52 protein-coding genes (2 of these 52 cut by a window edge) are annotated in these 57,671 nt (G+C 59.8%); 12 read left to right on the top strand and 40 right to left on the bottom strand.

The window, feature by feature from the left end; genetic code table 11:
- Window positions 1–902: the 3' portion of a 6-phosphofructokinase gene (locus tag NE623_RS04800; protein WP_256272560.1), read on the top strand. The gene continues 334 nt to the left of window position 1, outside the view; the window shows 902 of its 1,236 coding nt (coding positions 335–1,236); its start codon lies beyond the left edge, outside the window; it ends in the stop codon at window positions 900–902.
- 301 nt (window positions 903–1,203) lie between these two features.
- Here the strand turns inward: NE623_RS04800 and NE623_RS04795 are convergent, their stop codons facing one another.
- From NE623_RS04795 to NE623_RS04620, 36 genes are all read right to left on the bottom strand, one after another.
- A complete protein-coding gene (locus NE623_RS04795) occupies window positions 1,204–4,149 on the bottom strand; it encodes a phospholipid carrier-dependent glycosyltransferase (RefSeq protein ID WP_256272561.1) in 2,946 nt (981 codons plus the stop codon).
- An 83-nt stretch (window positions 4,150–4,232) separates the two neighbouring features.
- Entirely contained in the window at window positions 4,233–5,630 is a 1,398-nt protein-coding gene (gene cysS / locus NE623_RS04790; RefSeq protein WP_256272562.1) for a cysteine--tRNA ligase, read from the bottom strand.
- 240 nt (window positions 5,631–5,870) lie between these two features.
- Entirely contained in the window at window positions 5,871–6,446 is a 576-nt protein-coding gene (pgsA, locus tag NE623_RS04785; RefSeq protein WP_256272563.1) for a CDP-diacylglycerol--glycerol-3-phosphate 3-phosphatidyltransferase, read from the bottom strand.
- A gap of 3 nt (window positions 6,447–6,449) precedes the next feature.
- Window positions 6,450–7,790, bottom strand: coding sequence for a 30S ribosomal protein S12 methylthiotransferase RimO (gene rimO, locus NE623_RS04780; protein ID WP_256272564.1), 1,341 nt, complete (start codon window positions 7,788–7,790; stop codon window positions 6,450–6,452).
- A 45-nt stretch (window positions 7,791–7,835) separates the two neighbouring features.
- On the bottom strand, window positions 7,836–8,456 hold the full coding sequence (locus NE623_RS04775; RefSeq protein ID WP_256272565.1) for a regulatory protein RecX: 621 nt from the start codon (window positions 8,454–8,456) through the stop codon (window positions 7,836–7,838).
- Window positions 8,457–8,459: 3 nt separating this feature from the next.
- On the bottom strand, window positions 8,460–9,632 hold the full coding sequence (gene recA, locus NE623_RS04770; RefSeq protein ID WP_256272566.1) for a recombinase RecA: 1,173 nt from the start codon (window positions 9,630–9,632) through the stop codon (window positions 8,460–8,462).
- Between the two features lie 118 nt (window positions 9,633–9,750).
- Window positions 9,751–10,581, bottom strand: coding sequence for a peptide chain release factor N(5)-glutamine methyltransferase (gene prmC / locus NE623_RS04765; RefSeq protein ID WP_256272567.1), 831 nt, complete (start codon window positions 10,579–10,581; stop codon window positions 9,751–9,753).
- Complete coding sequence (locus tag NE623_RS04760) at window positions 10,578–11,504, bottom strand: DUF1385 domain-containing protein (protein ID WP_256272568.1); 927 nt, start codon at window positions 11,502–11,504, stop codon at window positions 10,578–10,580. The genes prmC and NE623_RS04760 overlap by 4 nt, the downstream gene beginning before the upstream one ends.
- Window positions 11,505–11,554: 50 nt before the next feature.
- The gene (locus NE623_RS04755) at window positions 11,555–13,003 is read right to left on the bottom strand and encodes a sensor histidine kinase (RefSeq protein WP_256272569.1); all 1,449 of its coding nucleotides are present in this window, start codon (window positions 13,001–13,003) and stop codon (window positions 11,555–11,557) included.
- 57 nt (window positions 13,004–13,060) lie between these two features.
- Entirely contained in the window at window positions 13,061–13,765 is a 705-nt protein-coding gene (locus NE623_RS04750) for a response regulator transcription factor (protein ID WP_256272570.1), read from the bottom strand.
- Between the two features lie 18 nt (window positions 13,766–13,783).
- A complete protein-coding gene (locus NE623_RS04745) occupies window positions 13,784–15,085 on the bottom strand; it encodes a hypothetical protein (protein WP_256272571.1) in 1,302 nt (433 codons plus the stop codon).
- Window positions 15,086–15,172: 87 nt separating this feature from the next.
- The gene (locus tag NE623_RS04740) at window positions 15,173–15,952 is read right to left on the bottom strand and encodes a ZIP family metal transporter (RefSeq protein ID WP_256272572.1); all 780 of its coding nucleotides are present in this window, start codon (window positions 15,950–15,952) and stop codon (window positions 15,173–15,175) included.
- Window positions 15,953–16,114: 162 nt separating this feature from the next.
- On the bottom strand, window positions 16,115–16,789 hold the full coding sequence (gene deoC / locus NE623_RS04735; RefSeq protein WP_256272573.1) for a deoxyribose-phosphate aldolase: 675 nt from the start codon (window positions 16,787–16,789) through the stop codon (window positions 16,115–16,117).
- Window positions 16,786–16,944 carry a hypothetical protein gene (locus NE623_RS04730; RefSeq protein WP_187115943.1) on the bottom strand — a complete coding sequence of 53 codons (159 nt, stop codon included), beginning with the start codon at window positions 16,942–16,944 and terminating at the stop codon, window positions 16,786–16,788. Before NE623_RS04730 ends, deoC begins: the two co-directional genes overlap by 4 nt.
- A gap of 134 nt (window positions 16,945–17,078) precedes the next feature.
- Window positions 17,079–17,528, bottom strand: coding sequence for a GtrA family protein (locus NE623_RS04725; protein ID WP_256272574.1), 450 nt, complete (start codon window positions 17,526–17,528; stop codon window positions 17,079–17,081).
- 77 nt (window positions 17,529–17,605) lie between these two features.
- Complete coding sequence (locus NE623_RS04720) at window positions 17,606–19,528, bottom strand: bifunctional 4-hydroxy-3-methylbut-2-enyl diphosphate reductase/30S ribosomal protein S1 (protein ID WP_256272575.1); 1,923 nt, start codon at window positions 19,526–19,528, stop codon at window positions 17,606–17,608.
- A 2-nt stretch (window positions 19,529–19,530) separates the two neighbouring features.
- Entirely contained in the window at window positions 19,531–20,217 is a 687-nt protein-coding gene (locus tag NE623_RS04715) for a lysophospholipid acyltransferase family protein (protein ID WP_256272576.1), read from the bottom strand.
- A gap of 12 nt (window positions 20,218–20,229) precedes the next feature.
- Complete coding sequence (cmk, locus tag NE623_RS04710; RefSeq protein WP_256272577.1) at window positions 20,230–20,892, bottom strand: (d)CMP kinase; 663 nt, start codon at window positions 20,890–20,892, stop codon at window positions 20,230–20,232.
- Window positions 20,893–21,002: 110 nt separating this feature from the next.
- Entirely contained in the window at window positions 21,003–22,232 is a 1,230-nt protein-coding gene (locus tag NE623_RS04705) for an NAD(P)/FAD-dependent oxidoreductase (RefSeq protein WP_256272578.1), read from the bottom strand.
- Entirely contained in the window at window positions 22,229–23,917 is a 1,689-nt protein-coding gene (locus NE623_RS04700; protein ID WP_256272579.1) for a hypothetical protein, read from the bottom strand. Before NE623_RS04700 ends, NE623_RS04705 begins: the two co-directional genes overlap by 4 nt.
- 14 nt (window positions 23,918–23,931) lie before the next feature.
- Window positions 23,932–24,843: a glycosyltransferase gene (locus NE623_RS04695; protein ID WP_256272581.1), complete on the bottom strand. Its 912-nt coding sequence runs from the start codon at window positions 24,841–24,843 to the stop codon at window positions 23,932–23,934.
- Complete coding sequence (locus NE623_RS04690; RefSeq protein ID WP_256272583.1) at window positions 24,840–25,958, bottom strand: FAD-dependent oxidoreductase; 1,119 nt, start codon at window positions 25,956–25,958, stop codon at window positions 24,840–24,842. Before NE623_RS04690 ends, NE623_RS04695 begins: the two co-directional genes overlap by 4 nt.
- Complete coding sequence (locus NE623_RS04685; protein ID WP_256272584.1) at window positions 25,959–27,278, bottom strand: hypothetical protein; 1,320 nt, start codon at window positions 27,276–27,278, stop codon at window positions 25,959–25,961.
- Window positions 27,275–27,652 carry a hypothetical protein gene (locus NE623_RS04680; protein WP_256272585.1) on the bottom strand — a complete coding sequence of 126 codons (378 nt, stop codon included), beginning with the start codon at window positions 27,650–27,652 and terminating at the stop codon, window positions 27,275–27,277. The genes NE623_RS04685 and NE623_RS04680 overlap by 4 nt, the downstream gene beginning before the upstream one ends.
- Window positions 27,653–27,744: 92 nt before the next feature.
- Complete coding sequence (locus tag NE623_RS04675) at window positions 27,745–28,545, bottom strand: glycosyltransferase family 2 protein (protein ID WP_256272586.1); 801 nt, start codon at window positions 28,543–28,545, stop codon at window positions 27,745–27,747.
- Window positions 28,542–29,330, bottom strand: coding sequence for a sugar phosphate isomerase/epimerase family protein (locus NE623_RS04670; protein ID WP_256272587.1), 789 nt, complete (start codon window positions 29,328–29,330; stop codon window positions 28,542–28,544). The genes NE623_RS04675 and NE623_RS04670 overlap by 4 nt, the downstream gene beginning before the upstream one ends.
- 3 nt (window positions 29,331–29,333) lie before the next feature.
- Entirely contained in the window at window positions 29,334–30,257 is a 924-nt protein-coding gene (locus NE623_RS04665; protein ID WP_256272588.1) for a sugar nucleotide-binding protein, read from the bottom strand.
- 128 nt (window positions 30,258–30,385) lie between these two features.
- On the bottom strand, window positions 30,386–31,021 hold the full coding sequence (gene hisH / locus NE623_RS04660) for an imidazole glycerol phosphate synthase subunit HisH (protein WP_256272589.1): 636 nt from the start codon (window positions 31,019–31,021) through the stop codon (window positions 30,386–30,388).
- Window positions 31,018–31,785, bottom strand: coding sequence for an imidazole glycerol phosphate synthase subunit HisF (gene hisF, locus NE623_RS04655; protein WP_256272590.1), 768 nt, complete (start codon window positions 31,783–31,785; stop codon window positions 31,018–31,020). The genes hisH and hisF overlap by 4 nt, the downstream gene beginning before the upstream one ends.
- Before the next feature lie 9 nt (window positions 31,786–31,794).
- Window positions 31,795–33,168 carry an N-acetyl sugar amidotransferase gene (locus NE623_RS04650; protein ID WP_256272591.1) on the bottom strand — a complete coding sequence of 458 codons (1,374 nt, stop codon included), beginning with the start codon at window positions 33,166–33,168 and terminating at the stop codon, window positions 31,795–31,797.
- A gap of 123 nt (window positions 33,169–33,291) precedes the next feature.
- A complete protein-coding gene (locus tag NE623_RS04645) occupies window positions 33,292–34,452 on the bottom strand; it encodes an amidohydrolase (protein WP_256272592.1) in 1,161 nt (386 codons plus the stop codon).
- A gap of 107 nt (window positions 34,453–34,559) precedes the next feature.
- A complete protein-coding gene (locus NE623_RS04640; protein ID WP_256272593.1) occupies window positions 34,560–34,862 on the bottom strand; it encodes a Dabb family protein in 303 nt (100 codons plus the stop codon).
- Entirely contained in the window at window positions 34,863–35,984 is a 1,122-nt protein-coding gene (locus NE623_RS04635; protein WP_256272594.1) for an N-acetyl sugar amidotransferase, read from the bottom strand. It lies immediately after the preceding gene.
- 331 nt (window positions 35,985–36,315) lie between these two features.
- Window positions 36,316–37,839, bottom strand: coding sequence for a 2,3-bisphosphoglycerate-independent phosphoglycerate mutase (gpmI, locus tag NE623_RS04630; RefSeq protein WP_256272595.1), 1,524 nt, complete (start codon window positions 37,837–37,839; stop codon window positions 36,316–36,318).
- A gap of 59 nt (window positions 37,840–37,898) precedes the next feature.
- Entirely contained in the window at window positions 37,899–38,669 is a 771-nt protein-coding gene (tpiA, locus tag NE623_RS04625; RefSeq protein ID WP_078784486.1) for a triose-phosphate isomerase, read from the bottom strand.
- A gap of 249 nt (window positions 38,670–38,918) precedes the next feature.
- Window positions 38,919–40,127 (bottom strand): phosphoglycerate kinase, encoded by a 1,209-nt coding sequence (locus tag NE623_RS04620; protein WP_256272152.1) that lies wholly within the window; start codon window positions 40,125–40,127, stop codon window positions 38,919–38,921.
- A 387-nt stretch (window positions 40,128–40,514) separates the two neighbouring features.
- On the opposite strand from NE623_RS04620, the gene NE623_RS04615 reads away from it, so the two are divergent.
- Both NE623_RS04615 and NE623_RS04610 read left to right on the top strand, forming a co-directional pair.
- Window positions 40,515–41,297, top strand: coding sequence for a ZIP family metal transporter (locus tag NE623_RS04615; RefSeq protein WP_256272153.1), 783 nt, complete (start codon window positions 40,515–40,517; stop codon window positions 41,295–41,297).
- 73 nt (window positions 41,298–41,370) lie between these two features.
- Window positions 41,371–42,213 carry a YihY/virulence factor BrkB family protein gene (locus NE623_RS04610; RefSeq protein WP_256272154.1) on the top strand — a complete coding sequence of 281 codons (843 nt, stop codon included), beginning with the start codon at window positions 41,371–41,373 and terminating at the stop codon, window positions 42,211–42,213.
- 96 nt (window positions 42,214–42,309) lie between these two features.
- On the opposite strand, the gene NE623_RS04605 is transcribed toward NE623_RS04610, so the two are convergent.
- From NE623_RS04605 to NE623_RS04595, 3 genes are all read right to left on the bottom strand, one after another.
- On the bottom strand, window positions 42,310–43,398 hold the full coding sequence (locus tag NE623_RS04605; RefSeq protein WP_256272155.1) for a sugar kinase: 1,089 nt from the start codon (window positions 43,396–43,398) through the stop codon (window positions 42,310–42,312).
- A gap of 119 nt (window positions 43,399–43,517) precedes the next feature.
- The gene (locus NE623_RS04600) at window positions 43,518–44,189 is read right to left on the bottom strand and encodes a potassium channel family protein (protein ID WP_256272156.1); all 672 of its coding nucleotides are present in this window, start codon (window positions 44,187–44,189) and stop codon (window positions 43,518–43,520) included.
- Between the two features lie 11 nt (window positions 44,190–44,200).
- Entirely contained in the window at window positions 44,201–45,520 is a 1,320-nt protein-coding gene (locus tag NE623_RS04595) for a TrkH family potassium uptake protein (protein WP_256272157.1), read from the bottom strand.
- 149 nt (window positions 45,521–45,669) lie between these two features.
- On the opposite strand from NE623_RS04595, the gene NE623_RS04590 reads away from it, so the two are divergent.
- The 9 genes from NE623_RS04590 to gltX all read left to right on the top strand — a co-directional run bounded on the left by NE623_RS04590 (window position 45,670) and on the right by gltX (window position 57,350).
- Window positions 45,670–47,154: an MBOAT family O-acyltransferase gene (locus NE623_RS04590; RefSeq protein WP_256272158.1), complete on the top strand. Its 1,485-nt coding sequence runs from the start codon at window positions 45,670–45,672 to the stop codon at window positions 47,152–47,154.
- A 171-nt stretch (window positions 47,155–47,325) separates the two neighbouring features.
- A complete protein-coding gene (locus tag NE623_RS04585) occupies window positions 47,326–48,267 on the top strand; it encodes a hypothetical protein (protein WP_256272159.1) in 942 nt (313 codons plus the stop codon).
- Between the two features lie 140 nt (window positions 48,268–48,407).
- Complete coding sequence (locus tag NE623_RS04580) at window positions 48,408–49,721, top strand: surface carbohydrate biosynthesis protein (protein WP_256272160.1); 1,314 nt, start codon at window positions 48,408–48,410, stop codon at window positions 49,719–49,721.
- A gap of 87 nt (window positions 49,722–49,808) precedes the next feature.
- A complete protein-coding gene (locus tag NE623_RS04575) occupies window positions 49,809–51,263 on the top strand; it encodes a lipopolysaccharide biosynthesis protein (protein ID WP_256272161.1) in 1,455 nt (484 codons plus the stop codon).
- Between the two features lie 9 nt (window positions 51,264–51,272).
- On the top strand, window positions 51,273–51,851 hold the full coding sequence (locus tag NE623_RS04570) for a GNAT family N-acetyltransferase (protein ID WP_256272162.1): 579 nt from the start codon (window positions 51,273–51,275) through the stop codon (window positions 51,849–51,851).
- Complete coding sequence (gene hflX, locus NE623_RS04565; protein WP_256272163.1) at window positions 51,848–53,137, top strand: GTPase HflX; 1,290 nt, start codon at window positions 51,848–51,850, stop codon at window positions 53,135–53,137. The genes NE623_RS04570 and hflX overlap by 4 nt, the downstream gene beginning before the upstream one ends.
- 111 nt (window positions 53,138–53,248) lie before the next feature.
- A complete protein-coding gene (locus NE623_RS04560; RefSeq protein WP_256272164.1) occupies window positions 53,249–54,655 on the top strand; it encodes an MBOAT family O-acyltransferase in 1,407 nt (468 codons plus the stop codon).
- A gap of 246 nt (window positions 54,656–54,901) precedes the next feature.
- Window positions 54,902–55,798, top strand: a complete 897-nt coding sequence (locus NE623_RS04555) for an alginate O-acetyltransferase AlgX-related protein (RefSeq protein ID WP_256276136.1) — start codon at window positions 54,902–54,904, stop codon at window positions 55,796–55,798.
- A gap of 109 nt (window positions 55,799–55,907) precedes the next feature.
- Window positions 55,908–57,350 carry a glutamate--tRNA ligase gene (gene gltX / locus NE623_RS04550; RefSeq protein WP_256272166.1) on the top strand — a complete coding sequence of 481 codons (1,443 nt, stop codon included), beginning with the start codon at window positions 55,908–55,910 and terminating at the stop codon, window positions 57,348–57,350.
- Window positions 57,351–57,661: 311 nt separating this feature from the next.
- On the opposite strand, the gene NE623_RS04545 is transcribed toward gltX, so the two are convergent.
- Window positions 57,662–57,671, bottom strand: the 3' end of a protein-coding gene (locus tag NE623_RS04545) for an RrF2 family transcriptional regulator (RefSeq protein WP_256272167.1). It continues 422 nt past the right edge of the window; 10 of the gene's 432 nt are visible here — the last part of the coding sequence; the start codon falls outside the window, past its right edge; the stop codon is at window positions 57,662–57,664.

Below are 57,671 nucleotides of genomic sequence, written 5' to 3'. Positions count from 1 at the left end.
TCGGCGGCAATGACTCGATGGACACCATCGGCAAGCTGGCCGATTACGGCGCACGCATCGGCAGCGACATCCGCTTTATGGGCGTGCCCAAGACCATCGACAATGACCTGATGGTCACCGACCACACCCCCGGCTACGGCAGCGCCGCCAAGTACATCGGCGTTGTGATGAAGGAAATCATCCGCGACGCCACAGTCTACGGCACCAAGTATGTGACCATCGTCGAAATTATGGGCCGCAACGCGGGCTGGCTGACCGCCGCCGCTGCGCTGGCCAAGGCCGAGGACTGCGAGGGCGTGGATATGATCTGCCTGCCCGAGGTGCCCTTCAACGTGGACCATTTTGTGGAAAAGGTCGAACGTATGCAGAAAACCAAGCCGTCCATCGTCATTGCCGTGTCCGAGGGCGTCAAGCTGGAGGATGGCCGCTATGTCTGTGAGCTGGCCGACGATGTGCACGCGGTGGACGCCTTCGGCCACAAGGCCCTGACCGGCACGGCGCGTTTCCTGGCCAACACCGTGGCGCGCCGTCTGGATACCAAGACTCGTTGCATCGAGCTTTCCACCCTGCAGCGCTGCGCAGGCCACCTGACCAGCCGCACCGACATCACCGAGGCCTATCAGGTCGGCGGCGCTGCCGCCAAGGCCGCCTTTGAGGGCCACACCGGCGAGATGGTCGCGCTGGACCGCATCTCCAACGCGCCGTACCAGTGCGGCACCAGCCTGCACCCCATCAGCGAGGTTGCCAACCTTGAGAAGAAGGTGCCGCTGGAGTGGGTCAACGCCGACCACACCGCCATGACGGACGAGTTCCTCGCCTACGCCCTGCCGCTGGTGCAGGCCGAGCTGACCCCCATCTACGTCGAGGGCCTGCCGCACCACATCTACCTGCCGGAGGCGTAAGCCGGGGGTACGGATGCTCCTTCTTTGCAAAGAAGGAACCGAAGAAATTCCAATATCTTAAAATAATAAATATCGCTGTAACGGAGAGCACAGGTGTTTCCGTTACAGCGATATTTTTCTTGTTTGATAAACTGTTATGACTGGCACAAGAATTACTGCTCCGTAGGGGCCGCATATATGCGGCCCGCAGCCTTGCGTCCAGCATCCATTACCGGGCAATCCCGCCGTTTCGTCTTATCCGTAGGGAGGGGTCTTGACCCCTCTGCGTCACTCGCCAGCAACATTTTGCGGGAGACTCCCCTCAATAAAATCCAAAGCTCGGCAGAATCTCCAGTGCATCCGCCCACCAGTCGGGAATCGGCAGGCCGGAGAGAGCCGGATAAAAGACCACAAACAGCACACCCGCCACGGCGCAAAGGCCGGCAGCCAAGCGTTTGGCAAGAGCCTCGTTCCGCATCTGGGCCAGCACCAGCGCCAGCGCCGCGAGACAGAACACCGAGCTGGGGAAATAGTGATACAGGAAGGTGCACCGGCTGACCCGCATCCACGGAATCAGCTGTGTACCGTACAAAATCAACACGCAGAGTCCCTGACGGCTGCCGCGGCCGCTGACCTGACGCCACAACAGCCCCAGCAGCGCCGCCAGCCCCACCGTACAGATAACCGGCCCGGCCATACCCGCAATGCTGGCCTTCATGCCGTAGGGCAGATAGGCATTGCGGTAGTACCACACCGGGCGCAGGCCCAGCAGCCATGTATACCAGCGGCTTTCAAACGGATGGGTGGCCTGCAGGGTGGCGTGGTAGTTGAACATCGACACCTGACACTGCCACCAGTCTGCAAGGCTGAAATCCGGGTTGCGCCACCAATAGGGCAGATACGCCGCAATGTAGATGCACAGCGGCAGCAGCACATAGAACAGCACGCCGCCCACCGCTGCGGTGCGGAACTCCGCCCAGAAACCGGGCTGGTTCTGCCGCCAGCGCAGATACAAAACGCCCAGATACAAAATGGCCAGCCCCACGCCCGCGTAGATGCCCGTCCACTTGGACGCGCACCCCAGACCGAACGCCACACCGCCCAAAGCCATAGGCAGCAGCGCATGGTTGACCCCCACCGTGAGCACCCGCTGGCAGTACCACAGCATACAGTACGCGCCCAGCAGGATGAAAAACGTGCCGTAAATATCAATGGTGGCAAGGCGGCTCTGGGAGAACCGCATAAAATCCAGCGCCAACAGCACCCCCGCCGTGGCCGCCACCCACGGCTTGCGGGTCAGGCGGCGCGCAAAGCACCACGCCAGCGGCACCAGCAGCACGCCGAACAGCGTGCCCGCACACCGCCAGCCAAAGGCCGTCATACCGAACAGCGCAATGCCCAGCATGATGAAATCCTTGCCCAGCGGCGGGTGGGTGGTCTCGTAAACCGGCATTTTGTGCAGCTGCTCATAGCCGGTGCGGCCGTGGTAGATTTCATCAAAATACATACTGTTGAGCTGGCTGATGGCATCCGGCACGGCGTTTTGCTCATCAAACAGCGCCCCGCCGCCTGTCACCGGCACCAGCGCCCCATCCGCGCCGCGGAAGGCCAGCTCAAACAGCTGGGCATTGCGCACCGTGATGGTCAACGTCTGCCCCGCCGTCAGCGGCAGGTCCACCGCCGTCCAGCTGAAGCAGGTGCCGTAGTTCAGTTCCTTCTTGAAAACATCGTTGTGTTGTTCATTTGTTATCGTTACACTGCCGCCGAAGGACACCCCCGGGTACACCCAGAGGGCCTCCGTGTCGCCATCCAGCGTCACAGTTTCGGTCAGGACGGTGTCAGTAGCATCCAGCGGGTTCTGCGGCGCGGTGCAGCTGCCGAGATAGGCAAAGCTCACCACCGCCGTGGCCGCCGTCAGCGCCAGCATGGTGCCGACCTCGCGGCGGGTCCACCCCGGCTGTGGCGCAGGCACCTGCGGCACAGCGCTGCGGCGGCGCTCCGGCAGAGGCAGCGTGTGGCCGTGGCGGACAATATCCCAGACGGCAAACAGCAGCAGCACAAAGCAGACCGTCTCCGCAAGGCCGGTCAGTATGGCCACGGTGGAGCTTGTCGCGCTGGTCAGCCACTCATCCTCAGTGCCGGTCAGGCTGTAGACCGCCGCCAGATTGATGAACCCTGTCAGCGAAAGCCCCACCCCCGCTGCGTAAAGGCGGATGTCATTCCAGCGGGCCGCGGCCAGCAGAGTCAGCAGCACACCGGGCACCATATAGCGCTCGTGCATACAGTGGGCCAGCGTGAAAACGCCCACACCGTAATACGCCGCCAGCAGCAGCGGCGAGAACCGCCCCTCCTGCGCACTGCGCACCGCAAACCAGACAAGCCCTGCCGTGACCAGCAGAATGTTGCCCCAGCCCAGCTGCTGCCAGCTTATGCCGAGCAGGGCTGTATCCGCAAGGCCTTTCCAGTTGCCACCCAGCGCCGCCAGCCAGTTGAAGGCATTGATGGACGCATAAGGATAGCCGGACATCGTACCTGTGTACTTTTCTATCAGCTTGGGCACAAGCTGTACCGCACCGAAGAACGGCAGCCCCGCGGCCAGCGGCGGCACAAGTGCCAGCGCTGCACCGCCGAAGCACCGCCCCAGCGCACGGTATTTGTCCTTTTCCAGCGCAATACCGGCCAGAAAGCAGACGGCCAGCACCGGGCCAAAGAGCAGCGCCTGCGGCTTGATGGCCAGCGCCACACCGAACAGCACAGCGGCGGGCAGGTAGCGGCGCTGCTCCAGCAGCAAAAAGCAGAGCAGCAGCGGCAGCGCAAATGCGCCGTCAATCTGCTTCCAGACACCGGTATCATAGAGCAGTAGCGGGTTGAAGGCGGTGAACGCCGCCAGCAGCAGCGCCATACGCTCCCCTATCGCGCCGCGCTGTGCCGTGCGGTAGACAAGCGCAGCCGCCGTGCAGTCACACAGGGACGGCACCAGCGCCAGCAGAAAATAGGTCCACGGCGATTCATAGGCGATATGCAGCGCGGCCCGCAGCAGCCCCACCAGCCCCAGCACCCACAGGTAGCCGGGCGGATAATCGGCAAAATAGCCCTCGCTGTAAAAGGCGGCAGGCCCCTGCTCGGCCAGCTTATTGCCCCATGCCACAAAGCAGCTCATATCATAGGGGTAGCCGTCCGTGCAGAGGGCCAGCACAAGGCGCAGTGCCAGCGCAAGCCCCAGCAGCCGCCATAGGCTATGATTTACTTTTGTTCGTTGGTTCGTCATACTCACACAAAAAACGCAGAGACAGACCCACACAGCCGCGGCCTATGCGCAGCTGCGCAGGCCGTCCCTGCGTTGACTATTCATTACAGTTTTGCAATTTTCGGGCCCTGTGCGGTGTCGGTGACACTCCAGCCCATCTCAGTCAGCTGGGCGCGGATGGCGTCAGCGCGGCCCCAGTCCTTGGCCTTCTTGGCAGCAGCGCGCTCCTCCACCAGTGCCGTGACCTCTGCGGGGATGCTGTCGGTCTTTTTGCGGTTGTACAAAAGGCCCAGCACACCGGTCAGCTCGTCAAAGGTTTTGGCGGCGGTTTCCAGCGTTGCCTTGTCAGAGGCATCAGACAGCGTGTTGATGTCCTTGACCAGCTCAAAGATTGCAGCCAGCGCATCGGGGGTGTTCAGGTCATCATCCATCGCGGTCTTGAACTTTTTGCGCGCCTCCTCGCACTTTTCTGCCAGTGCGGTGTCGGTGCCGTGGGCATGCTCGATGGCAAAATCGAGGTTGTCACGGCAGGTGTACAGGCGCTCCAGGCTGCTCTTGCAGCTCTCAATTAGCTCCACCGTGTAGTTCAGCGGCATACGGTAGCCCGCCGTCAGCATAAAGTAGCGGATGGGCTCATAACCGTACTTGTCAGCAATCTCGCGCACAGTAAAGAAATTGTTGGCACTCTTGGACATCTTCTCGTTGTTGATGTTCAAGAAGCCGTTGTGCATCCAGTAGCGGCTGAAGGTGCAGCCGTTGGCGCACTCGCTCTGCGCAATCTCGTTCTCGTGGTGGGGGAAAATCAAATCCTGACCGCCGGCGTGCAAATCAATGGTCTTGCCCAGATGCTTGCGGGCCATAGCGCTGCACTCAATGTGCCAGCCGGGGCGGCCGTGGCCCCAGGGGCTCTCCCAGTAGGGCTCACCGGGTTTAGCGGCCTTCCAGACTGCGAAATCCGCGGGGTCCTCCTTCAGGTCATCGTCCATCTGGCTGCGCAGGGTACGGTTGCCGCTTTCCAGATCGTCCAGATTCAGATGGCTCAGCTTGCCGTAGCCGGGGTCGGACTTGACGCGGAAGTAAACGTCGCCGTTGCGTGCCACATAGGCGTGGCCGGAATCGACCAGGTCTTTGACGATGTGGATAATTTCCCCGATATGCTCGGTGGCGCGGGGGCGCACGGTGGGTGCCTTGACGTTCAGACCATCGGAATCCTTGATGTACTCGGCCTCAAACTTGCGGGCAACCTCCTGCATCGAGGTGCCCTCCTCCTGGCCCTTCTTGATGAGCTTGTCATCAATATCTGTGATGTTGGAGACATAGAAAACCTTGTTGCCGCAGTATTCCAGGTAGCGGCGCAGCGTGTCAAACACAATCATGGGGCGGGCGTTGCCGATGTGGATATAGTTATAAACCGTAGGGCCGCAGACATAGATGCGGTACTCGCCGGGGACCTGCGGGATAAATTCCTCTTTTTGGCGGGACATTGTATTAAAAATCTGCATAGTGCTTCTTCCTTTCCCAGTCATACCATGGCAACACCGCACAATTCCCGCCTGACGGCTTAAGCACCGCTCCGGCGGCTGCGGCACGGCATCTGCGTTGCCAAAATGCTCGATAAGACACAAAGTATTATCTGCGCTTTTGGCTTAGCATCTGCCGCACCTCGCTCGCCGTATCGGCACTTAGAATTGTGTGGTATTGACCTACCCTTATTATAGCGAGTGCGGGGCAGGGTTGCAAGTTTATTTTGCCTGCATAAACAGCTTGCGGTTCTGCCACAGGTAAATGCCGCCCGAAAGCACAGTGGCCGCGCCGCACAGCCAGCACAAAATCCCGGTAATCAGCCCCACGGCCATCACGTCGGTGGGGCTTGCCAGCGCGGCGGCAAAGTAGTAGAACAGCACGGTCAGCATCTGCAAAACGGTCTTGACCTTGCCCCACATATTGGCAGCGATGACAGTGCCGGTTTCGGCGGCGAGCATACGCACCCCCGCCACGGCGAACTCGCGGAACAGAATGACCGCCAACACCACGGGGCTGCAGACGCCGCACACCACCATATAGATAAAGGCGGCGGTGGTCAGGCATTTGTCGGCCAAGGGGTCCATAAACTTGCCGAAATCGGTGACAAGGCTATTTTTGCGCGCCAGGTAGCCGTCCAAAAAGTCGGTAAAGCTGGCAACGGCAAAGATAATCCCGGCGATCAGGGCGAATGTGGGGTTGAAATCGGCGGTGCCGTAGCAGCTGTAAGCGGCAAACACCATAAAAACGGGTACCAAAATAACGCGCAGCATCGTTAATTTATTGGGCAGATTCATACATCAATCCTCCAGCTTCTCTTCCACATAGCCGTACAGGTCGTAGGTGTCGGCATCGGTCACGGTCACGTTGTAGAACGCGCCCTCCTCCAGCGGGGTGTCGGCGGGGGTCAGCACGTTGCCGTCAATCTCGGGGCAGTCGGCCTTGGTGCGCAGCAGGTACATACCGGTCTCGTCATCAACACCGTCGCAGATGCACTCATAGGTGTGGCCCACCTTCTCGCCCTCGCGCTCGGCGCTGACCTCGGCCTGCAGCTCCATAATGTGGTCGGCGCGGCGCTGCTTGACCTCGTCCTCAATCTGATTGGGCATTCTGGCCGCAACCGTATTCTCCTCCGCCGAGTAGGCAAAGCAGCCCAGACGGTCAAATTTGACGGTCTTGACAAAGTCGCAGAGCTCGGCATACTGCTCCTCGGTCTCGCCGGGGAAGCCTGCAATCAGGGTGGTGCGCAGCGTGATGCCGGGGATAGCGGCCCGCAGGCGGGCAATGGCGTCCTCAATTTCCTTGCGGCCGCCGCGGCGGTTCATCGCCTTTAGCACGGCATCATCGCAGTGCTGAATCGGCAAATCGAGATACGGCACAACCTTGGTGTTGCGGACCATCGCGGCGATAAATGCATCGCTGATGCGCTCCGGGTAGGCGTACAGAATCCGGATCCAGCGGATGCCGTCCACCTGCTGCAGCTTGTCCAGCAGCTCACAGATAGCACCGGGCTTGCCCCAGTCCTCGCCGTAGGCGGTGGGGTCTTGCGCAACCAGAATCAGCTCACGCACGCCCTCCCCTGCCAGCCAGCGGGCCTCGGCAACGCAGTCATTGATGTCACGGCTGCGCAGTGCGCCGCGAATCAGCGGAATGGCGCAATAGTAGCAGCCGTTGTTGCAGCCTTCGGCAATTTTCAGGTAGGCGTAGTGGCGCGGGGTGGAAATCACGCGGGCACCGCCCAGCTGCATATCGCTCTTGGGGCCGTAGCTCTCGGTCTGGCCTGCGCCGTCCGCGCAGAGGCGGCGGACAATGGCGGGCAAGGCAGCGTTGGAGCCAATGCCCACAACGGCGTCCACCTCGGGGATCTCCTGCATAATCTGATGCTTGTAGCGCTCTGCCAGACAGCCGGTGACAATGACCTTGAGGTCCGGGTTCTGCTGCTTGTACTGGCAGGCCATCAGGATGTTCTCGATAGCCTCGGTCTTGGCAGACTCGATGAAGCCGCAGGTGTTGATGATGATAATGTCTGCCTCGGCGGGGTCACCCACGGTGGTGTGGCCGTCCTTGATGAGGGCGTGGCAGAACACATCGGCGTCCACCTGATTTTTCGGGCAGCCGAGAGAGATAATCGCAATTTTCATATGTAGTCCTTTATAATCGGTAAAATTTATGCGTAGATACGCGCTTTATAAGCTATCGTTGTCCAGCACCTCGCGGATGACCGCATGGCTGAAGCCGCGCCGGGCCAGCGCCGCCGCCACCTGGTCACGCTTACCGGCGGCCAGCTTGGCGGCATACTGGCGCTCCACAAGGGCGCGGGCCGTGGCAAGCTCGGGGCTTTCGCCGTCCTCGGTCTCGGCAAAAAGTTCCTCCATCGCGGCCGCGGCCGTATCGCGGTCAATGCCCTTGGCGTTCAGGTCATTCATAATTTCGCGGCGCGATTTCCGCTTGCGCAATAGCTCGGCGGCGCGGCGGCGGGCAAAGGCTGCATCGTTCAGCAGGCCCAACTCCCCCGCCCGCGCCACGGCGTAGGCGGCGCTGTGGGCGTCAAACTTGCGGCAGAGCTTCTGGTAGAGCTCCCCTGCCGCGTGGTCGCGCAGCGAAAGATAGTCCATCGCCTTGTCCAGTGCGCGGCGGGTCTCGCTCTTTTTGCGCAGCTCCTCAATCTGCCAGTCCTCCAGTTCGTCATCCTGATGAAGCCCTGCATCCGCAAAGGTGTCCTCATCCAGAGAGAAGGCGAACTCGCCGTCAAAAAACAGCGCAAGACGGCCTTTTTTTGTCTCTTTAATCTGGGTCAGCCGTGCCATTGCTTATTCGTCGACCATGATATCGAGGTCAACCTCGCTGCCGGTGGTCTTGGCGGCGGGGGCAGCCGGGGCCTCACCCTCGGCCACGGGCTTGACGATTTCGCTGGGGTCCAGCGGCTTCACGGTGCCCTTCTTGCCGGCGGCCAGCAGGCGGTCTGCGTTGGCACGCACAATTTTCTCAATTTCAGCGGAGACCTCGGGGTGCTCCTTCAGGAAAATCTTGGCATTGTCGCGGCCCTGGCCCAGGCGCATTTCGCCGTAGTTGAACCACGCACCGCTCTTCTGCACAACGCCCAGCTTGACGCCCAAATCCAGAATCTCACCGATTTTGGAGATGCCCTCGCCGAACATAATATCAAACTCTGCCTCACGGAACGGCGGTGCAACCTTGTTCTTGACAATTTTTGCGCGGGTGCGGTTGCCGATGAAGGCACCGGTGGAGTCCTTCAGACCCTCGATACGGCGCACGTCGATACGCACGCTGGAGTAATACTTCAGCGCACGGCCGCCGGTGGTGACCTCGGGGTTGCCGTAGACAATGCCCACCTTCTCACGCAGCTGGTTGATGAAGATGCAGACCGTGTTCGTCTTGCCGATAACGCCGGTCAGCTTGCGCAGAGCCTGGCTCATCAGGCGGGCCTGCAGGCCGACGTGGCTGTCGCCCATCTCGCCCTCAATCTCGGCACGGGGCACCATAGCGGCCACGGAGTCGACAACCACGGCGTCAATCGCGCCGGAGCGCACAAGCGCCTCACAGATTTCCATGGCCTGCTCGCCGGTGTCGGGCTGGCTGACCAGCAGGCTGTCGATGTCAACGCCGAGCGCGGCGGCATAGGTCGGGTCCAGCGCGTGCTCAACGTCGATGAAGGCGACCTCGCCGCCCATCTTCTGTGCCTCGGCCAGAATCTGCAGGGCCAGCGTGGTTTTGCCGGAGGATTCGGGGCCGTAGACCTCGACAATACGGCCGCGGGGCACGCCGCCGATGCCCAGTGCCAGATCAAGGCCCAGGCTGCCGGTGGGGATGGCATCGACCTGCATCGTGACATTGGCACCCAGCTTCATAACGGCACCCTTGCCGAACTGCTTTTCAATCTGTGCCAGCGCGGTTTCCAGCGCGGCCTTCTTATCGGCGGCAGGGCCTGCCGTCTTGGGGGTAGTATCTTTTTTTGCTGCCATGTTGCGTCTCCTTTTATCTCAACCATAGGGTTATGATTTGCGTTTGTGTCTATTATATACGATTCACAAACAAATTACAACATTTTGTTGTGCGTTTTTTGTCCTATAAATCGGATTTTCAACTAATTTTTTCGGGTTTTTGCAGCAAAATAACGCGGTCATTGCCGCCGCAGTCCTTGCGGCAGCTGCCGTTGACCCAGTGGTGGGCCGCACCCAGCGCCAGCACGTCCTCCGCCTGCGCGTAGCCGATTTCCAACACCAGCCAGCCGCCCGGGCGCAGCGCGTCACGGTAGTTGGCCGTCAGAACGCGGTAGAAATCCAGTCCGTCCGCGCCGCCGTCCAGCGCCACAGTAGGCTCCTTAGCGGTTTCGGGCATCAGACTGGCCATCTCCTGCGCGGTCAGATAGGGCGGGTTGGAGATAATCAAATCCGCCTCACCGGCGGGCAGTGATTTATAATAGGTAAGGATGTCATTCTGCACCGCCTGCACGCCGGTTCCGGACACGTTGGCGGTCAGGTAGGGCCATGCGTCGGCGCTTTTTTCCACGCAGGTCACCTTGGCCTCGGGCAGATGCTTTGCAATGCCGATGCCCAGACAGCCCGTGCCCGCGCAGAGGTCATAGACCGTGGGGGCAGGCACCTCCTGCAGAAGCTCAATGGCTGTCTCGCAGACAACCTCGCTGTCGGCGCGGGGGCAGAGCACGCCGCGGCCCACCTTGAGCGTAAAGTCCATAAAGTCCCACTCGCCCAGCAGATACTGCAGCGGCTCGCGGGCGGCGCGGCGCTCGGCCAGAACGGCCAGACGCGAGGCCTCGGCGGGGGTGGGGCCATCGTCCAGCCGCGGGTCGCGGCCGGTGGCAAATTGATAAAGCTGCGCCGCGTCAAAGCGGGCATCGGGTACACCGGCCATCATCAGCCGGGCGCAAAGATTCTGATAGGCAGTATTCACCAGCGGGCATCCTCCTGATTTTCGGGCAGTACGGGGGTCACGGCAGCAATGGCAACCTCAATCATCGAGTCATCCGGCTCAAAGGTTGTCAGGCGCTGCATCCACAGCCCCGGCTGGGAGACGAGCTTTGCCAGCGTACTGTGGGAACGGCCTGCCCATTTTAAAATTTCATACGATATACCAACAAGAATTGGGAACATACAGAGCTTATACACCACGCGCAGGGCCGTGCTGGTCCACGGCAGCACCGCGTACAAAAAGATGCTGATAATGATTACCAGAATCATAAAGCTGGTGCCGCAGCGCGGGTGGAACCGGCTCTGTTTGCGGATATTTTCCACGGTCAGCGGCAGGCCTGCCTCATAGCAGGCGATGGTCTTATGCTCGGCGCCGTGGTACTCAAACACGCGGTGCAGCTCCTTGAACCGGGTGCAGAGGAACATATACCCCAGAAAAATGGCCATCTTCAGCACACCTTCCAGAATGACCCGCGGCCACCGGCCAAGGGGCACAGCCTTCATAACAAGGCCGGTCAGAAAGGTGGGCAGGAAGGTGAACAGAAAGAGCGCCAGCAGCACGCCCGCAAAGGCCGCGCAGGCCATCAGCGCGTTCTGCACCGCGGGGGTGGCGTGCTCCTCGAACCATTTGTCCAGCTTAGACTCAGCAGGCTCGGTCTCGCCCTCCATTGCAATATCGGCGGCGTGCATCAGGTATTTGTAGCCCTTATAGAGGTTTTCCGCCATATTGCAGACGCCGCGCACCAGCGGAATACGGTTGTACCAATGGGTGGTGACCGTGTCATAGCTTAAATCGATCGTGCCGTCCGGCTTGCGCACGGCACAGCAGATTTTTTCCGGCCCGCGCATCATAATGCCCTCCATCAGGGCCTGTCCACCCACAGAGGTGCGGAATTCTTTGGACATAGGTATTCTCCTTTTTCAGCGCCGCGCCGCGCTTTTTGTGCGGCTGGGCGTTATATTTTTTCGTGCAGATGCTCCTGCCCGGGGTGGTAGATGGGCAGCGTGACGGTCACGGTGGTTCCCTGCCCCAGCGTGGAGGCAATCTCAAACCGGCCACCCAGCGTCTGGACAATTTCATCCACAACCGCCAGACCAATGCCGGAGCCGCGCACCGAGTTCTTCGCCTTGAAGAATTTCTGCTTGACTTTTTCAAGGTCATCCGGGGCAATGCCGCGCCCTTGGTCGCGGATAGACGCGCTGACCGTGTCGGGCCCGCGGCGCAGCGTCAGGAAGATGGTGCCGCCCGGCTCAGAATATTTTATCGCGTTATCGAACAAATTTACAAATACCTGCCGCAGCCGCGCCGGGTCTGCCCACACCGGGTAGGGATCCGGCGGCTCGGCGTAGACCAGCTGCATTCCCTCCTGCTGAATCCGCGCCTCCACAAACAGGGCGGCATCGGTGGCCTCGGCCACCAGATCCAGCACCTGACAGTTCATCTTGATGCCATTCTGCAGGCGGGAAAAATCCAGCAGTTCCTCCACCATCGTGTAGAGCCGGTCGGTCTCGGTGCCGATGACCGACAGTCCGCGGCGGTAGTTTTCGTTCGTTGGGTCGTCAATATTGCTGATAGTTTCGACCCAACCCTTGATGGAGGTCAGCGGCGTGCGCAGCTCATGGCTGACCGAGGAGATAAACTCATTTTTAAGCCGTTCCGTCTCGGCCAAATCCTCCGCCATCTGGTTGATGGTCTTGCACAGACGGCCGATTTCATCATCGTAGGGGGCATCCGGCAGGCGGACTTTCATATCGCCCTTGGCGATTTTGGTTGCGGTGGCCTCCACCTCGCCCAGCGGGCGCACGATGGAGCGCACAAAAAACAGGCCGCTCCACACGGTAAAAGCCAGCACCAGCACTCCCAGCCCGGCACAGACCGCCACGGTGCGCCACCACTGGGTGTCCACCAGCGATAGGCTGGTGACCATCCGCATGGCGGCAATGCTGCCCGCGGCGTAGGGCACCAACATGGTCACGGCCATAACGCGCTCGCCCTGCGGCGTGGTAAAGATAGCCGAGCCAAGGCCGTCGGCGGTGCTCAACGCACGGCCATAGTCGGTGCCGTCCGTCAGGTCGCGATTCATCGTGCCGCTGCTGGTGGCCAGTATCACGCCCTGCCCATCCAGCAGCATAAATTCAAATTTATCCTTTTCGTCAAACTGCTCCACCACGCGGCGCAGGACGTTGGCGCGGCTTTCGGCGGTGGTAGCGGTGTTGCCCGCCGTGCCGGTGGCCTGCAGACGGCCCACCACGGTGGAAAACCGGTTCTCGACCGCGCGCTCCACACCGCCGTACAGGTCATTGTAGCTGTAGTAGAGAAAGAGCCCCTCCGCCAGCACAAGCACCAGCACTGTAATCAGCAGGCTGCCGCGTATCCAGCGGCGGATGATGCTGCCTGACTGCATGAAAAGCCCCTCCTTCCCACAAATGTACTGTACAGCGTCAAATTGCAATCCCGCCGGTTATGCGTTCCAGCGGTAGCCATAGCCCCACACGGTCAGAATGTGCTGGGGGCTGCTGGGCTCGTCCTCAATCTTCATGCGCAGGCGGCGGATGTTGACATCCACAATTTTCACATCGCCAAAATAGTTCTTACCCCAGACGCCCTCCAGAATTTTCTCACGCACCAGCGCCGTGGCCGGGTTGCGGAAGAACAGCTCCATAATCTGGAACTCGACCTGCGTGAGGTCGATGGGGGTGCCGGACTTGTACAGAATACGGCTCTTTTCGTCCAGCACAAACGGCCCGCTGACCAGCTGCTCGGGCTCCTCGGCAGGCTTGGCCGCGTTGCTGCCGCCGCGGTGGATGCGGCGGGTCAGCGCTTCCAGCCGGGCAATCAACTCCGACACCGAGAAGGGCTTGGTGATGTAATCATCCGCGCCGATGGACAGCCCGCGGATTTTATCGCTCTCCTGCCCCTTGGCCGACACGATGATAATGCCAATATCGCTGTCATCGCGGCGGATGGTCTCGCACAGGCTCAGGCCGTCCATACCCGGCAGCATAATGTCCAGCAGTGCCGCATCGCAGGGCTTTTCCTCATGCATCAGTTCCAGCGCACGCTCGGCGCTGGGGGCCTCGATGACCTCCAAGCCCGCCATTTTCAGGTTCAGGGCTACCATTTCGCGGATGCTGGCTTCGTCCTCGACTACCAAAACTCGTTTCATAAGCCTTTCCCTTCTTTATCAATTTGACCCCAGCAGCACAGTGTTCTGGCTGATGGAATCGAGACTCAAGCCGTAATACGGCGTGACAATACGTGCCTGCAGCTGCTGGCTGCCGATGTTGGCAATGCGCAGATAGTTGCCGGTGCCGGTGGCTGCGTTGTCGGCGGGGTCAACCACCCGCATTTCGCAGTAGACCGTTGTGCCCTCGGCGTTGCAAATCAGCCAACCGGTGCCGCTTTGGTTAGAGTGCACCAGCACGCTGCCGTGCATCGACTCCGGCAGCTGCATAAACAGGTTATACTCGCTGTCATAAAGGCCAAACCGGCTGTTGCCGCCGGTGGGCGTGGTGTAATCCTTCCACAGCACAAAGCTCAGCCGCTTGTCCATCGGCGTCTGCAGGGTGCCGCCGTCGTCAATTTCGGCAGGAATGTCCACGGTGCCGTTGCCGTCTATGTCAAAGCTGCGCAAATCCGCGTGATACCGCAGGGTGCTGCGCTGAATATCGCTCATGCCGCTCGGGCGGTACGGCTGCAAAAAGCCGGTTTCCGGGTCATACAGAATAATGTCGGACACCAGACTGCTTGTCCCGGTCCAGGCATCCATCACCAGATACATACCATCGTCACTGCCCACACCCGCGTGCAGCGCCGCGCAGCTGCTGTAGACGCCCTCACCCAGATTCAGCGTCTGGGTGGAACGGAACTCGCCATCGTTGGCGGTCAGCAGCTGCAGGGTGACGCCGCCCAGCTCGGTGTCCGGCGGCAAGGCCAGCACCAGATCCTGCGTGTCCCCCTTGCCGGTGAAATCCGCCACAATCATATCGGTGTAGCTCTTGCTGATGACTGTGGATAACGTATCACCGTCATATTGGTAGACAACCAGATACTGGTCGCCCTGCGGCGAGATGTACCCGGCCAGCAGCTGCTGGCTGGTGGTGTCCTTGAGGTGCGCGGCCGAGAAGCTCTGCACCTCGCCGGTCAGGCCCTCCACAGCGCGGCTGACGCGCCAGCTGTTCTCGCCGGTGGGCTCCAGCACCGCCAGCCAGACGTTGGAACTGGTGGTGTCGGTGGTGTAGAGAATCGCCGCCTCGTCGATGCCGTCGCCGTCCCAATCGCCGAAGGCGAAGGGCGAGAGGAAATCACCGCTGGCGGGGAATTTCAGGGTTGCGCTGCTGCCCAGGAAGCTGTTCAGCGCCTTCTGCAGGGCTGCGCTCTCGCCGGAAAGCTGCGGGGCGCGCAGGAGGGTTTCCACATCCCCCACCGCGCTGCACCCAGCCAGCAGCGACACCGCAAGGAGCAGCGCCGTACTCTTTTTCCACATATCGGGCCACTCCTTTCCGGAATACAATTTCACACAGGGTGGGCAGCGTCCCTGCCCAGACAGTTATACGAATATAGTATACCACATTTACGGCAGCGCCGCAATGCCCAATAGCATGAGCAGGCAGCCGGACGAAGCGCCCAGAATACCGGCGGTGCGGTGCCGGGGTGCAAACGCGCCGGGCAGCAGCTGGGCCAACGCAACCCAGACCATAACGCCCGCCGCCAGCACGACCGTGCCATTCAAAAAGCCCTGTGTAAACAGCTGCCGCAGGGCCAGCCACGCCAGCACCGCGCCCAAGGGCTCAGCCAGCCCGGAGACAAGCGCCGCCGCTGCGCCCACTGTGCGGCTGCGGGCGGCGTAGGCAAAGGGCACGGCCACAGCCAGCCCCTCGGGGATGTTGTGCAGGGCGATTGCCGCCGCGGTGCGCAGACCTAACGCAGGGTCAGCCGTTCCCGCAAAAAAGGTGAGAACGCCCTCCGGGAAATTGTGCAGCAGCAGCGCCGCCCCTGTGACAAGCGCCGTGCGCAGCGCCGCCGCACGCGCCGGGTCAGCGGCGGAATCCAGCCGGGCGGCCAGCGCCGCCTCGTCCGGGAGCAGCCGCCCCAGCAGCCCCGCCGCCACCATACCCAGCGCCAGCAGGGACACAACCGCCCCGCCGCAGGCCAGCGGCGACAGATACCCGCCGTAAAACGCGAGTGCCTCCGGCATCAAATCGGCCAGTGATGCCGTCAACATAACGCCGCCTGCAAAGCCCGCACTGGCGGCGAGAAGCCCCTCGGTCGGTGTGCAGAGCACCGCCAGCAGCCCGCCCAGCCCTGTGGACAGCCCCGCCAGCGTGGTAAGTACAAGTGGTGAAGTTTGCATAGCTACGCCCCCTTTTCCGGTTTATAATGGTATGCGCCGCACTGGGGAGCGATAACTGCCACAGCAAAAGGCGCCGCCGTCTTGCGACAGCAGCGCCCAATATGTTTGGAATTTCTTCGGTTCCTTCTTTGCAAAGAAGGAACGCCCGTACTCCTGTACTTTTTAGTACCCGCTTCCCGCCTCGCCGGAGGTGAGCAGCTTGACAGCGCGGGAGGTTCCCAGACGGTCTGCGCCCAAATCGAGGAACTTCTCGATGTCCTCCACGGTGGAGATACCGCCCGCAGCCTTAATCTTGCAGCGGCCCCTGACGTGCTGGGCAAACAGCTCAATGTCATGGAAGGTGGCGCCGCCGGTGGAGAAACCGGTGGAGGTCTTGATGAAATCGGCACCGGCCTCGGGCACGATGTCGCACATCTTGATTTTCTCCTCCTCGGTCAGCAGGCAGGTCTCGATGATAACCTTCAGTACCTTGTCGCCCACGGCAGCCTTGACGGCGGCAATGTCATTGCGCACATCGTCATACTGCTTGTTCTTCAGCCAGCCAATGTTGATGACCATATCGACCTCGGACGCGCCGTTTTCCACCGCGGTCTTGGCCTCAAAAGCCTTGCTGGCGGTGTCCATAGCGCCGAGGGGGAAGCCGACCACGCAGCAGACCGGCACGCGGCCCGCCATATACTGCGCCGCCTGCTTGACATAGCAGGTGTTGATGCAGACAGAGGCGCAATGGTTGGCGATGGCCTCATCGCACAGGGTCTGAATCTGGGGCCAGGTGGCCTCCGGCTTGAGCAGGGTATGGTCAACCTTGCTCAGCATTTCTTCCTTTGTGTATTTCATCGGAAATTTTCCCCTTTCTCACAATGCTTGCACAGGCGTGCCTGATGCAGGCCCAGTGCCGCAAAAACGATGGAGGTGATGCTGACCGTGGCACCGATGATGCCCAGAATCAGCCCCACCAGACGGAATGCGTGTCCGCGAACTTTCTGTTTCATAGGGGATGCCTCCTTTTTGGGACGTAATTTTTTGTGCACCAGCTGTTTGGCCCCATGGGTCAGCAGCGGATGCCGGAGTGCGAATTTTGCCACTTTAAAAACAAGCATGGTCGGCTCCTTTCCGGGATATGCGCTCACTTCTTTTTAAAGATCAACAATTTGCTGAACACATAGTTGGACACAATGACGATAACCTGGCTGAACAGCTTGACGCCCATGGCCCATAGCTGCGGGTTGGCCGAAGAGAAGCTGACCACCGGTCCCAGCACGCTGATGCCCAGCCAGATGATGACCTGATCCATGACCATTGTGGCGATGCGGCAGGAGACGAACTGGCCGAACTCTGCCAGTATTGCCTTGCCGGTGTTGGTGCTTTTGAACACGAACGTGCGGTTTGTCCAGTAGGCGAACAGGATGCAGATGATGTTGTCCAGAACGTTGCCGATGCCCGCCGCAAACGCCGTGCCAAACGCCGCCTGAAACGCCGCAAAGACAACAAGGTTCAGCAGCGTGGCTAGCCCGCCGAAGAACAGGTAGGCCAGCCCCTCATAATATTTTTTGATAAAGTCTTTAAGTTTTTGCATGATGTACCGCTTGCGATTATGAAAAAAGGGGCCTGCCTGTTACAACAGGCAGGCCCCTTACGGTTGCTCAAGCTAAATTATTCAGCGTCCTCGCCGTTCTCATCGAGGCAGGCCTTCATGGACAGGCTGATGCGCTTGCGGTCGAAGTCGACAGCGGTCAGCTTAACGCGGACCTCATCGCCAACCTTCAGCACGTCAGAAACCTTGTTCACGCGCTCGTTGCTGATCTCGCTGATGTGAACGAGACCGTCAATGCCCGGCATAATGCGGACGAAAGCGCCGAACTTGGTGATGGAGACAACAGGAGCAGTGAATTCGGTGCCAACGGGAACCTCATTCTCCAGCTTGACCCAGGGGTTGTCCTCTTCCTTCTTGTAGCCCAGAGAAACCTTCTGGTTCTCGGGATCGTAGCTCTTGACGTAGACCTCGATCTCGTCGCCAACCTTCACGACCTCGGAAGGATGCTTGATGTTGTTCCAGCTCAGCTCGCTGATGTGGCACAGGCCATCAACGCCGCCCACGTCAACGAAGGCGCCGTAGGAGGTCAGGCTCTTGACAACGCCCTTGTACTGCTTGCCAACCTCAACATTGGCCCAGAACTCCTCACGCTTGGCCTTGTTGGCCTCAGCGGTGACCTTGTTGATGGAGCCGACAATCTTGCGGCCGGCGCACTCGGTGATGACCAGCTGCACGTGCTGGCCAACCAGCTTGGTGTAGTCCTCATCACGGCGCATGGTGGCCTGAGAACGGGGAACAAAGACGCGGACGCCCTTGACATTGACAACAACGCCGCCCTTGTTGGCTTCCATGACGTCGCCTTCCATGACGGTGCCGTTCTCGGCAGCCTCGGAGACGTCCTTCATGCCCTTCTGGGCCTCAAAACGGACGCGGGACAGGGTGTCAACACCCTCCTGATCGTTGGTCTTGACAACCACCAGATCCAGATCGTCGCCCTCTTTAACAAGGTCTTCCATCTTGGCGTTGGGATCATGGCTCATCTCGCGCAGGGGCACAATGCCGGTGTGCTTGGAACCATCGATACCGACGGTGCACTCCGTCGGGGAAACGCTGATGACCTTGGCTTTTACAATCTTGCCTGCGTACAGGGGCTTTGCCTCGGATGCATTCAGCATCTCCTCAAAGCTCATGTCGTCACGGATTTCTTCGCTCATACTGTTAAGTACCTCCTCAATTATAGACGAAGGCGTTGAAGCCCCGGCTGTCACGCCCACCCGCGCCGCACCAGCAAGCCATGCGGGGTCGAGTTCATCAGCAGTCTCGACGTTGATGGCCTTGGTATGCCGCGCGGCGACCTGTAACAGCTTTTGGGTATTGGAAGAATGATGACCACCAATGACGACCATGCGGTCGCATTTCTGGCTGAGGTCTTCCGCTTCCTGTTGCCTCGCCCACGTTGCATTACATATTGTATCAAAAATTTTGGCTTTTGTACACTCTTTTTTTAAGAAAACTTTGCAATTTTCCCAGCTTTCCACCCGAAAAGTTGTTTGCGCGACCACGTAGATGGATTCTTGTTGCAAAAGTGCAGGGAGCAAATTTTGCAGCTCCTCCAAATTGGCAAAAACCTTCACAGGGCCTGTTGTATGGCCTACAATTCCCTGTACCTCGGGGTGGTCTGCATCACCTGCAACCAGCAAAAGCGCACCGATTTTGTCCGCTTCCATTGCAATTTTATGGATTTTTGCAACAAACGGGCAGGTAGCATCGTGATACTCCAGGCGGCGTGTGCTTATTTTGTCATAGACAGCTCTGGGCACGCCGTGACTGCGGATGATGACCTCGTACCCATCGGGCACGGCGTCAATGTCCGGGCAGGTCACTGCGCCCTTGGCCTCGAGATCCGCCACCACCTGTGCGTTGTGAATCAGCGGGCCGAGGGCGGCAACTTTGCGTCCCTGCGCCAATAAATCGTAGGTCAGCTTGACCGCACGGTCCACACCGAAGCAGAAGCCCGCTGTTTTGGCACGAATGATTTCCATATTTATTGGTCTCCTTCCGGCAGCTGCGGCTGCTCCGGGGCGGCCTCCACGGCGGGGGCCGCAAAGGCGTTGTCGGCCAACAGCTGCTCCAGCTCGTCCCGCAGGCGGTTCTTCATGCGGCGCAGCTCGGCCATCTTGTGGCTCTGGTCCTGAATCTGCAATTCAGCGGCGGGGATGGGCGTGCCGAACACAATGCGGATTTTGCAGAACAGGTGCATCCGGCCATCCTTGCTGCCGTAGATGATGCGCACCGGCAGCATATCCGCGCCCGCGGCGGCGGCAATGACGAAGGCACCGCTTTTAATCATGCCCAGCTTGCCGGTTTTGGTGCGGGTGCCCTCGGGGAAGATCATGATGCCCGTACCGTTCTTGCACTCGTTGGTCAGCTGCTCCACCGTGGTGGTGTCACCGCGGCCGCGCTCGATGGCAACCGCGCCCATACAGCGCAGGAACCAGCCTGCCAACGGATTTTTAAACAGCTCCTCCTTGGCCAGAATACGCAGGCGTTTCCAGTCAAACACCGTAATAGCGATAAAAACAGGGTCCAGATTGGCGATGTGGTTGGGTGCGATGACATAGGCGCGTCCATCGCGGACGGTCTTCAGATTCTCGCGGCCGATGACCTCAAACCGCCAGAGAATATGTGCCAGCACCCAGATGATGGGCAGCAAAATCCAATACAAAAGCATAAGCAGCCCCCCTCAGATATGCGCAAGAATCGTGCGTTTCAGTAGGTCAAAGCTCTCCTGCAGGCCGATGCTGCTGGTGTCCACCAGAATGGCATCCTCGGCCTGCTTCAGCGGGGCCACAGCGCGGTGGCTGTCCTGATAGTCGCGCTGCTGGATGTCCGCCAGCACGGTGGCGAAATCCGCAGGCTGGCCCTTTTCAGCCAGCTCCTTGGCGCGGCGCTCAGCGCGGGCCTCAGCGCTCGCCGTCAGGAAAATCTTGACAGTGGCATTGGGCAGCACCACAGTGCCGATGTCGCGGCCATCCATCAGGATGTTCTGGCTTTCGGCCAGTCCGCGCTGGGTGTCCAGCAGGAAACTGCGCACAGCCGGATGGGCCGCCACCGCGGAGGCCGCCATGCCGATGTTCTCGGCGCGGATGGCCGTGCTGACGTCCTCGCCGTTCAAGTAGATGTGCTGCGTGCCGTCCTCCAGACGGATGTCCAGCTGAATCTCCGGCAGCAGCGCAGTCACGGCAGCGGCATCATGGGGGTCCACGCCCGCACGCACGGCGTACAGGCCGATGGAACGGTACATAGCGCCGGTGTCAACATAGACATAGCCCATATCCTTGGCCAGCGCCTTGGCCAGACTGGATTTACCGGCCCCGGAGGGCCCGTCGATTGCGATGGAAACCATATATATCACCCTTTTTATAAATAATAAATAAAAAATAAGAAATAATAAATGCGGTGTTGTTCCCGCCCGATGGCGGGAACAACATATTTATTATTTATTCTTTATTATTTTTATTTGCAGCCCGCGGCTGCCTTTGCTGCGGCCTGCGCCGTGGCCCAGGCAATCTGCAGATTGTACCCGCCGGTCCGGGCGTCCACGTCCAGGATCTCACCGGCAAAATACAGGCCCTCGCAGCGCTTGCTGGCCATTGTCTTGGGGTCAACCTCGCGCACGTCAACGCCGCCCGCTGTGATAACCGCGTGCTCCTTGTCGCCCAGCGCCGTCACCCGCACAGACCAGTGCTTGCACAGGTTCACCAGTGCCTGCTTCTGCTCGCGGGTAATTTGTGCAGCCTTCGCGGCGGGGTCCACGCCCCATTTTTCCACAGCCACCGGCCGCATGGAATTGGGCAGCAGCTTGGCCAGCGCCCCCTGCGCGCTGTGGCTGCCCAGCGCGGCAAAATCCCGGGTCAGGCGGTCGTAGAGCGTCTTTTCATCAAGAGACGGCTTTAGGTCAAACTCACAGACATACTCATGCTTGGCAATGTCCTCAATGTAGGTACTGGCGGACAGCACCAGCGGCCCGGACAGCCCGAAATGGGTAAACAGCGCCTCGCCCTGCTCACTGAACAGCGGCTTGCCGTCACAGAGCAGCGTCAGCCGCACATTGCGCAGCGAGAGCCCCATCATCCTGCAGCACGCCGGGTCTGGGCTTACCAGACTGCACAGGCTGGGCTGGGGCGTTACGATGGTGTGCCCCGCCTGCCGCGCCAGCTTGTAGCCGCTGCCGTCACTGCCGGTGGCCGGGTAGCTGATGCCACCGGTGGCAAGCAGGGTGCTGTTAGCCCGCAGCGTCTCGCCCCGGTCGGTGACGGCCCCCTTGCAGACGCCATCCTCTATAATGAGTTTTTTCGCACTGCCGCGCACAAATTCTGCATCATGGGCGTAGTCCCGCAGCGCCGCCAGCACATCCGCGGCGCGGTCGCTCTGGGGGAACACCCGCCGCCCGCGCTCGGTTTTCAGCGGCACACCGAGCGATTCAAACAGCTCCATGGCCGCCGCCGGCGGAAAGGCATACAGGCTGGAATACAAAAAACGTCCATTGTGCCGCACATAGGGCAGAAATTCCCGCACATCGCTGTCGCTTGTGACGTTGCAACGTCCTTTTCCTGTGATAAGCAGCTTCTGACCGGGGCCCTTGGGGTTGTGCTCCAGCACCGTCACGGTCAGCCCGCGGGCGCAGGCTGCACCAGCCGCCATCAGCCCGGCTGCACCGCCGCCGATGACCAGTAAATCCGTCATGGGGTATCCTTTCTTTTCAGCGGTCTGCCGTACAAAAGCAGCCCGACAAATGCGTAAACAACCAGCAGCGGATGCACCGTGGACAGGTACATTGTGCTGGTGCCGATGCCGAAGCTGGACACCTCGACAAAGGCAATCATGGCACAGCGCAGCAGCGCCATACCGAAAATGCCGAACAGCAAAAGCCACGGCACAATGGTTTCTGCCGTGCATTTTTTGCGTATCTGCGGCAAAAGCTCTGTCAGATGGAAGAACAGTGCGCCCAGCACGCCCAGAATCAGCAGGACACTGTACGCCCACGCCCAGCCCTGCATCACGGCAAAAGCGGCCTTCTGGTAGGGGCTGTAGTAGGGCGTGTCCTCCCCCACATTGGCGGCGCTGTTGAAGCCGCAGTGCAGATAGGCCGACCACTGCGCAATGTCCTCCTCGGTGCCGATGGAGCGCAGCGCCTCATAGGGCGCACAATCGCGGAGCCGCAGAACGTGCCAGAAGCCTTTCCACGTTTCGGCCAGCGTTGCCGGAACGTACGCGGCCTTGATTGGCTGGCTGGTTGCGGCGCGCTTTCCGGTGCGGCTGGGCAGCGTACCCGCGTCACAGGCAGCGTTTATTTTGTCGGCCACCGTCTGCCAGTAGGCGTCTGCCGTTTTGGCATCGGCGTAGACGCCCTCAAACTGGGCGGCGCGGCGGATGGCCCAATAGAAGCTGCCCGCGCGGTAGTCGTTCAGACGGGGGTCGCGGAAGTCATTCTGCAGCTGGGCGTCCTCCTCCAGCCAGTAGGCCAGCGGTTCCAGCTCCGGCACAGCATCGTAGATTTTTTCGCGTGCATCGGCGGGCACAGAGAGGTACGGTGCATCGCTGTCGGTGTCCACCCGCATCATGGCGCCCATCGCGGCCGAGAAGGAGCCCGCGGAGAAATCCGACAGCGCAAACACGCCGTAGTGGGTGTAGTTGAGGGTGCAGAAGGTCAGCACGCCCACGCCGAGCATCACATACGGAATCAGCTGCGCGGCCAGCGCCTTCCAGCGGCGCGTCCCCGCCAGCACTACGGCCACGATGACCGTTGCCACCGCGGCAAAGGGCAGCAGGAACAGCCCGGCGTCCTCGCGGTCCAGATACCCGCAGGCAAGGCCCGCCCCCGCCGCAGCCAGCCACGGCCAGAGGGGCTTATCGGTTTCCAGCACCGCCCGCAGCGCCATGCCCGCCATACCCGCAAAGAAGTACAGGCAGAGCGCCGGGAAGATATTGTCCCGGTAGACGCGCAGCGTGTAAGCCGCCCAGCTTGACGGCAGAAAGGCCAGCGCCGCAAAGAGTGCCAGCGTCAGCACGCGGCCAACACCCAGCTCTTTTTTGCGCCACAGCGGCGAAAACGCAAACGCCGTCAGCAGGCTTGCCCCGCACCACAGCGCCGCGCCGCTGACGAGATACGGCAGATGCAGCGCATGGAGCAGCGCCAGCCAGACCGGAAAAAACATAGCCTTGGACAGCGTCAGATAGTCATATGCGCCCAGCCACTGCCCGGCTGAAATATTGTTGGCGGCGCGGAACATCAGCTCATCGTCCAGCGGCGCACCGCCCACCCAGGTGTATGCCTGCTGAAAGCCCGCCAGCGCCAGACGCAGGCAGACCAGCAGCGCACACAGCACCCAGAACATACGGCGCGACAGCCGCGGACGAAATTGCTTCATGGTAAAATTCCTCGTTATTTCTGCAGCTTTTCAATGCTTTCCACCAGATATTTCTGCTGCCGGAAGGTCATATTCAACAGCAGAGACAGATACTTGATCACGATGGTCAAAACCGCAAACAGCCCGGCAAAGCCCACGGTAATGACAAACATCGTGGTGGTCCAGCCCGCCACCGGGTGGCCGGTGGTAAAGACGATGAGGGTGTAGAGCAGCTCGGCCAGAGCCAGCGCCAGCATACACAGCGTGATGGTCACGCTGGCCTTGAAGCCAAAGTTGGTGTACAGGGTCAGGCTGTCAAGCGCAAGGTTGAACCGCCCTCTGCTTTTGACGGTCAGCTGGCCGTCAAATTCCAGATCCACCATCTTCAGGCCACTGGCCGCGTAAGCTGCCTTGCGGTAGGGCAGATGCGCGCTGGACGCATGGACGCGGTTGATGGCACGCCGCGTGACAAGGCGGAATGCATCGGTGCGCAGCTTATAGGCACTGTTGGAGTGCGCGTTGAAGATGCTATAAAACAGCTTGCTACCGCCGCACACGCTGCGCGGACAGACCGAGACGATATCGTTGCCGGTCAGCGCCGTGCGGTACGCCTCAAAAATCAGCGAAGCCGGATAGCAGAGTTCGGTGGAATCGAATTCGTAGACGTAGTCACCGATGGCGGCATCCAGCCCCGCATTCATCGCGTCCTCCAGACCGTGGAAGATGCTCATATGCAGAATCGTCAGCGGCGCAGCCTGCTCCCTGCCCCATTCGCGCAGGCGGGCGACCGTGTCATCGGTGCAGGCATCATCCACAACCACCAGCTCATACTGGGCGAAATGGGCTTCCAGCTCCGCCGCCGCGGCGCGGCAGAATTCTACTGCACGCGCACCATCGTTATGCAGATAGACAACGGCCGAGACAAAGTTTTTTTCTTTTGTGTTCATACTTCCAGCACCTCGTCCAAGTCATATACCGTGTTGATTTTGCCGCTGAGCACGCTGACCAGCCGCGGCTCGTCGCAAAGCACGCGCACCACGGTCGGGCGCGAATCGTCAATTTCGCTGGCCTTCAGAATCGGCTTCATGCTGAAAAGACTGCTGTGATAGGCAAAGCCGTATTCTTCCTTTAAATATTTGCGCGCCAGCTGGCTCATATAGGGCCACGCGCTGGCCGGCTTGGCCGGGCACTCGTTGCAGTTGTACAGGCTGCCCGGGGCGCAGCGGCCGCCGCTTTCGGCCTGACAGGGGAAGGTGGCCACGCTGTCATAGCTTGTCTCATGCGGGGTGAAGGTCACACTGGTCAGGCTGTGCAGGCCGGTCTGGCCGAAGGGCATCAGGCTGAAGAACGGGCCATCCATAACGGTGATGCCGATATTTTTCAGGCGTTCGTCCACAGTGCACAAAATAATCTCGCACTTTTCGTACTTAATGCCGAACGGCGGCAGCCCCAACATAGCGTGCACATCGTTGACACCCGCGTAGGTTGCGTTCAGCAGATAGGGTGCCTCGGCGGTGGTGTCCCCCGCCGTGACCCGCCACGCGCTGCCCGCCCTCTCGATGCGGTCAGGCTTGTGGCTGTAGAGAATCTCTACGTTGGGCAGCGCCGCCAGCTTTTCCAAAAACCAGCGCTTGAGCACCTGCGCATCGTAGGTGTACTCTGTGGTCAGGAACGCGCCGTCACACAGGCCGGGGTTGAAATAGCGCTCCGGGGGCACATCGTCACAGCGGATATCTGCGGCGGCGCAGAAGCGGCGGAACTCGGCCGCGTTCGTCCACGAAAAATGCGCACTGGTGGCATATACCTGGTCAAATTGTGTGTGCAGGCAGAAGCCGTAATCCTCACAGAAACGTTCAAAATAGTGTGCCGACTTGATAGCCGTGGAGTAGCTGCGGGGGTAGTGATAGCCCATATGGACGCGGGCCTGATTGATGTAGGTTGCCCGCATAAAGGGCGCGGAGTCACGCTCCAGTACAAGGACGCGCTGCCCCGCCGCCCCGCATTTCTGGGCCGCGTACAGGCCGTACAGTCCTGCGCCGAGGATGATTTTATCGTAGGTCATTTACATCCCTCTTTCCTTTGTATTTTCCATAGCCGCGGCACAGTCCGATTCCCGCTGCAGGGCAAGACCGATCACGCACTGCATATAGGGCAGAACGCTGATCATCGTGCGCATATACTCGCCGCAGGTGACAAAATAGGGGGAAAACACCGTGGTGAACATCAGGGAGAAAAACGCCGCCCACAGCCACGGGATCTTGCGCCGACGCACCCACTGCACCGCCATCACGACCCCGGCAGCCACCGAGGCAACCATACTATGCCCGATACACAGCGCACCGAATACGCCGTAGTTCCAAAAGGAATACAGCTTAGCCAGCGGCATGGGCGCTTGCTTGCTTTCCCACGCATAACCGTGAAAATTTGTGACAGAATCCCTGCCCATCTGCATAGCCGTATCGTACAGATATTGCACCGGGTGCTTGTTAAAATACGTCCGCGCCGCTTTCTGCGCCCTTGCCCATCCAAAGTCCATCGCCGTCAGCAGAACCGCATCCTCATCGCCCGTTTCCGCTGTGCGACACATCGCCTCGGCCATCTCGGTATCCTCAAAATCCGGATAGTAGCCATAGCGGATCGCCACTACCATATCCTGCCGCGCCCCTGCAACCGTCATGGAAAACAGCCCGAATTGCTTTTGGAACACGGCACAGTACCCCAGCACCAGCACCAGCCCCGCAGCCAGCGCGGCCAGCATTTTCAGCAGGTTGGCGCGCTCGGTCTTGCGGTCGGGAAATGCCAGCCGCAGAAGCAAAAACACCAGCAAAATCGCCCAATAGGTCAAAAATTGGGGACGCAGGAAAATCAACAGCTCGGTAAGCAGTACCGCCAGAAGCCCGTATTTCAGCTTTGTGGTGTGCAGATACTGCACAATGCAGTAGAAAAACGCTACCGTACCGGAAAGGGACAGCGACTCCGTCAACAAAACCGTGTCCCACCCTGCCACTGCGGAGGTTGTGGCATAAATAAATACGCACAGCTGCGCCCACGGGCTGCCCACACCGATTTGGCACAGAATCCTTGCCAGCAAAATCAGCGAAAGCATCGACAGCAAGATCTGAACCGCGCAGACAGCGTTCGGGTAGCCCTGACCAAAAATTGCCTGCATGGAATGCATAAACAGCGCATACAACGGCGGAACGCCCTGCGCCGCCTGCCCATGGAACAGATCCTTTAGATAAAAAACGCTGTAGGCATAGCTGTCCGTATACCAAACCGCCCAGCCCTGCCCTGCATATTGCAGCAGGCGGCTCAGGATGACCGCTGCCGCGGTGATGCGCCACAGCTTTTCCTCCGTCATTGCGATTTTCTTTCTGTTCATCGGTTTTTCTCCTTCCGGGCGGCGCAGCGCTTGCGGCAGGCATCGGCAACGGTCTGCAGCAGCATCGCCCCCATCATATACAGCCCGGGCAAAACGCCCAGCATCGTGCGCATATATTCGTCACAGGTGGCAAAATAGGTGGTCACCACCATCGAGCAGGTGGTCGAGAAAAACGCTGCCCACAGCCACGGGATCTTGCGCCGGCGCACCCACTGCACCGCCATCACGACACCCGATGCCGCCGATGCCACAAAGGCATAAAACACATAGACACGGTCAAAAACAGCGCGCAGAATCGGGTTCAGCGCCCGGGCGGGGGCGCTTTCCACAGGCAGGGCGTAGCCCTCAAACACATTGTAGCTGTCCACCTTCATAATGTGCAGCGTGTCCAGTAGGTATCGCGCGCGGTGCTGGCGGATGTAGCCGCCAGTGCCTGCAGCAGCCCGCGCCGCATTAGCGGTGTGTTTTACGGGTTGTACTTGCCTGCCAGCGCCTTCAGCAGCACCTGCATCAGGTCGCTGTTGCCCTTGAAGCCACTGATTTTGGTGGGGGTCTTGCCGGTGGCTGGGTAGGCGCGGGTCACGGGGACCTCGCAGGCCTTCAGGCCCAGCTGGGTGGCACGGATGCTTAAGTACGCCAGCAGCTCATACTCACTAAAGACATCGCGCAGCGGGCGGACATCGGGGTGGGTCAGGTACTCGCGGCTGTAGGCGCGGTAGGCGTTGGTGGTGTCGGTGAACCACTGGTGCGCGCCCAGACTGATGAGGGGCGCGTGAATCAGCCGCACGGCGGCATAGCGCACCAGCGGCGTATTGATGGCGTGGCCGCCGCGGATAAACCGGCTGCCCTGCACAAGGTCATAGCCCGCCTGCAGCTTGGCGATGAATTTGGGCACATCCTCAATGGAGTCCTTGTTGTTGCCGTCAATCGTCAGGATGCCCTTATAGCCGCGGTCCAGCGCAAAATAGATGCCCATGCGCAGTTGGGCGCCCTGCTTGCCGGGGCCGGTTTTCGTCAGCAGCGTGTTGACGTGGTACAGCTGCAGGGTTTCCTGCTTCATGCTGCCGTCGGTGGAGCCGCCGTCGCAGATGACAATGTCGCACAGGCGGTCAACGCCCGCCTTCTGGGCACGGCCCAGCTCGGTCAGAATCCGCGCCCCTTCGTTGATTACCGGAATCAGCAGGCAGTAGTCACTGCGGCGGCCCTCAAATTCGGCGGCGGTGTAGTCCGGCACGCCGTTCAGATTTTTACGCTCGTACTCAATCATGCAAACACCTCCGCGATATAGTCCATCGTGCGGCGGATGGTGTCCACATCGGTGCGAGCCATCTCGACCGAGACAAAGCCGCGGTAGCCCACCGCGCCCAGCAGCAGCGCCAGCTCCTTGTGCTCGGGGCGGCGCTCAATCGGGGCCAGCCCCGGCTCGCTGATATGGACATGGCTCACATACTGCATATCATCAATGAAATTCTGCAGCTTTTCGCCCTGCGCCAGCACGGTCGACAAATCAAAGTTGACCGACAGGCCGGGGTTATCCAGCCGCTTGACCAGTGCAAAGGCGTCCGCCGTGTTGTTCAGATAGTTCGTGTACATGGGCGGGTTTGCCTCCAGCGCCAGATGCACACCGTACCGTGCGGCCAGATTGCCCGCCTGCATAAAGAACGCCTCGGCGGCGGCATCGTTGGCCCCCAGCGGGCGCATACGGTTTTTGGGGCAGCCGAACACCAGCGAGGGGCAGTTCAAGCTGTGGGCAAACTGGAAGGCCTGTGCCGTGTAATCAAGCAGCGGTTCAGCGTCGGCGGGGTTGAAGATATTGCCTTTCTGGCCGTACCAGATGCTTTGCAAACTGGGTACGGAGAAGCCCCAACGGTTTTTGAGATACCCGCCGAAAAGCAGTGCACTGGTCAGATTTTCATACGGTGCTTCGGAAAAAATGCGGGTGGGGGCCAGTTCCAGCCCGGTAAAGCCCGCCTGCTGCATGGCGGCGTAGACAGTCTCGTCCTCATCCTTCTGCCATGCAATGTTGGAAATGGCCAGCTGATAGTTCGCCATATGTCAGTCCCTCCAGTCGCGCAGGAAGCGCGTTATATCGTCCAGTTCCTGTTGTTTGGTGCACAGGTAATCCCCGCTACCGCCCAGAATCTCCGCATAGCGGCTGCGCAGGTCATAGTCAAAGGGAGATTTTGCCAGCTCGTTGCGCCAGCTGCCGCCTGTCACGGCGGTGTAGACCTCGGCGGCGGTGATGGGCGGCGTGCAGAGGTGCAGCAGCTTCACACCGGCGGCGCGGGCCTTTTCAATATCCGCCCACAGGCGTCCCAGATTGTAGAACTGGTAGCGGCTGCGCGAATCAGTAAAGGCCAGCGCGTTGAAGTCATTCTGTGCAAAAAACGCCTTCAGGGCGGCTGTATCGGCGGTGCCGTTCAGCTTGTAAAAGCCGTTGTCCGCCAGCGTGTAGCCCGTTTTGACAAGCTGTGATTTTTGCGCCAGCTCGTCATATTTTTCCGGTTTCAGCATAGCCGGGGTGAGGGTGTGCAAATCATACAGGAAGTTCTTTTTGATACCCACGCCGTACAGTGCCGGCAGACGCACGATGAGCGCTTCCGGGAAATCCTCCCGCACCCACTGCTCCAGTTGGAGGCGGTTTCTGCCGTAGGCGGGCAGGCCGTCCGCGGCGGGGGTGTCATCCTCATATTTGCCGCGGCTGTCCGGCCAGACAGCGATAGTGGAAATCAGCACCAGTTCCTGCGGCGCGATGCGGCGGATATTTTCCCGCGCTGCACGCATAACCGCCAGATCTGCTTCCGGATTCGCGTTGGCCAGAAACATAGCGGCGGGCACACCCGCATAGACGCAGAGCACCGGATGGCTGCCGTACTGCGCGGTGATATCGCTGCTGTGGCAGGCCGCCGCAAACGAATGCTTTGCCGCCAGGTTGCCCCCCACGAACCCGGTGGAGCCGACAAGCAGATCCAAGGACATAGCTGATTCTCCTTTGCACATTTATACAAAATACATTATAGCGTATCGCAGCGGAAAAAGCAACGCCCTGCGCAGAATCGCGCAGGGCGTTGCTCCTTATAAAGCCTTTTCCTATGGGGGAAGGCTCACTATTTCAAAAACTCCTCAATGATCTTTAACCCGACCTCGCCCGATTTCTCCGGGTGAAACTGGCAGCCCAGCACACTGCCGTGGACAGCGGCGGCGCAGATTTTGCGACCGCCGTACACAGTGTAGGCAAGGCAGTCCGCGTCCTCGGCAGGCTTGGCCTCATAGCTGTGGATGAAATAGCACTCCTCGCCGGGGGTAAGCCCTGCCAGTGCCGTGCCCGCAAAGTCCGTGCGGTTTCCGCCGGGGTACAGCGGGTTCCAGCTGATGTGCGGCACCCGCTGGGGCTGGCCGTCGGCATCGGTGTCCGGTATTTTCACAACGCGCCCCGGTATCAGCCCCAGTCCGGCGTGCAGACCGAACTCCTCGGATTCGTCAAACAGCATCTGCATCCCAAGGCAGATGCCCAGCAGCGGCGTGCCTGCGGCGGCCTTTTGGCGTATCGGCTCCACAAGGCCCAGCTTTTCCAGACCGTTCATACCGTCCCGAAACGCCCCGACGCCGGGCAGTACCAGCGCTTCCGCGGCCAGAATATCCGCGGCCTTGTCCGTAACCAGCGTCTCTGCCCCAAAATGCGCAAAGGCGTGCTGCACGCTGAGCAGATTGGACAGGCCGTAGTCAATAATTGTCACCTTCATACCCGGCGCACCTCCACTCCGCCTGCGCGGATGTCATCCTTCAGCTCCTGCACGGTTTCCTTTTTATAATGCAGCACCGCAGCGCAGGCCACGGCGTCCGCGCCCGCATTGGCGGCGTCCACAATATCGTCCCCGCAGCCCACGCCGCCGCCGCAGATAACCGGCACATTGACGGCTTTGGTCACGGCTTCAATCAGCTCTAAGTCCATGCCCTGCTGCAGGCCCTCGTTGTCCACGCTCGTCAGCAGGATTTCCCCTGCGCCCAGCGCCACACCGCGCTTGGCCCACTCCACCACATCATAGCCGGAATGGGCGCGGCCGTTGTCATAGTAGGCCTCCCACTTGCCGGGCCATGTGCGGCTGCGCTTGGCCTGAATCGACAACACCATGCACTGGCTGCCGAAGGCCTGCGCCACCTCGGTGATAAGCTCCGGCCGCTTGATGGCCGCGGTGTTGATAGCCACCTTGTCCGCGCCCATCGACAGGATGTGGCGCACATCCTCCACGCTGCGCAGGCCGCCGCCCACGCAGACAGGAATATACACATCATCGACCGTTTTGCGGACAATGTCACTCAGATTGTTGCGGTTGTACAGGCTGGCCACAATGTCAATGTAGAGCAGCTCATCAATGCCGTCCTCATAGTATTCCTTCGCAAAAGCGTTGGGGTTGCCCAGCTTGCGCAGCCCCTCCAGCTGGATGCCCTTGACAAGGTTGGTGTCCTTGACGTCCAGACGGGCGATCAGGCGGATCTTTTTCTTCATGGCAAAACCTCACTGCTCGTGGTGCGTGCCGCGCGGGTCGCCCCACAGAACCTCGCTGTCGCCCTCGTAGGGGGTGTGGCGCAGCTTCCACATATTGTCCTCCCACTTCCAGAGGTGCGGGCTGCGGAAGCGGTCGGCCAGGTCCATAAAGTAATCGCGGTCCATCCTGGGCTGCTCAAACAGCTGGCTGGCCCACGGGAAATGCTGCCGGTCAAGGGACAGATACTTGAAGATTTCCTTCTCAAAGCGGTCCGGGTATTCGCCATCAAACTTCTTGCACAGTGCTTTGCCCTCGTCCAGCGTGATTTCCTCGTTTCGGATTTCCTGCGCAGCATCGTAGGTGGTGCGGCCGATGCCGTACTTGATGTAAGTGGTGTAGTAGAAGAAATCGTCGATTTTATCGTCAATCGAATTGTACTTGGAGTAGGTGCCTTGTGTGCGCTCCGGCGCAGGGCGGAAGCCGCCGTGCTCAACGCTGTAGTAGTACGCGCCCTGCGGGTGCCATTTTTCGTAATAGCCCAGATACCGCACCTGAATGTGGTTTTTCTCCAGATTTGAGGTTTCGGACGGCAGGTAGATGGCCAGATCCGCCTTGTCCACCTTGTAGTCCTCCTCCAACTGGCGCAGGCTGACGCCGCCCAGATAGATGTGGTCGTAGTCATTGACGGCAAAGAAGTGCTCGTCACGCAGCGCGGAGTTGTTGTCGGCAATCGGGTTGCCGAACTCGGCCTCGTTCTCGCCGTAGAACACCAGCGGGATACCGAACTTGGCGGCCATCTTGGGGGCCAGCTGCTTCTGCCCCAAAATGAACGGCTGGAACGGATGGAACAGGTTCTCGGTGGCAAGGCGGGTCAGCAGGCGGTGGGTCATACCGTTGGGGGTGCACAGGTAGTTGTCAAACCCGGCGTGAATCCACGCCTGCATATTGTCCCAGCCCCATGGGGTATACATATGAGGTGCCCAGGTGACGGTCAGCGGGTGCATACCGTACTTATATTTCAACAGGTGGGCAGCGTAGAAGCTGTCCTTGCCGCCGGAGCCGGGCACAAGGCAGTCATAGCTGCCGTCATTCTTGCGGTACTCATCGCAGAGCTCGCGCAGTTCCTTCTCCCGCAGGGCCCAGTCGATATGGCCGTCGGCCTTATTGTGGCAGGCGTGGCAGGCATCGCAGACGCCATCCTCCTGTATGACCATCGTTTTTTTGATAGATTTGATGGTATGCTCAAACTCATAGCAGGAGTTGGGCTTCTGGTTGCTCATCACACATTCCTTGCAGAACTGCACATGCTTGGGCAGGCCGTAATAAGCCTCCCGCTGGTCCTCCGGGATGTCGGGGGCGTATTTGCTGTAATCAATGTCCACATGGCGGGGAAGTTTTTCCATATTTCTACACTCCATTCGGCTTTGTACCAAAAATAAAAAGGCGCCGTCCGATAGCAATGCTATCAGACGGCGCCTTTGCCGTTGATGGTATTATAACACAGGGCGTTTTATTTTGCAAGAGGGTCAGCCGTTATCCACACGGTTTCCGTCAATAAAGACGGCCTTCACGGGGGTCATAACTTCAAAGGGGCTGCCGGCGGTGATGACAACGTCCGCGTCCTTGCCAACCTCCAGCGAGCCGACGCGGTCGGCCACGCCGATATGCTCCGCCGGGTTGAGGGTGATGGCCTTCAGCGCATCGAACGGGTCCATGCCCGCCTTGATGGCCATACCGGCGCAGAGCGGCAGATACTGCTGCGGAATGACCGAGTTGTCCGTGATGATGGAGACATGGCAGCCCGCCTTGGCCAGCACGCCGGGGGTTGCCCACGATTTGTTCTGCAGCTCATATTTGCTGGCAAAGGTCAGGCTGGGGCCGACCGCCATCGGGACGTCCTTCTCCTTGGCCAGCTCGTCCACAATGAGGTGGCCCTCGGTCACGTGCTCCAGCGTCAGGCGCAGGTTGAACTCCCGCGCAATGCGCAGTGCGGTAAAGATATCATTTGCCTGATGGGCGTGCGCCTTTAGGGGGATTTCCCGCGCCAGCACCGGCAGCAGGGCCTCCAACTTCTGGTTATAGGCGGGCATCTTGGTCACATCGCCGTTGGCCGCCTGCTTGCGGGCGCCGTAGTCGCGGGCCTGCATCAGTGCGCCGCGCAGGAAGGCCGCCGTGGACATACGCGTGGAATCGCACTTGTCACGGTAGCAGCGCTTGGGGTTTTCGCCGAAGGCGCACTTCATCGCGACCGGGTCCCGCACAACCATATTGTCCACGCGGTCGCCCACGGTTTTCATTGCTAAGAACGTGCCGCCCAGCACATTGGCGCTGCCCGGCCCGGTGCAGACGCAGGTCACGCCCGCACGGCGTGCATCCCCCAGCGAGGGGTCACGCGGGTTGATGCCGTCAATGGCGCGGAGCTGCGGCGTCCAGATGTCGTTCATCTCGTTGTAGTCGCAGCCCTCATAGCCGATGCCGTAGCCGTCCAGCCCGATATGGGTGTGGGCATCGACAAAGCCGGGGAATACGTCAAGGCCATCTGCCTCAAAAATTTCAGCGTCTGCCGGGGCGTCCAAGTCACTGCCGATGGCGGTGATCTTGCCGTCAGCCAGCAGAATATCCGCCTTATACGCATCGCGGTGTACGGCATCATGGACGAGGCCGTTTTTGATTAAAGTTGCTGCCATAACCATTTTACCTCCGTTACCTCGTAGGGGCGGATTCCCTGTCCGCCCGCTAAGCCGCTATGACCCGCGGGCGGACAGGAAATCCGCCCCTGCAATACTTTTTATTCTTATACCGTAAAATCCAGACAGGTCCGCACGGCGGTGTAGGGGCGCACCTTGCCATCGGCCACGGCCACATGGGCCGGGTGGGTGGAGTAGCCCTTCAGCGCGGCGGCGTCGGTAAAGGTGGTGTCCAGCATCAGATCCGCGTTGGCGCTGCTGGGCAGGGCGTCGGTGTAGACGTGCACCTCCAGCAGGCCGGGAATCTGACCGGCCAGGCCTTCCAGTCCTGCCTTGATGCCGGCCTTGACGGCGGCCTTCTCGGCGTCGGGCATTTCCTTCAGCTTCCAGAGAATGACATGACGTACCATTTACTTGTTCTCCTCCCAGATGGGGTGCTTGAGCTGCCACTCGCCACAGTCATTCTTCTCAAACAGGTCGCGGTTGTAGAACTTGTCCATAATTTTCCAGAACTCGGTCTCGGTGTAGCCGCAGAACTCGCAGAAGTCACGCACGCAGAGCGGGTCCAGCTTGCCGTCGCGCTCCTTGATGATGGGAATAGCCTCCTCGCGGGTCATCATACCGTAGCGGATGTAGCGGGCGGTGTAGTCGGTGGCGGCGGCGTGGCCGAACTTGGGATACTTCAGCCAGCTGTGCACCAGATAGGCGCGGGAGTCGATCTGGTCAAAGTTTTCGGCGTGGTGGGTGCGATCCCACTCATGGGTCAGGTCGTGGAAGCCGTGCGCCTTGGCAATCTGGTAGTTCTTGTAGCTGTTCCACGGCACAAAGTAGCTCATATAGAACGGGTCGAGCTTGGCGCGTTCCTCGGCGCTGGGGGCCAGCGTCAGGGAGAGGTCCTTCTCGGTCACGCCGTCACCCAGCAGTTCCTCCATCGGCATACCGACAGCCACGCCGTTCTCAATCTGGTCCATGGCGGAGTAGGTTTCCTTGTCGGCGTTGCCGCCGTACTCAAAGCTGACGTTCTCGCCGTAGCAGAGCATCGGGGTGTTAAACTTGGCGGCCATATGCAGGGGGAAGGTGTAAATCAGGCGGTCAACGTACCAGGTCGGCTTGCCGTACTTTTCAAAGAATTTGCGCATCAGAATCTTCTGCACCTTGATGTTGGGCTTGCAGGAGATGATGGTGCAGCCAAATTCCTCGCTGATGTTTTTCAAGTTGTGGATGCCCGCCTGCGTCATGGGGAAGTTATCCTCCACGCTGAACAGGATGGGGTTCATGTGCATAACCTCTTTCAGCATCCAGACCTGGAAGTGGCTGTCCTTGCCGCCGGAAACGGCAACAGCGCAGTCATAGCCACCGGGGCCGTTCATGCCGCGGTACTTATCGCAGTAGGCCTCGAACTCCTTGAAGCGGGCATCCCAGTCCACGTTCTTGCGGTTCTCGTAGTGGCGGCAGGCGCTGCAGACGCCCTCGGCATCAAAGGTGATACCGGGGCGGGTGTCGGGCATCGTACATTTTTTGCAGTAACGCATAAGAACACTCCTTATTTGATAATGCAGTCAGTTTTGCAGACAGATTCAATTTACAGCTTGGTGGAATGTTTCTCTTGAAAAGAGGTTTTCCGTAAGACTACTATACCGCATTTGCCGGAAAATAGCAAGATAAAAGCGGAGAGGGCGGGTACCGGCTGTTGTGCTTGGGCATTGGCCCGCAGGCTTTCCCATAGGCGGGTGCTGCCGGGCAGCTTCCGCGGGCGGAGCAGAGCCCCGCCCCTACTGCGTTGTTTGCGGTAAATGCCGTCCCTCACGTTTCCCACAAAAAAGCGGCAGGCCAAAAGCCTGCCGCGGGGTATTGGGTGTAAAATTACTCGATGATGCTCTTACCGGTCATTTCCGCGGGGACGGGCAGGCCGATGTAGGGCAACATGGTGGGGGCAATATCTGCCAGGCAGCCGCCCTCACGCAGCTTCACATCGCCAGCGCCAATCACAGCGAAGGGCACCACGTTGGTGGTGTGCGCCGTGAAGGGAGAGCCGTCGGGGTTCTTCATCTTCTCGGCGTTGCCGTGGTCAGCGGTCAGGAACACCACACCGCCGGCCTTCAGCACGGCATCGGTGACCTCGCCCACGCACTTGTCAACGGCCTCGACAGCCTTGACAGCGGCGTCAAACACGCCGGTGTGGCCGACCATATCGCAGTTGGCAAAGTTCAGGATGATGACATCGTACTTGCCGCTTTCGATGCGGGCCTTGCACTCATCGGCAACCTCATAGGCGCTCATTTCGGGCTTGAGGTCGTAGGTGGCAACCTTCGGGCTGGGGATGACCTTGCGGTCCTCGCCCTCGCAGGGCTGCTCCACACCGCCGTTGAAGAAGAAGGTCACGTGGGCATACTTCTCGGTCTCGGCAATGCGCAGCTGGGTCTTGCCGTTGGCGGCCAGATACTCGCCCAGCGTGTTCTTCAGCTCAACCGGCGGGTAGGCAACCTCGCAGTTGGGCATGGTGGCATCATACTCGGCCATGCAGACATAGTGAACCTGCTTGCGGCCGCCGCGGCGCTCAAAGCCGGTGAAGTCGTCATCGCAGAAGATGCGGGTCATCTGGCGGGCACGGTCGGGGCGGAAGTTCATAAAGATGACGGTGTCGCCGTCCTGCACGCGGCCGCCCTCGCAGGTGACCACAGGAATGACGAACTCATCGGTGACATCGGCGGCATAGCTGGCCTCGATGGCCTCGGCTGCGTTGGCAGCGTGGTTGCCCTCGCCGTAGACAAAGGCAGCGTAGGCCTTCTCCTCGCGGTCCCAGTTGTTATCGCGGTCCATCGCGTAGTAACGGCCGGAGACGCTGGCAATCTTGCCGATGCCCAGCTCGTCCAGCTTGGCCTGCAGGTCAGCCAGGAAGCCCTTGCCGCTGTGCGGGTCGGTATCACGGCCGTCCATGATGCAGTGCAGATAGACCTCCTTGGCGCCCATCTGCTTGGCCATTTCCAGCACGCCGTACCAGTGGTCGGCATGGCTGTGCACGCCGCCGGTGCCGACAAGACCCATCAGGTGGATGGCCTTGCCTGCGTCGATGGCTGCCTTCATATTCTTGACCAGCACGGGGTTTTTCAGCATCTCGCCGTCCTTGATGGACTTGGTGATGAGGGTCAGCTGCTGGTAAACGATGCGGCCTGCGCCCATATTGGTGTGGCCGACCTCAGAGTTGCCCATCTGACCGTCAGGCAGGCCGACTGCCATACCGCTGGCCTCAATGGTGGTCATGGGGTAGTTGGCAAACAGCTTGTCCAGGTTCGGCTTGTTGGCGGCAACCACGGCGTTGCCGTAGGTCACATCCGGCGTCCAGCCGAAGCCGTCCATGATGCAGAGCATAACAGGTTTTTTAGACATAGATTTGTAGACTCCTTTTCGTTGAAAAGGCTTCCCCTTGGGGGAAGCCTTTGTTGCAATCAGCCCTTGGTGGCAGCGTCCACAATCACGGCAAACTGGTCAGCCTTCAGAGAAGCGCCGCCAATCAGGCCGCCGTCAACATCAGGCTTGCTGAGCAGCTCCTCGGCGTTCTTCGGGTTCATGCTGCCGCCGTACTGAACGGTCAGGGCCTTGGCAGCGTCCTCGCCGTACAGCTCGCCGACCACCTTGCGGATGGCGGCGCAGACCTCCTCGGCCTGGTCAGCGGTAGCGGTCTTGCCGGTGCCGATGGCCCAGATGGGCTCATAGGCGATAACAACGTTCTTCAGCTCGTCAGCGGTGACGCCGTTCAAGGCGATCTTGACCTGCATACGGACCAGCTCCTCGGTGACACCCTGCTCACGCTGGTCAAGGCTCTCGCCGACGCAGATGATGGGCTTGAGGCCGCCGGCCAGTGCTGCCTTGGTGCGCTTGTTGACAGTCTCGTTGGTCTCGGCAAAATACTGGCGGCGCTCGCTGTGGCCGATAACCACATACTCAACGCCGAGGTCGGTCAGCATATCGGCGGAAATCTCGCCGGTGAAGGCGCCGGACTTCTCAAAGTGGACGTTCTCAGCGCCAACGTGGATGTTGGTGCCCTTGGTCATCTCCACAGCGGTGACCAGGTCGGTGAAGGGAACGCAGATGACGACCTCGCAGCCGGCGTCCTTCACAGCGGGAATCAGCTCGCTGATGAGGGCCTTGGCCTCGGTGGCGGTCTTGTTCATCTTCCAGTTGCCGGCAATGATAGCTTTACGATTCTGTTTATCCATGGTTGGTTGTACTCCTTACTGTAAATTATAAAGTGGCAATAAGCAAATAATAGATAAGAAATAATAAATAATAAATTCGGTGGGCTTTTGCCTGAAGGCAAAAGCAAATTTTTTGAGCCGCGCAGCGGCGGTTCACCTTCATTTATTATTTATTATTTATTCTTTTTTATTTCGCGCTTTTCTTGTTCACAAGAAAGGCGGGGGGGGGGGGGGGGGCGCGGCGGCTCTGCCGCCGCGCCTTGCGGTTTCTTATGCCTTCTGGATGACGGCGATACCGGGCAGCTCCTTGCCCTCGAGGTACTCGAGAGAAGCGCCGCCGCCGGTGGAGATGTGGGTCATCTTGTCGCCCAGACCCATCTGCTGGACAGCTGCAGCGGAGTCGCCGCCGCCGATAACGGTGGTGGCATCGCTCTCAGCCATAGCCTTGGCAACAGCCAGGGTGCCGGCAGCCAGAGTCGGGTTCTCAAACACGCCCATGGGGCCGTTCCAGACAACGGTCTTGCTGGCCTTGACGGCGTCAGCAAACAGCTTCATGGTCTCGGGGCCGATGTCGCAGCCTTCCATGTCAGCCGGGATAGCGGTGGTGGGGACGATCACGGTCTCGATGGGGGCATCAATGGGATCGGGGAAGTCCTTGATGCAGGCAGCATCGACAGGCAGGAGCAGCTTGACGCCCTTCTCCTTGGCCTTGGCCATCATTTCCTTGCAGTAATCCAGCTTGGAATCATCGCACAGGCTCTTGCCGATCTCATAGCCCTGCGCCTTCAGGAAGGTGTAGGCCATGCCGCCGCCGATGATCAGGGTGTCGACCTTCTCCAGCAGGTTAGAGATAACGTTCAGCTTATCCGCAACCTTGGCACCGCCCAGAATAGCGGTGAAGGGACGCTCGGGGTCATTCACAGCGTTGCCCAGATACTTGATTTCCTTCTCCATCAGGTAGCCGACAGCGGTATCCTTGACATAGTCGGTAACACCGGCGGTGGAGCAGTGGGCACGGTGGCAGGAGCCAAAGGCATCGTCAACATAAGCGTCGGCGAGGCTGGCCAGCTCTTCGCTGAAGGCGGGCTCGTTCTTGGTCTCCTCCTTGCGGAAGCGGGTGTTCTGCAGCAGCACAACATCGCCGTTGCCCATCGTGGCAACAGCAGCCTTGGCGTTCTCGCCGACAACGGTGTCATCGTCAGCAAAGGTGACGGGCTGGCCCAGCTTCTCACTCAGGCGGACAGCCACGGGGGCCAGGCTGAACTTAGCCTCGGGGCCGTTCTTAGGCTTGCCCAGATGGCTGCACAGGATGACCTTTGCGCCATCGTTGATCAGCTTCTTGATGGTCGGCAGTGCGGCATTGATACGGTTATCGTTGGTGATAACGCCGTCCTTCATAGGGACGTTGAAGTCGCAGCGAACCAGTACGCGCTTACCGGCGTAGTTCTCATCGTCAATGGTCTTTTTACCCAAACCCATAGTAAAAGCTCCTCTCGGTATGTTTCACATTTTTGGCGGGGCGCACCGCGCCCCAAGGGGTTTCTTCTATTATACGCACAAATCCGGATTTGCGCAAGTGTTTTTGATATTTTTTTAACCGGTTTGTGTGAAGGGGGTGTAAAATTTTTGTGTAGGACATGGTTTTTATTGGCTGCTGTTTCCGGCACGCCTGTAGGGAGGGGTCTTGACCCCTCCGTGTTTGCGGAGGTATGCTATTCATCACCCGTTGAGTTGTAGGGGTCGATGCTCACATCGACCCGCAGGTTTTTCCCAATCCCATTCCTTGACGCCCGGTGGGGTGCTGTGCTATAATCCAGCCATAAAAGCATATGGGTGGTTATATATTTTTTGGGAGGTGGTTAGTAAATGCTAACTAATGTTATATCCGGCCTGCTTATCCCCTTTGCGGGCACAACGCTGGGCTCGGCCTGCGTGTTTTTTATGAAAAAATCGTTGCATCCCGGTGTGCAGCGGGCCTTGACCGGCTTTGCCGCCGGGGTGATGGTGGCGGCGTCCATCTGGAGCTTACTCATCCCTGCAATGGAGCAGTCCGCCGCGTTGGGACGGCTGGCATTTTTGCCCGCGGTTGTCGGCTTCTGGCTGGGGGTCGGCTTTCTACTGGCGCTGGATATGCTGGTGCCGCATCTGCATCAGGGCGCTGACAGCCCCGAGGGCCCGAAAACCGGCTTTTCCCGCACAACAATGCTGGTGCTGGCCGTAACGCTGCACAACATCCCCGAGGGTATGGCCGTCGGCGTGGTCTATGCGGGGTACCTAACCGGCAGCACTCAGATTACCGCGATGGGCGCGCTGGCGCTCTCACTCGGCATTGCCATCCAGAACTTCCCGGAGGGGGCTATCATCTCACTGCCGCTGAAGGCCGAGGGCGCAAGCCGCGGCCGGGCGTTCTGGCTGGGCACGCTGTCCGGCGCGGTGGAGCCGGTGGCGGCGCTGCTGACCGTCTGGGCGGCCGGTCTTGTGGTGCCCGCGCTGCCGTATCTGCTCAGCTTTGCGGCGGGCGCTATGCTGTATGTGGTGGTCGAGGAGCTTATCCCCGAAATGTCGCAGGGCGAGCACTCCAACCTTGGCACCCTCTGCTTTGCGTTCGGCTTCACCCTGATGATGGCGCTGGACGTGGCACTGGGGTGACTTGCGTTTACCGGGGATATTGAATATAATAGGTATATTTTAAAGCCGCTTCCCGCACACAAGGAGTCCCCCGATGAAACAAAAATTCTCCCGCTGGCTGCACATTGCCACCGCGGTGGTGCGCAAATATCTGGCACTGGATATGGCAGTGTACGCCGGCTCGGCTACGCTGTTCCTGCTTATGGCGTCCTTCCCGATGCTGATGTGGGTGCTGGTGCTGGTCAATCTGCTGCCCGGCTTCTCGGTGGAGAGCGTGGCCGAGCTGCTGGCGGATTTTCTGCCGCAGATTCCAAGCGTGCAGGAGTCCACCATCCAGCTGCTGCAAAACCTCAGCAGCCAGTCCGCGCAGTTTGTGGCCTCGCTGGCCGTGCTGACCACCATCGTCTCCGCCTCCGGCGGGATGAGTGCCCTGCAAATCGGCCTGCAGCGGCTGACGCCGGGCTCCCGCCGCACCTTTCTGAACCGGCTGCTGGCCGTGGGCTATACCTTTGTGTTTGAGCTGCTGCTTCTGGTCATGCTGGCGCTGCAGGGCATGAAATCCCTGTTTGCGCGCTTTGCCGATACACTGCCGTTTTTCCGCCATTACGCCGCCGTGGTGCACGAGGCCCAGCGCGTGGCCAACATCGGCCGGTTTGTCATAATACCGCTGCTTTTTGTTCTGCTTCTTCTGATTTATACCTATGTGCCGGGTGGGCGGCGGACGCTGCGCAGCCAGCTGCCGGGCACGATTTTTGCCACCGCCGGGTGGTTGATTTTCTCGCGTGTGTTCTCGTTTTACATCCTGCATTTCTGGCGGCTGTCCTATATTTACGGCTCGCTGACGGCTGTGATTCTGGTCATTCTGTGGCTGTTTGTCATCATCAATCTGATTTTCCTCGGTGCCGGGCTGAATGCGGAACTAAACGGCGCTGCGTAAAGGGGAAGGTCTGCGGGCGGGCAATGCCCGCCCCCACAACCTAGCCAACAAAAATGCGCCGCCCCGGTTTTGGGGCGGCGCACTGTTTTTTACGCATTACCGCTTGATATCGTAGTTCATATTCATCAGATTGCGGATGCTCTCCACATCGTCGGTGATGTTGGCATCGCCGTGGATGGTGTGCTTGATGGCGCTGGAGGCCACCGCAAAGTTGACCATATCCATCGGCTTGTAATCGTGCATCATCGCGTAAATCAGGCCGCTGGCAAAGGCATCGCCGCCGCCGACACGGTCCAGAATGTTGAAGGTGTAGAGCTTGGATTCAAAGGTGTGGCCTTCGAACCACATAAACGCCTTCAGGCTGTTCTCACTGCCGGAATGTACGTACCGCACGTGGCGGGCAATGCACTTCAAGTTGGGATAACGGTCGATGAAATGCTGGAAAATCTCGTCCTGCTGCTCATAGCTGGGCTGCAGCGGCACACCGTCCTTCCAGTCGCCCTGGCTGTGGTCGGCCTCGTCCTTCCACAGGTGGTAGGGTTCAATGCCGAACAGCACATCCACGTAGGGCAGGCACTGGGTGCAGTAGTCGCGGGCCTCCTCCCATGTCCAGAGGGTGGAACGGAAGTTGCCGTCAAAGCTGACGGTCAGGCCCTTCTCCTTGGCCACCTTTAGGCAGCGCAGGATGAAGTCGGCGCAGTTTTTGTTCAGTGCCGGGGTAATGCCGGACAGGTGCAGCCAGTCAAAGCCCTCGAACAGCTCGTCCAGGTCCACCTTCGTCAGATCATACTCGGTCAGGGCGCTGTGCATACGGTCATAGATGACCTTGCTGGGACGGATGCCGTAGCCGGTCTCAAGATAATAGGTGCCCAGACGGTGGCTGGGGGTTTCCTCCTTGGTGGAGAGAATCATCGGCGTGCAGTGCACATCGTTGCAGCGCAGCCAGCGCACGGCACTTTTGCCCAGAGAGTTGTTGGGCACCACGCTGAAGAAGGTGGAATCCACACCCAGGTTGGCCAGTGCCAGCGCAATGTTGGCCTCGCTGCCGCCGTAGCTGGCCTCAAAGGTGGAGGTCATACGGATTTTCTCATAGTTCGGCGGGGTCAAGCGCAGCATTACCTCGCCGATGGTGATAAACTTCTGCGGGCTGCTGTTGCCCATCAGGATGGGATTGCTGTGCTCCATATTGGAAGTCCTCCTGTTTTTTGCCGTATTTCGTTAGTGTAAGTGTACCGCATTGCGTAACGAAATGCAAGGCAAAAAGCGCAAAATTTGTGCGGTTAGTTTTTTAACAAGAGCCGCCCTCACATATCCTTCTCAAATTTATCGATCTTGGCTTCCTTGCCGATGACCGCCACGGTGTCGCCCTCTTTAAAGGTATACTCGGCGGAAAATTCCACGTTCGTCTGCTGGCCGTGCTCCACCGCTATGACGTTGATGCCGTAGACCCGGCGCAAATCCAGCTCCCGCACGCTTTTGCCCAGCATACGGCCACCCACGGCAATGCGCCGCACCTCGACGCCGTCCCCCAGTGCAATGTAGTCCAAAAGATTCCCCGAAATCAGCCGCTTGCCGATGCGCACCGCCATATCAGCCTCGGGGTAGACGACCTCCGCCCCCAACCGCTTGAGTACCTCGCCGTGTACCTCGCTGGCAGCCTTGGAAATCACGTGCGGCACACCCAGCTTGGTGACCAGCATTGTGGTCAGGATGCTGACGTCCACCTTCTCACCGATGCAGATGGTGACGGTGCTGCAGTTCTGCATCCCGGTCTCCTTCAGCGAGGTCTCGGTCAGCTCGTCAATGACAAAGGCATAGTCCGTCCAGCCGCGCACGGCCTTGACCTTGGCCTCGTCCTTGTCAACGGCAATGACCTCCTTGCCCGCATCGGTCAGCGTTTTGACCAGCGCCGTGCCAAAGCGGCCCAGCCCGATGACGCCGTAGCTTTCCGCCGTATTCTTCTTTTTATCAAACATTGCAAGCACCCTTATCCAATCGTAATGGCCTCTTCGGTAAACCGTGCACTCGGCTCGGGGCGCTCAATCCAGAGGGAAAGCAGCGTCACGGCGCCGACACGGCCGATGAACATAGTAAAAATCAGCACCCAACGGCTGGCGGCACAGAGCCCCGCCGTGATGCCGGTGGAAAGCCCCGCCGTGCTGTAGGCGGAAACCTGCTCAAACAGCAGCCGCATAAAATCGGTCTGCGGCTCCAGCATACAGAGCAGCAGGGTGCCGCTGAACACAACCAGCAGCCCCATCAGCGTGATGGTGGCCGCCTTGGCCAGTGAGCCGTCCGGCAGGCGGCGGTGGAACGCGCCCAGCCGCCGCTTGGAGAAGATGGTCCGCACCTGCTGCATCAGCACAAAAAAGGTGGCGGTCTTGATGCCGCCGCCGGTGGACCCCGGAGAAGCGCCGATGAACATCAGCCCCACAAGCACCAGCAGGCCCGCGTTGCTCAGACTGCCGATATCCACCGTGGCAAAGCCCGCTGTGCGGGCCGTCATACTCTGGAAGAAGGCGGTCATCCAGCCCAGGTGGTCGGTCAACTGCAGCAGCACCGTGCCGCCAATCAGCAGCGCCGCCGTGGTGGTAAGCACCACCTTGGTGTGAAGGCTCATTTTGCGGAACCGCCCGCGGCAGTGGCCGATGTCCAGAATGACCATAAAGCCGATGCCGCCCACAATGACCAGCGCATCGGTGACAAGGTTCAGCAGCACGCTGTCCCGGTAGGGCATCAGGCTGGTGCCGCCGCCCAGCGCGTCAAAGCCCGCATTATTAAAAGATGCAACCGCGTGAAAAATGCTCAGCCATACCGCCTGCAGCGGCATATAATCCCGCGCAAACACCGGGAAGCTGAGCACCGCGCCCGCCCCCTCACAAAGCAGGGTCGTCAGCAGCACGTTGCGCACCAGCCGCACCATACCCTCAAGGCTTTCGACGTTTAGGGCCTCCCGCATAAGGGAGCGCCCCTTCAGGCCGATGCGCCGCCCGGTCACAAGCGCCAGCCCCATGCCGATGGACGCCACGCCCAAGCCGCCAATCTGAATCAGCAGCGCAATGACTACCTGCCCGAACAGGCTGAAGGTGCTGCCGGTGTCCACCACAACCAGCCCGGTCACGCAGACAGCGCTTGTGGCGGTGAACAGTGCATTCAGCGGGGTAATGTTCCTGCCGGGCTGCACCGCTGCGGGCAGCATCAGCAGCGCCGCGCCGCTGAGAATCAGCAGCGCAAAGCCCACGGCGATAATGCGGGTCGGGGGTTGGGTTTTCAGAAATCTGGCTATCCACGTGCGGATGTATTGCATAGCGGGCCTCCCAGCGCAGCAGGGTCACTGCTGTATGAAGTATCTGCATTATACCACATACTCCGCTGTACTGCAAATCATACTTGCGTAGCTGCAGCAAATCGTGTATAATGAGTTATTACTGATTCTTATAAAGGGGAGGTGTGGCCATGAGCCTGCAGAGCTTTGGATTTTTTGGGTTTTTGTTGGTCGTGGCCGCGGTGTATCTGCACCTGCCGCAGCGGCTGCAAAGCGTTTTTCTGCTGGGGGCCAGCTGGGTGTTCTACGCCCTTGCCATGCCCACGATGCTGCCGGTGACGATTGCCATTGCGGTGTTCACCTACCTGTGCGGCCGCTGTATGGCGACCCACAAAACCGCCGCCCTGCGGGTGGGTGTGGTCGGGCTGCTGGCGATCCTTGCCTTCTTCAAGTACAACGGCGCGTTTGCCGCCGAGGGCGGCTGGCAGGCCGTGGCCATGCCGCTGGGCATCAGCTTTTACAGCTTTGCGGCCATCTCCTACCTGATTGACGCCGCCCGCGGCGACTGTGAGATTGAGACAAATTTCATTGACTGTGCGCTGTTTTTAAACTTCTTTGCCACTGTCACGCAGGGGCCCATCTGCCGCGCCGGGGCATTAATGCCCCAGTTCAAGACCGAGCACCGCTTTGACGCCGCCCGCACCGTGCGTGCCCTGCGGCTGCTGGCGCTGGGTCTTTTTAAGCTGGTGGCCGTCAGCGATGTGCTGGGCCTGCTGGTGGACGAGGTATTCCCGAATTACCGCAGCTACGGCGGGCCGATGCTGGTGCTGGCCGCCGTGTTCTACACCTTTCAGCTGTATTTCAACTTTTCCGGCTACTCGGAGGTAGCCCGCGCCGTCGGCCTGCTTCTGGGTCTGGAGCTGCCGGAGAACTTCAAGACGCCGTTTTTTGCCACAAACTTTTCCGGCTTCTGGAGCCGCTGGCACATCAGCTTCTCCTCCTGGCTGCAGGATTACCTGTTTATGCCGCTGGCGTGGGCGGATGTCTCCGGCGTGACCGGCGGCAGGCTCACCCGACTGCCCGCAGAATTTTGCGTATTCACGGTGTTTTTTATCTCCGGCTTCTGGCACGGCAACACCCTGCCCTTTGTGGTGTGGGGCCTTTTACAGGCGCTGTACCGCTTGGGCGAGGAGCTGATGCACCGCCGCTTTGGCAAGCCGAAGAAGAAAGCCCCCGCCCGCGTGCTATGGGCCAAGCGCGCCGCCGTGTTTGTGCTGTGGTGCATCAGCATGGTGTTCTTCCGGGTGGGGTCCTCCCCCGCTGCCGCTCCGCTGACCGTGGGGGATGCGTTCACCTACCTCGGGCACTGCTTCCTGAGCTGGGCACCTGCACGCTTTGCGTCTGAGCTGTACGCCGCCGCCTACAACGGCTTCTACGCCAACGCCATTATGGTTGCAGCCTACTATGCCTTCCTTGTGCTGGTGCTGGCGCTGGCATTCTATCTGGATTACCGCCGGGCCTTCGGCTTCAAAAACAAGCCTGCCGAGCTCTGCCTTGCCGCCGATAAGCACCGCTGGGCCGTCTACTATGCGCTGGTGGTTGCCCTGCTGATTGGCTACATTATGCAAAGCGGCGGCTTCGGCAGCTCCGGCTTTGGTATGTACGCGGGATTTTAAAGGCAGCGCCTCCCTTGCGCGGCCCACGTTCCCCAATGTTTCCCCCCTCGGGGGAAAAAGGCGGCTCCGCAGGGCCGGATGAGGGGGAGCCTCACGGAAACCGCCCATCTGCGGGAAACGACCGGGCCGGGCGTGCCCGGCCCCTGCAAAGCTACTAACCAAGGAGGCCCCATGAAAAACATACTCAAAAAAATGGCGCTGCTGGCGGTGCCGGTGGTGGTCTGGTTCGCGTTTTTTGCCGCGTTTGAACCGAACAACTATTTCGGGCTGAAGGCCTCCGCAACGTCCAGCCAGCCGGTGGCGCGTGTGCGTGCCTACCAGCAGGCCCCAGGACAGAACCTGATTCTGGGCGACAGCCGCCTTGCCCACTTTGATATGGCGCTGGTGGACAGCCTTTCCGGGCAGGAATGGCAGAACCTTGCGTTCGGCGGCGCTTCCTTAAAGGAAACGCTGGATTTAGCAGACTACGTGCTGGATTCCGGCAACCCGGTCAGCACCCTGCTGGTGGAGGTCTCCTTCTACACACTGAACGCCGGGTACAACACCGACCGCTTTGCCGCGCTGGAGGAAACGCTGAACAACCCGCTGGCCTACTGCCTGAATCTGGAATACAACGTCAATGCCCTGACCGTGGCGATGGATACCCTGCGCGGCACGCCGGACACGATTGAGTCCGGCGACTGGACCGACGCGGACTACCTTGCTGAGGACGGCACCATTCTGCCGCTGCACCGCAAATTATATGACTACACCGCCACCATCACCCCGCGCTGCAAGAGCTGGGCGCTGAACACCGAGCAGCTGGCCCGTCTGGGCGCGCTGGCGGAGCGCTGCAAGGCCGAGGGCGTGCGGCTGATTGTGGTGCTGCCGCCGATGGCCGGCAACGTGCGCACCGAGGTCTGCGACGCCTTCGGCATCACCGATGCAATGCAGGGCACGGTGCTGCCCCAGCTGCAAACATGGGCCGGGGAATACAGCTTCACCCTGCTGGATTACGAGTGGGGCGGCAGCGCCATTACCGACGATGACACGCAGTTTTATGATGGCTTCCATCTGGATGAGAAATACGGTCTGCCGCAATGGACAGCCGAGCTTTTCGGGGATATTGCATAAGCAGCATTTTCCGTTCATCCGTAGGGCGGGGTGACCCCACCCCGCCGATGTCTGCGGCAGTGCGCCGTTCCCGGCTTGCACCTGTAGGGGGCGGCGTCCCCGACGCCCCGCCCAAACGATACTAAAGAGGTCTGTCAACCATGGCATTGGATTTTCTGATTTTATATGAACACACCGTCCGCGAGTATGAGAGCGATCTGCTGCTCAAGCTCGAGCTGGAGCGCCGCGGCTACACGGCGGAAATCCGCCAGCTGCTTGACCCCAAGCAGCTGCGGCTGTTCGGCAAGGACAAGCCCGAGGTACTGGTGGCGAGCTGTATGTATGACAACGAGGCCATCAACAGCCACGTCTACAACAACATCGGCAAATGCAACAAAATCGTCAACCTCCACTGGGAGCAGATGCTCTCCGACACACAGGAGGAGGGCGACTGGTTCAATATGAACGGCAACGCCAAGCGCTGTGTACAAACCTGCTGGGGCAAGCGCACCGCCGCCCGCCTGCAGGCCCACGGCATGGATGCCAAAAACACCCCGGTGACCGGCGCGGTCATGATGGATTTTCTGCGCCCGGAATTTGACGGCTACTTCAAGGACAAGCAGACCCTTTGCAAGGAGTTCGGCCTCGACCCCGCCAAGCAGCTGCACCTGTACATTTCGAGCTTTGGCTACGCCAGCATGAGCGAGGACGAGGTGGCCGAGCTCTCCAAAATGGCGGGCACGGATTTCACCGGCTTTGCCCGGACCAACCGCGTCTCGATGCAGGAAACCCTGCGCTGGTTCGATGAATATTTAGGTGCGCACCCCGAGGTAGAGCTCGTCTACCGCCGCCACCCGAGCGAGTGGAACTCCCCCGCGCTGGAGGAGCTGGCCAAAAAACGCCCCAACTTCCACGTGATTTTTGCGGACTCCGTCAAGCAGTGGATTGTGGCGGCGGACTCCATCTCCATCTGGATGAGCACCGCCATTGCCGAGGTGTATATGGCGGGCAAGAGCTGCCACATCCTGCGCCCCGTGCCGATCGAGCACGAATATGACCCGGTCATCTACAAGGACGCCCACTACGTGACCAGCTACGAGGAATTTACCGCTGCCATGGCCAACCCCGAGCCGCCCTTCCCGATTGAGAAGGATGTGATCGAGGGCTACTTTGACCCGAGCGAAACGCCTGCCTACAAGCGGATGGCCGACCTGCTGGAGGAGGTTTACAAGAATCCGCCGCGGGATGAGCCAATGGGCGCGGGCTTTACGCCGCACTTCAACAAGCTGAAATTCTGCGCGCTGGCGGGTGTGCATTTCCTCTACCGCCACGGCTGGGAACCGAAAAAGGTCTTTGCCTTCTGTCCCCCGCTGGCCAATTTTGCCCAGCGCATCTACGGCTATGTGGACAAGGCGCACGTGACGCCGGAGCAGGTCGCCGCGATGGAGGCCCGCATTAAGCCGTTTGTGCGCTGAGCCCGCGATACAGCAGACGCGCCGTGACGGCAAGGCCGCGGGCCGGGCGTGCCCGGCCCCTACAACTCTACGACAGGACAAACAATCATGTCAGACAAAAAACAATCGGCCGGTGAATCCTTCGCCGGGAATGTGATGAAATACTCGGTGGCAACCTATCTGGGCTTTGCCATCACCGGTCTGGCGCTCATCGTCAAGGGGCTGCTGCCCGCCGAGGTGCTGGGCGCGCCGGTCACCTTTATGACCTACACCGCCACCCTGATGAACATCGGCATTCTGGGGCTGGACCAGGCGCTGCTGCGCTTCTATCACGAGCCGCCCGCCGGGGCGGATCCGCGCCAGCTGTTTGCGGCCTGCACCCGCATTTCCGCCGCCTTTATGATGCTGCTGGGCGTGGGCGGCAGCGTGTTCTTTGCCCGCCCCCTCGCCGCGGCCTTCGGCCTGAGCGCTGCCGGGCCGGGCATTGTGCCGCTGCTCTTTCTCAATGCCGCGCTGTATATGCTGGTGCGGTATCTGAATGTGCTGCTCCGTCTGGAAAATGATCTGCGCGCCTACACAGCCGAGACGCTCTGGATGCAGGGCTGCTACAACCTGTTCTATCTGCTGCCGGGCTTTTTCACCTCCAACGTCTTTATTCTGGCCGTGGCGGCTATCCTCAGCTTCGGCGTGGTGGCCATCGCCTTCGGCTACAAATACCGGGCCGCTGTGCTGGCTCCCCTGCCCGCCGCACAGCTGGGCGGCATTGCCCGCCAGACCGTACCCTACGGCGTGGCGCTGGCCCCGGCGCAGATTCTCTTCAGCCTGTCCAGCGGCATCTGCCTCTCCTTTGTGGGCAACGCCTGCGGCGAGAACGCGCAAGGTCTGTTTGCCTTCGGCTACAGTCTGGCGCAGCTGGTCACGGCCATTCAGGCGGGCTTCTCCACCTACTGGGGCCCCTACGTCTACGCCCACTACCGCGAGGAGCAGGAGCGCATCTGCCGCGTGCATGATATGCTCAATCTGCTGATTTTCGGTTTCTTCTGCGTGCTGGTCATGCTGGAGGATATCGTGTTCATCATCTTCCCGGACAAGCGCGGCTGTCTGGCCATCTTCCCGCTGCTGATGCTGGCCGTGGTGTTCAACATCCTGTGCGAGGGCACGGTCTACGGCAACTCGATTGCCCGCAAGCCGTGGCATGACACCATCGGCATCGGGCTGGGGGCGCTGTCCAATCTGGGGCTCTGCGCGTGGCTGGTGCCCGCCTTCGGGCTGACCGGCGCGGCGCTGGCGCTGGCCGCCAGCAACGGCCTTGCGTTTTTGTACCGCAGCGTTACCGGCCAGATGTACTACCGCACGGTGGCCAGCTATGCCAAAACGATTTCCGGCTTCCTGCTGGCGTTCGCCGTCACGGCCATCGGCACGCTGCTGTGGCAGCATTTCTTTATAAAATTTGCGCTGGTTGGCGTGATTTTGTTCATCTACTGCACCCTCTACCGCGCCCAGCTTACCAAGCTGTGGGCGATGGGCATGGGGATCCTGCGGAGTATTTTTCACAAGAAATAAGGGGACACTATGAAGCATTGCGGCACACAAGAGCTGGAAACCGGGCGGCTGCTGCTGCGGCGGCTCTCGATTGATGACAGCGAGATGATGTACAACAACTGGGCCAGCGACAAACAGGTGACCCGGTATCTGCGCTGGAACGCCCATCGCAGCTGGGGCGAGACCGCCGAGATCCTGAACGAGTGGGAAAAGCACTACGAGGAGCCGACCTTCTACCAGTGGGGCATCACGGACAAGCACACCGGGGTGCTCTTCGGCAGCATCAGTCTCTTTCCTGACCCGGCACAGAAGGCGGGCTGGCACCTGAACACCGAGCGTCTGGGGGATGTGTGGGAGACCGGCTATGTGCTGGGCCGCAAATGGTGGAACAAGGGCTACGCAACCGAGGCCCTCTGCGCCGTGCGGGACTACTGGTTTGACACGGTCGGGGCCGACTGGCTGGCCGCCATCCATAACAACGAAAACGTTGCCAGCGGTGCCGTGATGCTGAAGGCGGGCTTTGTCTATGACCACGATGTGATTGACCGCAAGTTTGACGGCACCCCGGTTCCCTGCCGCGCCTATCACCTGCTAAAAGAGGATTTATGAGCGATAACACGATTGAATTAGACCTTGGCACCACCGCCCAGAAAACCACCGACGGCGAGAAGCTGCCGGTGGTGCTGCTGGCGCTGGACCAGGGCAAATACGATATGACCCGCAGCCTTGAGGAGCTGCGCGCACTGGCGGATGCCAACGGCATGGACGCCGTGGCCGAGGTGGTGCAGAAGCGCGCCACACCCGAGGCCGCCACGCTGCTGGGCGAGGGCAAGGTGGCCGAAGCGCGCCTTGTCTGCCAGAACGTGAACGCCGCCGCCGCGATTTTTGACGGCGAGCTGACCGGCAGCCAGATACGCAACCTCTCCGCCGCCTTACAGGTGGAGGTGCTCGACCGCACGATGCTGATTCTGGAGATTTTCCGCGCCCGCGCCACCACCAACGAGGGCAAGCTGCAGACCGAGCTTGCCACCCTGCGCTACCAGCTGCCCCGCCTGCAGGGTCTGGGCGAGAGCCTGAGCCGTCAGGGCGGCGGCGGTGGCGGTGGCGGCGGTGCCCGCCGCGGTGCCGGTGAGACGAAGCTGGAGCTGGACCGCCGCCATCTGCACCACCGCATTGAGCATCTGGAGGGCCGCCTGAAGGAGCTGGAAAAGCGCCGGGGCGAGACCCGCCGCGCCCGCCAGAAGAACAACGTGCCGGTTGTGGCGCTGGTCGGCTACACCAACGTGGGTAAATCCAGCCTGCTGAACGCCCTATGCGGCGAGCAGATTTTTGAGGCCGATATGCTGTTTGCCACGCTTGACCCCACCGCCCGCAAGCTGGTGCTGCCCAGCGGGCTGCAGATTATTCTGGTGGACACCGTCGGCTTTGTCAGCCGCCTGCCCCACCATCTGGTCGAGGCGTTCAAGTCCACGCTGGAGGAGGCCGCCTTTGCGGATGTCATCGTCAAGGTGGCCGACGCGGGCGACGCACAGGCCGCCGAGCAGCTGGCCGTGACCGATGAGGTTCTGGGCAGCCTTGACTGCGAGGGCATCCCCCAGCTGGTGGTCTACAACAAATGCGATATGGCCAACGCGGTGGCCTTTGACCCGGATATTCTTCTGACCAGTGCCAAGACCGGCTACGGCCTGGATGCGCTGCTGGATAAAATTGACGATGTGCTGGGCCACCGTGTGCGCACGATTGAGCTTGTTCTGCCGTATGACAAGCTGGCGCTGGCCGACATTTTGCGCAGCCGCGGCAGCGTAGCCGCGGAGGAATACCGCGAGGACGGCGTTTTTTACCGCGCCACCGTAAAAATTGACGACCTGCACCGGTTTGAAGCGTATCTTGTATAAGGTGTGCAAGTCTGCGTTTGCATAAGATTTTTGCACGCTGGCAGAATTTTTATACAGCTATAAATCACCGGCATAGGATACGCACCAGTACGCTTTTTATGGGGTTCAGAAATGCTGTTTTCCAGTTTGGTTTTCTTATGGTATTTTTTACCAATCACATTGCTATTGTATCTGTTTCTGCCCCGCAAGGGCAAAAACGTATTGCTGCTTGTGGCCAGCCTGCTGTTTTATGCCTGGGGTGAGCCAAAGTATATCTTCCTGATGCTTTTTTCCATCACGCTCAACTATCTCGGCGGCTTTTGGGTAAATGCCGCCGGGGAGCGCACCCGCAAATTAGCTCTGGCTGTAATCGTATTGGCCAATCTGGCGCTGTTGGGATATTTCAAGTACTATTCTTTCGCGGGTGATACGCTTGCCGCTTTGTTTGGGCGGCAGGTCTTGCCTGTTCGGGATATTGCGCTGCCGCTTGGCATCAGCTTTTATACCTTTCAGGCAATGAGCTATGTGATTGATTTGTATCGCGGCAAAACGCAGCTGCAAAAAAGCTGGTTCCTGATGGCACTGTATATCAGCTTTTTCCCGCAGCTGGTCGCCGGCCCGATTGTCCGTTATACGGAGATAGAAGCGCAGCTGCAGAATCGCTGTGTCACTGTACAGGACTTTTCCTACGGGGTCAAGCGTTTTCTTTACGGTATGGCGAAAAAGGTAATTCTGGCAAACTGCTTTGCCGCCCGTGCCGATGAAGTTTTTGGGTTGGCTCCTTCCGCTGTCAGCACACCGCTGGCCTGGCTCGGCGCGCTGTATTATACATTGCAGATTTATTATGATTTTTCGGGCTATTCCGATATGGCAATCGGCCTCGGCGCAATGTTTGGCTTTACCTTCCCGGAAAACTTCCATTATCCCTATCTTTCCCACAGTGTCAGCGAATTCTGGCGGCGCTGGCATATGAGCCTTTCTGGGTGGTTCAAGGAATATCTCTATATTCCCCTGGGCGGCAACCGAAAGGGAAAGCCGCGCACACTGCTGAACTTATTTATTGTATTTTTAGCTACCGGCCTTTGGCACGGTGCCAACTGGCAGTTTGTGGCGTGGGGCATCTGGTATGCCATCCTCCTGATTCTGGAGCGCACCCTGCTGGAAAAGCCCTTGCGCAAGGCGCCTGCCTGGTTCGGGTGGCTGTACACCATGTTCTTTGTTGTATGCGGCTGGGTTCTGTTCCGCGCTCCGGGCCTGCGGGCAGGCTTGCAGTGGTTGCGAACCATGTGGACACCGACTGCCGGAAGCGCAGCTTATCCCGTGATACGTTATATGGACAGCCGCACCATGCTGCTGCTCATCGCCGGCATCCTGCTTTGCGGCCCGGTGCAGGCCGCACTGCCCGGACTGCGTCAACGCCTGTATGACCGTACCCATGTCGGTTCTCTGCAGGGCGCAGCTCTGCTGGTGCTCGGATTTGCCTGCACGGTTCTTTTGGTAAGCGGCACTTATAATCCGTTTATTTATTTCCGCTTTTAACCAAAGACTGAAAGGAGTATTTCCGTGAAACGCGCTGTAAAATGGACAAATACAGCTTTGATTGTTGGATTTGCAGCCTTGCTGGCAGGCCCCAATCTTCTTTGGCCGATTTTGCGCGGAAGCTGTGATACCGTCAACCACGAAAACCGGACATTAGCCTCTTTCCCGGATGCGGAAACCAGTCTTACCCAATGGCCCACCGCTTTTGAAGCCTGGTTGAGTGACAATGCGCCCTTTCGCAATGAAATGCTGGTTCTTAAAGCAGAAGTCGATCGAAGCATTGGCACGCTGGATTCTTCCGATGTGCTGCAGGGGAAAGATGGCTGGCTGTTTTTAAAGGATGTAGGCGACTCCAAAAGCATCTCTGACTATCAGGGCTTGACCGCTTACAGCGATGCGGAAAAGGCCGAGCTGTCCGCACTTATACAACAACTGAATGACGAATTATCTGCCCGCGGCAGCCGCCTGCTGATATTGTTTGCACCAGCCAAGGAGGGTGTATATTCCGACCGGATGCCTGCCAGTATTCCGATTGTGTCCCGCCCTACGCAGGTGCAGGAGCTTTCCGCTTATCTGCAGACCAACACCGCCTGCCCTGTACTGTTTCCTCTGCCGGAGCTGACGGAAGCTGCGGCGGCGCAACAGGTGTACTATAAGTACGACACCCACTGGAACAATGCAGGCGCATGGCTTGCCGCCCAAAAAACGTTGGCTGCACTGGATATGCCCGCAGCACAGGATTGGCCGCTGTTTTTGACGGAACCGGAAATTCCCTGCCCTGCCGACCTTGCCGCCATGTGCGGCCGCTGGAATATGGCCAGCGACGATGTGTATCTGGAGCCGGACGTTCCGACCGCAGAACGCATTGAGGGGAGCGATGGTGCCGAGCTGATGCGCTTTTCCGGCAGCGGCAGCAATAGCCTGCTCCTTGCGCGGGACAGCTATGGTGCCGCATTGGCCCCCTATCTGGCAGAGGGATTCCATGATACACTGGTACTGCACGGCAATGTTCTGACAGTAGACACCCTGTTGGCCGAACAGACCACTATACCAGACACGGTCGTGATTGAGGTTGCCGAGCGATTCTGCGGCGATTTGACCGGCAGAGTTAAGGTACTGCTGGCCTGGCTGGAAAATTGCTGAGCTGTTCTTTGCTTTTTATGCCTTGTCTTTTGTTGACACTTACCCTATCCGCGCCTATAATAAACACAAATATCAAGTAAAAACACAAATATAAAAAAGGGGAATCTGTATGTCTGAAGTCCGCACTCGTTTTGCGCCGTCCCCCACGGGCTATATGCACGTGGGCAATCTGCGCACCGCGCTGTACACCTATCTGCAGGCCCGCCACAACGGCGGCACCTTCATCCTGCGCATTGAGGATACCGACCAGGGCCGTCTTGTTGAGGGCGCTACCGATATCATCTACGGCACGCTGAAGGCCACTGGCCTGACCTGGGACGAGGGCCCCGATGTGGGCGGCCCGGTCGGCCCCTACGTGCAGAGCCAGCGCATGGGTATGTTCAAGCAGTATGCCGAGCAGCTTGTCAAGGCCGGCAAGGCCTACTACTGCTTCTGCACCGAGGAGCGCCTGAACGAAATGCACGAGGCCCAGCGCGCCGCGGGCGAAATGACCCACTATGACGGCCACTGCCGCAATCTGTCCGCCGATGAGGTCGCTGCCAAGCTGGCTGCGGGTGAGCCGTATGTCATCCGCCAGAAGATTCCCGAGTCCGGCGTGGCCGGGTTTGACGATGTGGTCTACGGCCACATCGAGGTCGATGTCAAGGAGCTGGATGACCAGATTCTGATTAAGACCGATGGTATGCCGACCTACAACTTTGCCAACGTTGTGGACGACCACCTGATGGGCATTACCCACGTCATCCGCGGCAGCGAGTACCTGTCCTCCACCCCGAAGTACAACCTGCTGTATGACGCCTTCGGCTGGGAGAAGCCGGTCTACATCCACTGCCCGCCCGTTATGAAGGACGCGCAGAACAAGCTGAGCAAGCGCAACGGCGACGCCAGTTATCAGGATCTGGTGGCCAAGGGCTATCTGCCCGCCGCCGTGCTGAATTATCTGCTGCTGCTGGGCTGGGCACCCGAGGGCGAGCAGGAGATTTTCACGCTGGACGAGATGATTAAAATCTGGGACCCGGCGCGTATCTCCAAGTCCCCCGCCATCTTTGACCCTCTGAAGCTGCGCGCCATCAACGCAGCCTACATCCGTGCCCTGCCGGCTGAGGAGTTCCGCCGTCTGGCCGACCCCTTCATCGACAGCGCCGTCCACTGCGACATTGACCGCGATCTGCTCTGCGCCAACCTGCAGCCCCGTTGCGAGGTGTTGGAGGACATCCCGCCGCAGCTGGACTTCTTTGACGCAGTGTTGCCGATTGACGCCGAGATGTACCGCAACAAGAAGCAGAAAACCACGCCTGAGTCCGCCAAAGAGGCCCTGACGGCCCTGCTGCCGGTGCTGGAGGCCCAGACCGACTGGACCCGCGACGCGATTTTTGAGGCCTGCAAGGCACTGGCCGAGCAACTGGAGAAGAAGAACGGCTGGCTGCTCTTCCCGCTGGGCATTGCGCTTTCCGGCAAGGCCCGCACCCCCGGCGGCGGCACCGACCTTGCCGCCATGATGGGCAAGCCCGAAACCCTCAAGCGTGTGAAAGAGGCGCTGGAGAAGCTGTAAATGAAGGCCGACACGCCTTTGCCGCACGCCGGGGCGCAGGCTGTGGCAGCGCAGCTATTATGAGCACGTCATCCGCGATGAAGCGGATTATGCCGCTATCTGGCAGTACATCGACGAAAATCCTTTAAAATGGGAGATTGACCGCTTTTACGGGAAAGGTGCGCGGTAGCCGCAAGGTTCCGCGGGCGGAGCAGAGCCCCGCCCCTACTGCGTAACAGGTAATAAGCGGTCCGCCCGCAGCATAAAACATCGCCACACACTAAAACGCCCCCGCAGGCTGTAAAAACCTGCGGGGGCGTTTGGTTTTTGGTTCAAATCACA

The organism is Gemmiger formicilis (assembly GCF_024462815.1).
GTDB lineage: Bacteria > Bacillota > Clostridia > Oscillospirales > Ruminococcaceae > Gemmiger.
The sequence above is the reverse complement of the archived record's forward strand: the minus strand, read 5'-3'. Positions and strand labels throughout refer to the sequence as shown.

Bases quoted from the DNA above. Each gene is read 5' to 3' on its own strand.
- NE623_RS04670 (WP_256272587.1), bottom strand. From the start codon at position 29,330: ATGGCGAACTATCAGCTGGCCATTTCCAACATTGCATGGCAGAAGGAT.
- NE623_RS04595 (WP_256272157.1), bottom strand. From the start codon at position 45,520: ATGCAATACATCCGCACGTGGATAGCCAGATTTCTGAAAACCCAACCC.
- NE623_RS04585 (WP_256272159.1), top strand. From the start codon at position 47,326: ATGAAAAACATACTCAAAAAAATGGCGCTGCTGGCGGTGCCGGTGGTG.
- NE623_RS04600 (WP_256272156.1), bottom strand. From the start codon at position 44,189: ATGTTTGATAAAAAGAAGAATACGGCGGAAAGCTACGGCGTCATCGGG.
- deoC (WP_256272573.1), bottom strand. From the start codon at position 16,789: ATGAAATACACAAAGGAAGAAATGCTGAGCAAGGTTGACCATACCCTG.
- gpmI (WP_256272595.1), bottom strand. From the start codon at position 37,839: ATGTCTAAAAAACCTGTTATGCTCTGCATCATGGACGGCTTCGGCTGG.
- recA (WP_256272566.1), bottom strand. From the start codon at position 9,632: ATGGCAGCAAAAAAAGATACTACCCCCAAGACGGCAGGCCCTGCCGCC.
- NE623_RS04740 (WP_256272572.1), bottom strand. From the start codon at position 15,952: ATGCAAACTTCACCACTTGTACTTACCACGCTGGCGGGGCTGTCCACA.
- hflX (WP_256272163.1), top strand. From the start codon at position 51,848: ATGAGCGATAACACGATTGAATTAGACCTTGGCACCACCGCCCAGAAA.
- hisF (WP_256272590.1), bottom strand. From the start codon at position 31,785: ATGAAGAAAAAGATCCGCCTGATCGCCCGTCTGGACGTCAAGGACACC.
- NE623_RS04795 (WP_256272561.1), bottom strand. From the start codon at position 4,149: ATGACGAACCAACGAACAAAAGTAAATCATAGCCTATGGCGGCTGCTG.
- NE623_RS04555 (WP_256276136.1), top strand. From the start codon at position 54,902: ATGCTGGTTCTTAAAGCAGAAGTCGATCGAAGCATTGGCACGCTGGAT.
- NE623_RS04760 (WP_256272568.1), bottom strand. From the start codon at position 11,504: ATGTCCAAAGAATTCCGCACCTCTGTGGGTGGACAGGCCCTGATGGAG.
- NE623_RS04590 (WP_256272158.1), top strand. From the start codon at position 45,670: ATGAGCCTGCAGAGCTTTGGATTTTTTGGGTTTTTGTTGGTCGTGGCC.
- NE623_RS04640 (WP_256272593.1), bottom strand. From the start codon at position 34,862: ATGGTACGTCATGTCATTCTCTGGAAGCTGAAGGAAATGCCCGACGCC.
- hisH (WP_256272589.1), bottom strand. From the start codon at position 31,021: ATGAAGGTGACAATTATTGACTACGGCCTGTCCAATCTGCTCAGCGTG.
- NE623_RS04775 (WP_256272565.1), bottom strand. From the start codon at position 8,456: ATGGCACGGCTGACCCAGATTAAAGAGACAAAAAAAGGCCGTCTTGCG.
- rimO (WP_256272564.1), bottom strand. From the start codon at position 7,790: ATGAAAATTGCGATTATCTCTCTCGGCTGCCCGAAAAATCAGGTGGAC.
- NE623_RS04755 (WP_256272569.1), bottom strand. From the start codon at position 13,003: ATGCAGTCAGGCAGCATCATCCGCCGCTGGATACGCGGCAGCCTGCTG.
- NE623_RS04575 (WP_256272161.1), top strand. From the start codon at position 49,809: ATGTCAGACAAAAAACAATCGGCCGGTGAATCCTTCGCCGGGAATGTG.
- NE623_RS04580 (WP_256272160.1), top strand. From the start codon at position 48,408: ATGGCATTGGATTTTCTGATTTTATATGAACACACCGTCCGCGAGTAT.
- NE623_RS04560 (WP_256272164.1), top strand. From the start codon at position 53,249: ATGCTGTTTTCCAGTTTGGTTTTCTTATGGTATTTTTTACCAATCACA.
- cmk (WP_256272577.1), bottom strand. From the start codon at position 20,892: ATGGTTTCCATCGCAATCGACGGGCCCTCCGGGGCCGGTAAATCCAGT.
- pgsA (WP_256272563.1), bottom strand. From the start codon at position 6,446: ATGAATCTGCCCAATAAATTAACGATGCTGCGCGTTATTTTGGTACCC.
- NE623_RS04570 (WP_256272162.1), top strand. From the start codon at position 51,273: ATGAAGCATTGCGGCACACAAGAGCTGGAAACCGGGCGGCTGCTGCTG.
- NE623_RS04675 (WP_256272586.1), bottom strand. From the start codon at position 28,545: ATGATTGAGTACGAGCGTAAAAATCTGAACGGCGTGCCGGACTACACC.
- NE623_RS04645 (WP_256272592.1), bottom strand. From the start codon at position 34,452: ATGGCAGCAACTTTAATCAAAAACGGCCTCGTCCATGATGCCGTACAC.
- NE623_RS04730 (WP_187115943.1), bottom strand. From the start codon at position 16,944: ATGAAACAGAAAGTTCGCGGACACGCATTCCGTCTGGTGGGGCTGATT.
- gltX (WP_256272166.1), top strand. From the start codon at position 55,908: ATGTCTGAAGTCCGCACTCGTTTTGCGCCGTCCCCCACGGGCTATATG.
- NE623_RS04680 (WP_256272585.1), bottom strand. From the start codon at position 27,652: ATGAAGGTGGACAGCTACAATGTGTTTGAGGGCTACGCCCTGCCTGTG.
- NE623_RS04665 (WP_256272588.1), bottom strand. From the start codon at position 30,257: ATGTCCTTGGATCTGCTTGTCGGCTCCACCGGGTTCGTGGGGGGCAAC.
- NE623_RS04750 (WP_256272570.1), bottom strand. From the start codon at position 13,765: ATGAAACGAGTTTTGGTAGTCGAGGACGAAGCCAGCATCCGCGAAATG.
- NE623_RS04700 (WP_256272579.1), bottom strand. From the start codon at position 23,917: ATGAAGCAATTTCGTCCGCGGCTGTCGCGCCGTATGTTCTGGGTGCTG.
- NE623_RS04705 (WP_256272578.1), bottom strand. From the start codon at position 22,232: ATGACGGATTTACTGGTCATCGGCGGCGGTGCAGCCGGGCTGATGGCG.
- cysS (WP_256272562.1), bottom strand. From the start codon at position 5,630: ATGCAGATTTTTAATACAATGTCCCGCCAAAAAGAGGAATTTATCCCG.
- NE623_RS04725 (WP_256272574.1), bottom strand. From the start codon at position 17,528: ATGCAAAAACTTAAAGACTTTATCAAAAAATATTATGAGGGGCTGGCC.
- NE623_RS04650 (WP_256272591.1), bottom strand. From the start codon at position 33,168: ATGGAAAAACTTCCCCGCCATGTGGACATTGATTACAGCAAATACGCC.
- NE623_RS04615 (WP_256272153.1), top strand. From the start codon at position 40,515: ATGCTAACTAATGTTATATCCGGCCTGCTTATCCCCTTTGCGGGCACA.
- NE623_RS04610 (WP_256272154.1), top strand. From the start codon at position 41,371: ATGAAACAAAAATTCTCCCGCTGGCTGCACATTGCCACCGCGGTGGTG.
- NE623_RS04605 (WP_256272155.1), bottom strand. From the start codon at position 43,398: ATGGAGCACAGCAATCCCATCCTGATGGGCAACAGCAGCCCGCAGAAG.
- NE623_RS04620 (WP_256272152.1), bottom strand. From the start codon at position 40,127: ATGGGTTTGGGTAAAAAGACCATTGACGATGAGAACTACGCCGGTAAG.
- NE623_RS04685 (WP_256272584.1), bottom strand. From the start codon at position 27,278: ATGAACAGAAAGAAAATCGCAATGACGGAGGAAAAGCTGTGGCGCATC.
- NE623_RS04690 (WP_256272583.1), bottom strand. From the start codon at position 25,958: ATGACCTACGATAAAATCATCCTCGGCGCAGGACTGTACGGCCTGTAC.
- NE623_RS04695 (WP_256272581.1), bottom strand. From the start codon at position 24,843: ATGAACACAAAAGAAAAAAACTTTGTCTCGGCCGTTGTCTATCTGCAT.
- NE623_RS04635 (WP_256272594.1), bottom strand. From the start codon at position 35,984: ATGCGTTACTGCAAAAAATGTACGATGCCCGACACCCGCCCCGGTATC.
- tpiA (WP_078784486.1), bottom strand. From the start codon at position 38,669: ATGGATAAACAGAATCGTAAAGCTATCATTGCCGGCAACTGGAAGATG.
- NE623_RS04715 (WP_256272576.1), bottom strand. From the start codon at position 20,217: ATGCTTTTGTATTGGATTTTGCTGCCCATCATCTGGGTGCTGGCACAT.
- NE623_RS04720 (WP_256272575.1), bottom strand. From the start codon at position 19,528: ATGGAAATCATTCGTGCCAAAACAGCGGGCTTCTGCTTCGGTGTGGAC.
- NE623_RS04745 (WP_256272571.1), bottom strand. From the start codon at position 15,085: ATGTGGAAAAAGAGTACGGCGCTGCTCCTTGCGGTGTCGCTGCTGGCT.